General features: G+C 55.6%; 54 protein-coding genes (2 of these 54 cut by a window edge). 21 read left to right on the plus strand and 33 right to left on the minus strand.

From position 1 onward, the window contains the following. From glnK to FU672_RS16270, 4 genes are all read right to left on the minus strand, one after another. Nucleotides 1-20: the start of a P-II family nitrogen regulator gene (gene glnK / locus FU672_RS16255; RefSeq protein WP_008503304.1), read on the minus strand. It extends 319 nt beyond the left edge of the window; only the first 20 of its 339 coding nucleotides appear in the window; the start codon lies at nucleotides 18-20; its stop codon lies beyond the left edge, outside the window. Nucleotides 21-241: 221 nt separating this feature from the next. Then, on the minus strand, nucleotides 242-2005 hold the full coding sequence (locus FU672_RS16260; protein ID WP_148244100.1) for a SmdB family multidrug efflux ABC transporter permease/ATP-binding protein: 1764 nt from the start codon (nucleotides 2003-2005) through the stop codon (nucleotides 242-244). Between the two features lie 10 nt (nucleotides 2006-2015). After that, nucleotides 2016-3788, minus strand: a complete 1773-nt coding sequence (locus tag FU672_RS16265; protein WP_148244045.1) for a SmdA family multidrug ABC transporter permease/ATP-binding protein — start codon at nucleotides 3786-3788, stop codon at nucleotides 2016-2018. A 30-nt stretch (nucleotides 3789-3818) separates the two neighbouring features. Beyond that, on the minus strand, nucleotides 3819-4277 hold the full coding sequence (locus FU672_RS16270) for an Lrp/AsnC family transcriptional regulator (protein ID WP_023310581.1): 459 nt from the start codon (nucleotides 4275-4277) through the stop codon (nucleotides 3819-3821). A gap of 115 nt (nucleotides 4278-4392) precedes the next feature. Between FU672_RS16270 and FU672_RS16275 the strand changes: the two genes are divergently transcribed. Continuing rightward, the gene (locus tag FU672_RS16275; protein ID WP_148244046.1) at nucleotides 4393-5439 is read left to right on the plus strand and encodes a PLP-dependent cysteine synthase family protein; all 1047 of its coding nucleotides are present in this window, start codon (nucleotides 4393-4395) and stop codon (nucleotides 5437-5439) included. Nucleotides 5440-5480: 41 nt separating this feature from the next. Here FU672_RS16275 and cof read toward each other — a convergent pair whose 3' ends face one another. Further along, a complete protein-coding gene (gene cof / locus FU672_RS16280) occupies nucleotides 5481-6299 on the minus strand; it encodes an HMP-PP phosphatase (RefSeq protein ID WP_032661517.1) in 819 nt (272 codons plus the stop codon). 101 nt (nucleotides 6300-6400) lie between these two features. Here cof and FU672_RS16285 point away from each other — a divergent pair, with 101 nt between their 5' ends. Continuing rightward, nucleotides 6401-8101 carry an SgrR family transcriptional regulator gene (locus FU672_RS16285; protein ID WP_148244047.1) on the plus strand — a complete coding sequence of 567 codons (1701 nt, stop codon included), beginning with the start codon at nucleotides 6401-6403 and terminating at the stop codon, nucleotides 8099-8101. Between the two features lie 66 nt (nucleotides 8102-8167). After that, on the plus strand, nucleotides 8168-8863 hold the full coding sequence (gene queC / locus FU672_RS16290) for a 7-cyano-7-deazaguanine synthase QueC (RefSeq protein WP_148244048.1): 696 nt from the start codon (nucleotides 8168-8170) through the stop codon (nucleotides 8861-8863). Nucleotides 8864-8923: 60 nt separating this feature from the next. Here the strand turns inward: queC and FU672_RS16295 are convergent, their stop codons facing one another. The 9 genes from FU672_RS16295 to bolA form a co-directional block, all read right to left on the minus strand. Continuing rightward, on the minus strand, nucleotides 8924-9322 hold the full coding sequence (locus tag FU672_RS16295; protein ID WP_148244049.1) for a YbgC/FadM family acyl-CoA thioesterase: 399 nt from the start codon (nucleotides 9320-9322) through the stop codon (nucleotides 8924-8926). Nucleotides 9323-9421: 99 nt separating this feature from the next. Continuing rightward, nucleotides 9422-9802, minus strand: coding sequence for a helix-hairpin-helix domain-containing protein (locus FU672_RS16300; RefSeq protein WP_148244050.1), 381 nt, complete (start codon nucleotides 9800-9802; stop codon nucleotides 9422-9424). Nucleotides 9803-9950: 148 nt separating this feature from the next. Then, nucleotides 9951-11822 (minus strand): peptidylprolyl isomerase, encoded by a 1872-nt coding sequence (gene ppiD, locus FU672_RS16310; RefSeq protein ID WP_148244051.1) that lies wholly within the window; start codon nucleotides 11820-11822, stop codon nucleotides 9951-9953. Nucleotides 11823-12034: 212 nt separating this feature from the next. Continuing rightward, nucleotides 12035-12307, minus strand: coding sequence for a nucleoid-associated protein HU-beta (gene hupB, locus FU672_RS16315; RefSeq protein ID WP_002444653.1), 273 nt, complete (start codon nucleotides 12305-12307; stop codon nucleotides 12035-12037). Nucleotides 12308-12517: 210 nt separating this feature from the next. Continuing rightward, entirely contained in the window at nucleotides 12518-14872 is a 2355-nt protein-coding gene (gene lon, locus FU672_RS16320) for an endopeptidase La (protein ID WP_023334706.1), read from the minus strand. A 182-nt stretch (nucleotides 14873-15054) separates the two neighbouring features. Beyond that, nucleotides 15055-16329: an ATP-dependent protease ATP-binding subunit ClpX gene (gene clpX, locus FU672_RS16325; RefSeq protein WP_024906819.1), complete on the minus strand. Its 1275-nt coding sequence runs from the start codon at nucleotides 16327-16329 to the stop codon at nucleotides 15055-15057. Nucleotides 16330-16455: 126 nt separating this feature from the next. Next, nucleotides 16456-17079, minus strand: coding sequence for an ATP-dependent Clp endopeptidase proteolytic subunit ClpP (clpP, locus tag FU672_RS16330; RefSeq protein ID WP_010428105.1), 624 nt, complete (start codon nucleotides 17077-17079; stop codon nucleotides 16456-16458). Nucleotides 17080-17339: 260 nt separating this feature from the next. Beyond that, a complete protein-coding gene (gene tig / locus FU672_RS16335; RefSeq protein WP_148244052.1) occupies nucleotides 17340-18638 on the minus strand; it encodes a trigger factor in 1299 nt (432 codons plus the stop codon). Between the two features lie 330 nt (nucleotides 18639-18968). Continuing rightward, nucleotides 18969-19286 carry a transcriptional regulator BolA gene (bolA, locus tag FU672_RS16340; RefSeq protein ID WP_021241655.1) on the minus strand — a complete coding sequence of 106 codons (318 nt, stop codon included), beginning with the start codon at nucleotides 19284-19286 and terminating at the stop codon, nucleotides 18969-18971. A 305-nt stretch (nucleotides 19287-19591) separates the two neighbouring features. Between bolA and FU672_RS16345 the strand changes: the two genes are divergently transcribed. The 8 genes from FU672_RS16345 to FU672_RS16380 all read left to right on the plus strand — a co-directional run bounded on the left by FU672_RS16345 (nucleotide 19592) and on the right by FU672_RS16380 (nucleotide 28466). Then, entirely contained in the window at nucleotides 19592-20170 is a 579-nt protein-coding gene (locus FU672_RS16345) for a lipoprotein (protein WP_148244053.1), read from the plus strand. Between the two features lie 46 nt (nucleotides 20171-20216). Next, nucleotides 20217-21692, plus strand: coding sequence for a muropeptide MFS transporter AmpG (gene ampG / locus FU672_RS16350; protein ID WP_148244054.1), 1476 nt, complete (start codon nucleotides 20217-20219; stop codon nucleotides 21690-21692). Nucleotides 21693-22170: 478 nt separating this feature from the next. Continuing rightward, nucleotides 22171-23118, plus strand: coding sequence for a cytochrome o ubiquinol oxidase subunit II (cyoA, locus tag FU672_RS16355; RefSeq protein ID WP_148244055.1), 948 nt, complete (start codon nucleotides 22171-22173; stop codon nucleotides 23116-23118). A gap of 16 nt (nucleotides 23119-23134) precedes the next feature. Beyond that, the gene (gene cyoB, locus FU672_RS16360) at nucleotides 23135-25126 is read left to right on the plus strand and encodes a cytochrome o ubiquinol oxidase subunit I (protein WP_148244056.1); all 1992 of its coding nucleotides are present in this window, start codon (nucleotides 23135-23137) and stop codon (nucleotides 25124-25126) included. Then, on the plus strand, nucleotides 25116-25730 hold the full coding sequence (locus FU672_RS16365) for a cytochrome o ubiquinol oxidase subunit III (RefSeq protein ID WP_023334703.1): 615 nt from the start codon (nucleotides 25116-25118) through the stop codon (nucleotides 25728-25730). Before cyoB ends, FU672_RS16365 begins: the two co-directional genes overlap by 11 nt. Then, nucleotides 25730-26056 carry a cytochrome o ubiquinol oxidase subunit IV gene (locus tag FU672_RS16370; protein ID WP_006176899.1) on the plus strand — a complete coding sequence of 109 codons (327 nt, stop codon included), beginning with the start codon at nucleotides 25730-25732 and terminating at the stop codon, nucleotides 26054-26056. Before FU672_RS16365 ends, FU672_RS16370 begins: the two co-directional genes overlap by 1 nt. 11 nt (nucleotides 26057-26067) lie before the next feature. Continuing rightward, nucleotides 26068-26955, plus strand: coding sequence for a heme o synthase (gene cyoE, locus FU672_RS16375; protein WP_039265834.1), 888 nt, complete (start codon nucleotides 26068-26070; stop codon nucleotides 26953-26955). Between the two features lie 149 nt (nucleotides 26956-27104). Further along, complete coding sequence (locus FU672_RS16380) at nucleotides 27105-28466, plus strand: MFS transporter (protein WP_148244057.1); 1362 nt, start codon at nucleotides 27105-27107, stop codon at nucleotides 28464-28466. A 31-nt stretch (nucleotides 28467-28497) separates the two neighbouring features. Here the strand turns inward: FU672_RS16380 and FU672_RS16385 are convergent, their stop codons facing one another. Continuing rightward, on the minus strand, nucleotides 28498-28989 hold the full coding sequence (locus FU672_RS16385) for a YajQ family cyclic di-GMP-binding protein (protein ID WP_023334701.1): 492 nt from the start codon (nucleotides 28987-28989) through the stop codon (nucleotides 28498-28500). A 121-nt stretch (nucleotides 28990-29110) separates the two neighbouring features. On the opposite strand from FU672_RS16385, the gene panE reads away from it, so the two are divergent. Both panE and yajL read left to right on the plus strand, forming a co-directional pair. Further along, nucleotides 29111-30022, plus strand: coding sequence for a 2-dehydropantoate 2-reductase (gene panE, locus FU672_RS16390; protein ID WP_148244058.1), 912 nt, complete (start codon nucleotides 29111-29113; stop codon nucleotides 30020-30022). Continuing rightward, the gene (yajL, locus tag FU672_RS16395) at nucleotides 29985-30578 is read left to right on the plus strand and encodes a protein deglycase YajL (RefSeq protein WP_148244059.1); all 594 of its coding nucleotides are present in this window, start codon (nucleotides 29985-29987) and stop codon (nucleotides 30576-30578) included. Before panE ends, yajL begins: the two co-directional genes overlap by 38 nt. A gap of 93 nt (nucleotides 30579-30671) precedes the next feature. Here the strand turns inward: yajL and thiI are convergent, their stop codons facing one another. Continuing rightward, nucleotides 30672-32120, minus strand: a complete 1449-nt coding sequence (gene thiI / locus FU672_RS16400; protein ID WP_032642000.1) for a tRNA uracil 4-sulfurtransferase ThiI — start codon at nucleotides 32118-32120, stop codon at nucleotides 30672-30674. 191 nt (nucleotides 32121-32311) lie between these two features. Here thiI and xseB point away from each other — a divergent pair, with 191 nt between their 5' ends. From xseB to FU672_RS16420, 4 genes are all read left to right on the plus strand, one after another. Continuing rightward, entirely contained in the window at nucleotides 32312-32554 is a 243-nt protein-coding gene (gene xseB, locus FU672_RS16405; protein WP_008503331.1) for an exodeoxyribonuclease VII small subunit, read from the plus strand. Next, entirely contained in the window at nucleotides 32555-33454 is a 900-nt protein-coding gene (ispA, locus tag FU672_RS16410) for a (2E,6E)-farnesyl diphosphate synthase (RefSeq protein ID WP_148244060.1), read from the plus strand. It begins immediately after the preceding gene. 24 nt (nucleotides 33455-33478) lie between these two features. After that, nucleotides 33479-35341 carry a 1-deoxy-D-xylulose-5-phosphate synthase gene (gene dxs, locus FU672_RS16415; RefSeq protein WP_148244061.1) on the plus strand — a complete coding sequence of 621 codons (1863 nt, stop codon included), beginning with the start codon at nucleotides 33479-33481 and terminating at the stop codon, nucleotides 35339-35341. A 67-nt stretch (nucleotides 35342-35408) separates the two neighbouring features. Next, nucleotides 35409-36383: an aldo/keto reductase gene (locus FU672_RS16420; RefSeq protein ID WP_148244062.1), complete on the plus strand. Its 975-nt coding sequence runs from the start codon at nucleotides 35409-35411 to the stop codon at nucleotides 36381-36383. A gap of 62 nt (nucleotides 36384-36445) precedes the next feature. On the opposite strand, the gene thiL is transcribed toward FU672_RS16420, so the two are convergent. From thiL to nrdR, 5 genes are all read right to left on the minus strand, one after another. Beyond that, the gene (gene thiL, locus FU672_RS16425) at nucleotides 36446-37417 is read right to left on the minus strand and encodes a thiamine-phosphate kinase (RefSeq protein ID WP_148244063.1); all 972 of its coding nucleotides are present in this window, start codon (nucleotides 37415-37417) and stop codon (nucleotides 36446-36448) included. Between the two features lie 77 nt (nucleotides 37418-37494). Next, nucleotides 37495-37914 carry a transcription antitermination factor NusB gene (nusB, locus tag FU672_RS16430; protein WP_006809908.1) on the minus strand — a complete coding sequence of 140 codons (420 nt, stop codon included), beginning with the start codon at nucleotides 37912-37914 and terminating at the stop codon, nucleotides 37495-37497. 21 nt (nucleotides 37915-37935) lie between these two features. Continuing rightward, nucleotides 37936-38406, minus strand: a complete 471-nt coding sequence (ribH, locus tag FU672_RS16435) for a 6,7-dimethyl-8-ribityllumazine synthase (protein WP_006176874.1) — start codon at nucleotides 38404-38406, stop codon at nucleotides 37936-37938. An 87-nt stretch (nucleotides 38407-38493) separates the two neighbouring features. Further along, the gene (ribD, locus tag FU672_RS16440; RefSeq protein ID WP_148244064.1) at nucleotides 38494-39597 is read right to left on the minus strand and encodes a bifunctional diaminohydroxyphosphoribosylaminopyrimidine deaminase/5-amino-6-(5-phosphoribosylamino)uracil reductase RibD; all 1104 of its coding nucleotides are present in this window, start codon (nucleotides 39595-39597) and stop codon (nucleotides 38494-38496) included. A 4-nt stretch (nucleotides 39598-39601) separates the two neighbouring features. Next, the gene (gene nrdR, locus FU672_RS16445) at nucleotides 39602-40051 is read right to left on the minus strand and encodes a transcriptional regulator NrdR (protein WP_008503337.1); all 450 of its coding nucleotides are present in this window, start codon (nucleotides 40049-40051) and stop codon (nucleotides 39602-39604) included. A gap of 151 nt (nucleotides 40052-40202) precedes the next feature. On the opposite strand from nrdR, the gene FU672_RS16450 reads away from it, so the two are divergent. Together FU672_RS16450 and FU672_RS16455 are read left to right on the plus strand one after the other, a co-directional pair. After that, nucleotides 40203-40742 carry a SadB/YajI family lipoprotein gene (locus FU672_RS16450; RefSeq protein ID WP_148244065.1) on the plus strand — a complete coding sequence of 180 codons (540 nt, stop codon included), beginning with the start codon at nucleotides 40203-40205 and terminating at the stop codon, nucleotides 40740-40742. Between the two features lie 267 nt (nucleotides 40743-41009). Further along, entirely contained in the window at nucleotides 41010-41888 is an 879-nt protein-coding gene (locus tag FU672_RS16455) for a nucleoside-specific channel-forming protein Tsx (RefSeq protein ID WP_148244066.1), read from the plus strand. 88 nt (nucleotides 41889-41976) lie between these two features. Here FU672_RS16455 and FU672_RS16460 read toward each other — a convergent pair whose 3' ends face one another. The 7 genes from FU672_RS16460 to queA all read right to left on the minus strand — a co-directional run bounded on the left by FU672_RS16460 (nucleotide 41977) and on the right by queA (nucleotide 48643). Beyond that, nucleotides 41977-42657, minus strand: coding sequence for a helix-turn-helix transcriptional regulator (locus FU672_RS16460; RefSeq protein WP_148244067.1), 681 nt, complete (start codon nucleotides 42655-42657; stop codon nucleotides 41977-41979). Nucleotides 42658-42671: 14 nt separating this feature from the next. Next, complete coding sequence (locus FU672_RS16465; protein WP_111963427.1) at nucleotides 42672-43037, minus strand: VOC family protein; 366 nt, start codon at nucleotides 43035-43037, stop codon at nucleotides 42672-42674. 142 nt (nucleotides 43038-43179) lie between these two features. Continuing rightward, entirely contained in the window at nucleotides 43180-44151 is a 972-nt protein-coding gene (gene secF, locus FU672_RS16470) for a protein translocase subunit SecF (protein WP_148244068.1), read from the minus strand. A gap of 10 nt (nucleotides 44152-44161) precedes the next feature. Beyond that, nucleotides 44162-46009 carry a protein translocase subunit SecD gene (secD, locus tag FU672_RS16475; protein ID WP_148244069.1) on the minus strand — a complete coding sequence of 616 codons (1848 nt, stop codon included), beginning with the start codon at nucleotides 46007-46009 and terminating at the stop codon, nucleotides 44162-44164. A 27-nt stretch (nucleotides 46010-46036) separates the two neighbouring features. Beyond that, nucleotides 46037-46369 carry a preprotein translocase subunit YajC gene (gene yajC, locus FU672_RS16480; RefSeq protein ID WP_087860408.1) on the minus strand — a complete coding sequence of 111 codons (333 nt, stop codon included), beginning with the start codon at nucleotides 46367-46369 and terminating at the stop codon, nucleotides 46037-46039. Nucleotides 46370-46391: 22 nt separating this feature from the next. Next, nucleotides 46392-47519, minus strand: a complete 1128-nt coding sequence (gene tgt / locus FU672_RS16485; RefSeq protein ID WP_063439843.1) for a tRNA guanosine(34) transglycosylase Tgt — start codon at nucleotides 47517-47519, stop codon at nucleotides 46392-46394. Nucleotides 47520-47572: 53 nt separating this feature from the next. Next, nucleotides 47573-48643: a tRNA preQ1(34) S-adenosylmethionine ribosyltransferase-isomerase QueA gene (queA, locus tag FU672_RS16490; protein ID WP_063144786.1), complete on the minus strand. Its 1071-nt coding sequence runs from the start codon at nucleotides 48641-48643 to the stop codon at nucleotides 47573-47575. Between the two features lie 92 nt (nucleotides 48644-48735). On the opposite strand from queA, the gene acpH reads away from it, so the two are divergent. Continuing rightward, on the plus strand, nucleotides 48736-49317 hold the full coding sequence (acpH, locus tag FU672_RS16495) for an ACP phosphodiesterase (protein ID WP_148244070.1): 582 nt from the start codon (nucleotides 48736-48738) through the stop codon (nucleotides 49315-49317). Between the two features lie 127 nt (nucleotides 49318-49444). Beyond that, nucleotides 49445-50047 (plus strand): peroxiredoxin, encoded by a 603-nt coding sequence (locus FU672_RS16500; protein WP_014168840.1) that lies wholly within the window; start codon nucleotides 49445-49447, stop codon nucleotides 50045-50047. Between the two features lie 43 nt (nucleotides 50048-50090). Here the strand turns inward: FU672_RS16500 and FU672_RS16505 are convergent, their stop codons facing one another. The 5 genes from FU672_RS16505 to brnQ all read right to left on the minus strand — a co-directional run. Further along, complete coding sequence (locus tag FU672_RS16505; protein WP_148244071.1) at nucleotides 50091-51476, minus strand: DUF3999 domain-containing protein; 1386 nt, start codon at nucleotides 51474-51476, stop codon at nucleotides 50091-50093. Beyond that, entirely contained in the window at nucleotides 51473-54064 is a 2592-nt protein-coding gene (locus FU672_RS16510; protein ID WP_148244072.1) for a DUF2339 domain-containing protein, read from the minus strand. Before FU672_RS16510 ends, FU672_RS16505 begins: the two co-directional genes overlap by 4 nt. Nucleotides 54065-54152: 88 nt before the next feature. Beyond that, nucleotides 54153-55970, minus strand: coding sequence for a maltodextrin glucosidase (gene malZ / locus FU672_RS16515; RefSeq protein ID WP_148244073.1), 1818 nt, complete (start codon nucleotides 55968-55970; stop codon nucleotides 54153-54155). A gap of 162 nt (nucleotides 55971-56132) precedes the next feature. Then, nucleotides 56133-57506 (minus strand): proline-specific permease ProY, encoded by a 1374-nt coding sequence (proY, locus tag FU672_RS16520; RefSeq protein WP_148244074.1) that lies wholly within the window; start codon nucleotides 57504-57506, stop codon nucleotides 56133-56135. Nucleotides 57507-57587: 81 nt separating this feature from the next. Next, a protein-coding gene (brnQ, locus tag FU672_RS16525; RefSeq protein WP_148244075.1) for a branched-chain amino acid transporter carrier protein BrnQ crosses the window boundary here: on the minus strand, nucleotides 57588-57671 show its 3' portion. It continues 1236 nt past the right edge of the window; the window shows 84 of its 1320 coding nt (coding positions 1237-1320); its start codon lies off the right edge, out of view; the stop codon is at nucleotides 57588-57590.

Here is a 57671-nt window from a genome sequence, read left to right on the forward strand (position 1 = left end):
ACAACCGTAACCAGCTTCATAGATCCCCTCCAGTCAGAATTCGGTAATGGCCGTAGCTTACGCAGAAGGTATTGCAAGGGGTGTGCCAGAAATGAAAACGAGAGGGGAACAGCGATGCGATGAGCGTTACACGGTTCTGTTAAACGCCCAGGTGAAAAAAAACGCACCATGCCGGTGCAGGGTGCGTTTCAGTTTTGCACCAACAGGAATGACTGTTAGCGCGCCGCCTCATTTTAGTGCATCAGGCGCTAAGCGACTCTTCATCACGCACGCTGGCCGCCAGCTCTTCGCCCGCCAGCTGCAGCTGGTACATCTGCCAGTAGCGCCCTTTTGCTTCCAGCAGTTCACGGTGCGTACCGCGTTCAACGGCCTGTCCGCGATGTAGCACCAGAATGGTATCCGCATCGACGATGGTGGAAAGACGGTGGGCAATCACCACCAGCGTCGTATGGTCGCGTACCGCGTCCAGCGCCTGCTGGATGGCCTGCTCGGTGCCGGAATCAATACTGGCCGTTGCTTCATCCAGAATCAGTATCTGCGGCGTTTCAATCAGGACGCGCGCCAGCGCCAGGAGCTGCTTTTGCCCGACGGAGAGATTGTTCCCCTGCTCGCCCAGTTTGGTATTGATCCCGTCACTAAACCCGCGTGCCAGCTCTGCCAGCTGCACTTTTTCCAACACGTCCCAGACCTGCTGCTGGGTGTAATCTCGCCCCAGGGTCACATTGGCGAAGAAGGTATCGGCCATTACGACCGGATCCTGCTGCACCATCGCAACGCCTTTGCGTAACACAGTGTGGCTGAGGGACGCGAGCGGGCGCCCGTCGAGACGGATTTCACCTTGCGTGACCGGGTAATAGCCCATCAACAGGCTGGCAAGGGTGCTCTTACCGCTACCGGTATGCCCCACCAGCGCCACGAAACCGCGTGATGGAACGTCAAGCGTGATGTCCTGCAACACCAGCCTGTCTTCGCGATAGGCAAACGAGACGTTATCAAAGGCAATAGTCCCGCTTTGCAGAGGTCGCTCATCATTGCCGTAGGCCTGGCGTGGCCTGTCCATCAACTCAAACACGCGCTCACCGGCGACGACCGCCTGTTGCAGCATCGATTGCTGGGTGGTGAGCTCGATCAACGGCTCGTTAAGGCGTCCCAGATAGCTAATAAAGGCGTACAGCACGCCCACTTCAATCGTACCGTTTGAGCTGAGGCCAAAGAGCATCAGCAACCCGCAAAGCACCAGCGCAGAGAAAAGGCTCAGCAGCGGACGCAGCAGGAAGCCATCAAGCCGCAGCGTCTGCATACGCGCTATATAGTGCGAACGGCTGGCTTCACCCATGCGTTCGCCAAAGCGCGCCTGCTGGCGGAACTGCTGGATGACGCTCATGCCGTTGATCACTTCGTTGAAGCCATCATTGATGTCGGCCAGGTAAGCGCGCACCCGACGTACAATCGGCGTGCTGTAGCGCTGGTAAATGACCATGACAATCAGGACCGCCGGGAAGATAGCGATCGCCACCAGCGCCATGCGCCAGTTGAGACTGAACATCGCCACCAGCATCGCACCAATCAGCGCTGCGCTGCGCAGTACGGTTGCCACCACGGTAACGTACAGATCGCGGATCACCTCGGTATCGTTGGTCACGCGCGAAATCACCTGCCCGACAGGCTGGATATCAAACTCGCTGAGCGGCTGGCGAAGCGCCGCGTCCATCACATCCGTACGCAGCTGCTGAACAACGCCCACGGCTGCGCGGTTAAACAGCAGCGACTGAGCATAGTGCAACCCTGCTGCCGTCAGCTGTAAGCCAACGTAGGCCACCCCTAAGCCCGCCACCAGCCCCAGCGGCAGATAGCTTTTGGCGACCATATTGTCGATGAAGTAGCTAATGAGCAGTGGACCGCTCACTTCAGCAATCGCCGCAATCCAGAGTAAAAGCACGGCCACCGAGAGCGGTTTACGCCACGGCGAGCCGTAGGCCAGCAGACGTTTGAGCGTCGGCCACATCGTTCCGAGCTTACGCACTGGCGGCCTCCTCATCCTGTTCTGGCGCATCGTCCAGCGCCGCTTCAAGCTGTTGATAGCGGTACATATCACGATACCAGCCCGGCTGCTCGGCAAGCGTTTCATGCTGCCCGCGCTGGGCAATGTGTCCGTGCTGCAATACCAGAATTTCGCTGGCTTCGGTGAGCGCTGACAAACGGTGGGCGCTGATAATCACCGTGCGTCCATCGCCCCACTGGCGCAGATTATGCAGAATCTGATGCTCGGTACGGCCGTCCACGGCGGAAAGCGCATCATCCAGGATCAGGATTTCAGCATTCAGCAGCAGCGCGCGGGCAATGGAGATACGCTGTTTTTGTCCTCCGGACAGCATGACGCCGCGTTCCCCAACTTCCGTTTCGTAGCCCTGCGGCAACCGCAAAATATCATCATGTACGCTGGCCAAACGCGCCACATGTTCAATCTCTTCCTGCGTCGCCGCAGGGCGTCCCAGGGCAATGTTGTTCGCCACGGTGTCCGAAAATAAAAACGGCGTCTGGCTGACGACCGCCAGGCGACCACGCCACTCATCCAGCAGCAGTCTGGTCAGAGGAATATCGTGGAAGCGGATATCGCCCTCGGTGACGTCAAAGTGGCGCTGAAGCAGAGAGAGCACGGTACTTTTGCCGGATCCCGTCGGGCCGCAGATGCCCAGCATCTGCCCTGGTTGCAGCGAAAAGCTGACGTTCTCCAGTACCGGATGCGCCGTATGCGGATAGATAAACTGATGGACGTCGACAGTCATGACGCCGCGCCCTTCAGGTACGGATTCGCTACCGTCAATGACCACCGGCGCTTCGGACAGCATGGCGCGAATGCGGCTATAGGCGGCACTGCCGCGCTCCACGATGTTAAACATCCAGGCCAGCGCCAGCATCGGCCAGATCATGAGCCCAAGATACATCGCAAAGCTGGTCAATTGCCCCAGGGTCAACGAGCCCTGCACCACCATCCAGCTTCCGCCACCAATCGCCAGCAGGTTTGCCATGCCAATCGCGATATAAATCGTCGGGTCAAAACGGGCGTCAATACGCGCGACGCGCATGTTCTTCGCCCCCGTGTCTGCCGCATCGGCCGCAAACAGCGCAGACTGTCGGTCTTCCAGGCCAAACGCTTTGATCATGCGGATGCTGGTCATGCTCTCCTGGGTGCGATCGTTCAGAGACGAAAACGCCGCCTGCGCCAGCTTAAAGCGCTCGTGCAGCTGTTCACCATAGCGATTGATCGCCAGCGCCATGATCGGCATCGGCAGCAGGGCGAGCAGGGTCAACTGCCAGCTGATCTGCGTGGACATCACGATCAGCACGGCACAGCCCATCACCAGCGAGTCCACCAGCGTCAGCACCCCTTCCCCGGCGGCAAAGACCACGCGATCGACGTCGTTAGTCGCGCGGGCGATGAGATCCCCGGTGCGATGGCGCAGATAAAATTCGGGATGCTGCCGGCTCAGCTGGCGGTAAAAATCTTCACGCAGCTCAACGGCCAGCTGATAGGACGCACCAAACAGCAGCACGCGCCAGACGTAGCGCAACAGATAAACAATGACGGCCGTCAGCACCAGCGTGCCGACCCACATCAACACCCGTGCGGTGGTGTAATGCTGTTCGGTGACGCCATCCACGACGTACCCCACCACTTTCGGCGGGATCAGCTGCAGGATGGCAATGATAATAAGCAGGCATACTGCGCCGAGGTAGCGTTGCCACTCCCGACGAAAGTACCAGCTTAGTTGGGCAAATAATCGCACGCGGTTTGTTCCTGAAGGTATTTTACGAAGTTATTCAATGGGTAATGCTGTGGTGTATTTAATCTGTTCCATGGCGAAGCTTGAAGTGACGTCCGACAAACCCGGTACGCTGTTCACCAGCCGCTTGTAGAAATCATCATAGCGCTTCATGTCGGCCACCTGGACGCGCATCAGGTAATCGTACTCTCCGGCCATACGCCAGAAACCGAGCACCTCGGGCATCTCCGACACCTGAGTGACGAAGCGGCAATACCACTCGCTGCTGTGATGCTGGGTTTTTATCAGCACAAATGCCGTCAACCCAAGACCCAGCTTTTCGGGATCTAACAACGCGACGCGCCCCAGAAGAATGCCGTCATCTTCCAGCTTCTTAAGGCGCTTCCAGCACGGGGTGGTGGTCAGATTAACGGCATCTGCCAGCGCCTGCAAAGAGAGGGTACAGTCATTTTGCAGCAATGAAAGGAGCTTGCGGTCAATTTTATCTAGCATACCCACCTCACAGAGAAAATTTTTCTCCCTTCATTCTATTTTAAAGGCCAGATAGCAACAATTTTTTCTGTGCTTTTCGCTATGCTAGGCACAAAATGACAAACGGATAACGACGATGAATAGCACCTGGGTTAAACATGCGATCAGCGAAATCAATGCCGACTATCAGCGCTCGGCGGATACGCACCTGATTCGCCTTTCCCTGCCGGGATTTGACGGCATTCAGCTCTATCTGAAAGATGAAAGCACTCATCCTACCGGTAGCCTGAAGCATCGCCTGGCGCGCTCACTGTTTTTATACGGTTTATGTAACGGCTGGATTAAAGAAGGCACCACCATCATTGAATCTTCCTCCGGTTCAACAGCGGTGTCCGAAGCCTATTTTGCCCGCCTGCTGGGCCTGCCATTTATCGCGGTGATGCCGTCCTGCACAGCAAAACGCAAAATCGAACAGATCGAATTTTACGGCGGTCGCTGCCACTTTGTGGAAAGCGCCTGCGAAATCTACGCCGCCTCCGAAATGCTGGCCCGTGAACTCAACGGCCACTATATGGACCAGTTCACCTTCGCCGAACGCGCAACGGACTGGCGTGGCAATAACAACATTGCCGACAGTATTTTCCGCCAGATGACCCACGAACCGCATCCGGTTCCGTCGTACATTGTCATGAGCGCCGGTACCGGCGGCACGTCAGCCACTATTGGACGCTACATCCGCTGTCAGGGCTACGACACCCAACTGATGGTGGTTGACCCGCAGAACTCCGTGTTCCTCGACTACTGGCAAAACCGCGATGCCGGTCTGCGCAGCCCGGTTGGCAGTAAAATTGAAGGGATTGGCCGCCCGCGCGTGGAGCCCTCTTTCATCCCCGATGTTGTGGATGAGATGATGCGCGTGCCGGATGCCGCAAGCGTGGCAACGGCGCACTGGCTGGAAACGCAATTGGGCCGCAAAGTGGGCGCATCGACGGGCACAAATATGTGGGGCGCACTGCAGCTTGCCGCACGTATGCGCGAAGAGAGTCGCACCGGTTCCATCGTCACGCTGCTGTGCGACAGCGGCGAGCGTTATCTCGAGACCTATTACAACGCGGAGTGGGTGCAGGCCAACATCGGCGATATCGCCCCGTGGAAGGCGCAGATTGCAAAGCTTGTGAAATAAAAAAAAGCCAGACCGAGGTCTGGCTTGCTGGAAGGGTCTCACTATTCGGGGGAATACGGGAGGTTGTTGTTGTCCAGCCAATGTGTCAAAAAATGGGACACTGCTTCATTGCGGCAGTGGCCAATAACCGGCAGATGGGGAAGTTCTGCTTTCAGCTGCGCCATCGCATTACCCATGATCAAACCGCGACCAACGCTACCCAGCATTTCGCGGTCGTTCATGGCGTCACCAAACGCCATACACTCCTGCAGCGTTAAGCCCAGGTGGTCGCTCAGAACCGCCAGAGCGGAACCTTTGTTACAGCCAACCGGCAGCACTTCCAGACAATCCACCGCCGAGAAGGTCAGGTGCGCCCGGTCGCCCAGCGCCTCATTCAGTTGAATCCGTAAGCGACAAAGATCGTCATGATCGCCGCAAAAGCAGATCTTAGTTACCGCATGGGCGGGGATCCGACGCAGATCGATAAGCTGGTATTTGAAGCCGCTGTAAACATGCGCGTGCAATAATTCCGGGATTTCACTTCCGGTAAACCAGCCGCGATCGTTAAAGACGTGGATACTGGCCTGCGTGTCCCAGGTACTGTGCAGCACGATGTCCGCTACTTCCGGGTTGAGATCCTGACGGTGCAGCACATCGCCTTCTACGGAGTGAATTCGCGTCCCGTTGCCGGTGATCAGAAAAGCGTCGAGGGAAAACGCCCCCAGCAAATGGCGCATTTCCAGCACATGGCGCCCGGTGGCAAATGTCAGGGTGACATTACGCTCGTGCAGGCGCTTCAGCGTGTTCAGGGTTTTTTCCCCTAAACGGTGGTCCGGCATTAACAGCGTACCGTCCATATCAAATGCAGCGAGCCGAGCCATGATTACTCCCGAAATGTGATGCGTTTAACTTGTGCATCAGTATCGTGTGAGATATACGGAAGTAATAGTGAATAGATGATAATTATTGTTCCGGGTTTCTTATGCGCCAGCTCAATCGACTCAATCAGTATCACCGCCTGTGGCAGCCTTCCCTGGGTGCAACACAACAGGTCACCATCGGCGAACTGGCCGCCCGCTGTTTTTGTAGCGAGCGGCATGTCCGAACGCTGCTGCGTCAGGCCCAGGAGGCGGGCTGGCTGAACTGGCGAGCGCAGTCTGGCCGCGGTAAGCGGGGTGAGCTGACGTTCCATGTCGCGCCGGAGTCACTGCGCAATGCGATGATGGAGGAGGCGCTGAAGAGCGGGCAGCAGCATAACGCGCTGGAACTGGCCCAGCTTGCACCCGCAGAATTACGATCATTGCTGCATCCGTTTTTGGGCGGGCAGTGGCAAAACGACACGCCGACGCTGCGCATCCCCTATTACCGCTCGCTGGATCCGCTTCAGCCGGGGTTTTTACCGGGCCGAGCGGAGCAGCATCTGGCAGGACAGGTATTCTCAGGTTTGACGCGTTTTCATGGCAACAGCAGTGAACCCACGGGCGATCTTGCTCATCACTGGGAAGTATCGAAGGACGGTTTGCACTGGCATTTTTATATTCGCTCCACCTTGCACTGGCATAACGGCGATAAAATCGAAACCGGACAGCTTCAGCAAAGCCTGGATGCGCTTTTTGCCTTGCCTGCCCTGCGTAAACTGTTCCAGAGCGTCTTACGCGTTGACGTTACCCATCCTCAGTGTCTGACCTTTACGCTGCACCAGCCGGATTACTGGCTGGCACACCGCCTGGCCACCTACTGTAGTCGGCTTGCACATCCCGAACAGCCTATGACGGGCAGCGGCCCCTTCCGACTCAGCGTGTATGACCCGGATCTGGTTCGTCTGGAAAGCCACGAACAATACCATCTCAGCCATCCGCTGCTTAAGGCTATCGAGTACTGGATAACACCGTCGCTGTTTGACTATGGGTTAGGTACCAGCTGTCGCCATCCGGTGCAGATTGCCATTGGCGAGCCGGATGAACTGGAGAGCCTGCGCCTGGTGACGAACAGCACCAGTCTGGGCTTTTGTTATCTCACCCTGAAGCAAAGCCCGCGCCTGAGCGAAATGCAGGCTCGACGGCTCATTAACATCATTCATCTCTCAACGCTTCTGCATACGCTTCCGCTCAATGAAGGGCTGATTACCCCGACAGAGGAGTTACTCCCCGGCTGGGCGATCCCTCAGTGGCCGGATTTAACACATGTCCCTCTGCCGAAGAAATTAACCCTGATTTATCATTTACCGGTTGAGTTACACACGATGGCGCGCCAGCTAAAACAGTACCTTGCACAACACGGCTGCGAGCTTACGGTGATCTTTTACGATGCGAAAACCTGGGACGGGTGCCAGCAACTGGCGGACGCGGACATCATGATGGGCGACAGGCTGATTGGCGAAGCGCCGGAATATACGCTTGAACAGTGGCTGCGCTGTGATGCCCTCTGGCCACACGTGATTAGCGCACCGCAATATGCTCATCTGCAGGCCACCCTGGATGCGGTACAGACCCAGGCCGACGAACAGGCCAGACATGCCGGGCTCAGGGCTATTTTCTCCCGGCTCATGGAAAAGGCGGTGATAACCCCCCTGTTCAATTATCAATACCAGATCAGCGCCCCGCCGGGGGTCAACGGTATACGTCTCAACACCCGCGGCTGGTTTGATTTTACCGAAGCCTGGCTGCCCGCGCCAAAATCATGAAGAAGCTGGTCGCCGTCGTGGTCAGACGGTAACATAACGTTTTTACCGTAACAGTCGAGATGATTTATGAAACGTGCCGTCGTCGTGTTCAGCGGAGGACAAGACTCTACTACCTGCCTGGTCCAGGCCCTTCATCAGTATGATGAAGTTCACTGTGTCACTTTCGATTATGGTCAGCGTCATCGCGCTGAAATCGACGTTGCCCGTGAACTTGCCCTGAAACTGGGCGCACGCGCGCACAAGGTGCTGGACGTTACGCTGTTAAATGAACTGGCCGTGAGCAGCCTCACCCGGGACAGTATTCCCGTCCCGGACTACGAACCCGGTGCCAGCGGCATTCCGAATACCTTCGTGCCGGGCCGTAATATCCTCTTCCTGACCCTGACGGCGATCTACGCCTACCAGGTAAAAGCCGAAGCGGTGATCACGGGCGTGTGCGAGACCGACTTCTCCGGCTACCCGGACTGTCGTGATGAGTTCGTGAAGGCGTTAAACCACGCCGTCAATCTGGGGATGGCGAAAGAGACGCGCTTTGAAACCCCGCTCATGTGGCTGGATAAAGCCGAAACCTGGGCGCTGGCGGACTACTGGGGCAAGCTGGACCTGGTTCGCAGCGAAACGCTCACCTGCTATAACGGTATCAAAGGCGACGGTTGCAGCCAGTGCGCGGCCTGTAATCTACGCGCTAACGGGTTGAACCACTACCTTGCCGATAAAGTCAGCGTGATGGCCGCGATGCAGAAAAAGACCGGGCTTAAATAGGGTTATTTGACCGTGCTGTCGCAAAACAGGTTTCGACAGCACGGTACGCCTTACCATGTCTTATACGATCATCAGCTCCAGCTTTTCCCGCAACTCCCCTTCCAGCGGCAGCGCTTTCTGCGTTTTGAGATCGATACAGACAAAGGTGATCAGCGCATCAGCCACCACCTGCCCTTCTGGATCGAGCGTCACCACCTGGCTTAACACCCCGCTTTTACCATTGATCTGTTGCACCTGGCTGGTCACCGTGAGCACATCACCCAGCACGGCCGGACGGCGATAGTTGATGTTGATATTGACGACCACGAACGCGATGTTGTGCGCGGTCAGCCACTGAAAGCTGTCGCTGTTTTCCAGCCCGTCCCAGCGCGCTTCTTCAAGAAACTCAAGATAGCGGGCATTGTTAACATGCTGGTAAACGTCGAGATGAAAACCGCGTACTTTGATTTTTGTCTGCATAGCGCAATAGCCTTTACTGTTATTGTAGGATGAGAGGTCATGACTGGTATGACCTCTTTATCCTGGCAAAATTTTGCCACAGTGCAAGAAATTGCGTAATTACAACGTCAGGTGTGAGAGGTTGCGCTCAACCAGCGCACTGCCCATACCCGGCACCTGTTTGAGATCGTCGACCGTTTTGAAAGGACCATACTCTTCGCGGTAGCTGACGATGGCCTGCGCTTTTTTCAGGCCGACACCATTCATCGCGCGGGCCAGATCTTCCGCAGAGGCCGAATTGATACTGACCCGCGTACCGTCATCATCCGCATTTTTACCGGCGTCAGTCGCTTTGGTTTGCCCTTGCACCGGCGCTGCCGCGTCGGACTTGCTCTGGGTAGTTTGTGTTTTGGCGGCGGGAGCCGACGCCATCGCCCCCGCACTCATCCCGGTGGTGGCAATAGCCAGGGTAATTAACAGTGCTTTGATTCCACATTTCATGCTGTTATCTCCTTGTTTGTTGACAGCCACGTCACGATAGCCGCCAGATAAAACCGGCACAAACAGCAGATTGCAGAAATGGAAAAGGCCGCGAAAGCGGCCTTTAGTTATTGCAGAGCGTTACGAAAATCTGCGAGCAGACACGTAATTACTGCTGCTGAGTCATTATATCACCCAGCTTGATTTTGGCTTCTTTACGCAGGTTGCTCATCATGGCTTCGAAGGCAATCTGAGCATTGTTCTGGGTAATCCCCTGAACCATCGCTTTCTTCTGCGCTTCTGGCAGGGTGCCGGCTTTCACTTCATCCAGCGCCAGCAGAACGACGTTACCCTGCGTATCGGTGGTGGTACCGAAGCTTGGCTTGTCCTTCGCTGGCAGAGTCAGACCAAACGCGGCCTGGCTGATTGGGTCCTGGCCGGTACGGCTCAGCGTTTTCGCTTCACCGAAGCTCAGGCCAGCCGCTTTCAGCGCGTCTTCTTTACCCGCTTTCAGATCGGACAGAATCTTCTCAGCATCCAGTTTCGCCTGCTGTTCCGCTTTGTTGTGCTTAACCTGAGCGACAACCTGATCCTTCACTTCCGCCAGCGGTTTGACCGCTTCTGGCTTGTGCTCGCTGACGCGCAACACAAACGCACGATCGCCGTCGACGGTAATGATGTCAGAGTTACTGCCCGGTGTGCCGTTCTCGCCAACCAGACCACCGTTGAAGATGGCATCAGAAACCGGTTTGAAGTTCAGCTCTTCCGGCAGGTTGTCACGGCCAAACCAGCCCGTCTCAACCGCTTTCACACCCGCCGCCTGCTCTGCACCTGCCAGAGATTCGTTATCATTGCTGGCAGCATCGCTTACCTTCTGCTGCAGCGCGTAGTAGGCATCCAGCGCTTTTTCCTGTTTCACTTTCGCCGCGATATCTTCGCGAACGTCAGCCAGCGGTTTGGTTTTCGCCGCGGTGATGTCGTCCAGACGGACAACCAGGAAACCAACGGAAGACTTAATGACGCCTGAAAGCTGGCCTTTCTCTTTCAGACCGGCATTTTTCAGCTCGTCCGGCGTGGTCGCGTCTTCCAGCCAACCCATATCACCGCCGTTTTTCGCAGAGATAATGTCGGTGGATTTCGCTTTCGCAACGGCCGCGAAATCAGCGCCTTTGTTCAGCTCTTCCAGTACCGCTTTGGCATCAGCCTCGGTCTTCGTCTGGATCACGCTGTAACGGTTACGCTGCGGCTGAGTGAATTGATCCTGATGCTGATCGTAGTAAGACTGGATTTCCGCATCAGACGCGGTTTCCTGCAGCGCGGCTGCATCCAGCTTGATGTAGCTCACACGGAACTGCTCTGGAGAAACAAAGGAATTCTTGTTCTGCTCGTACCAGGCGTTAACGTCAGCGTCGCTCACCTGCTGTTTCGCCGCCAGGGCGTTCACATCAATGGTTGCTTCGCGTACAACGCGCTGCTGTGCCACCAGCGCGGCCAGTTCGTCCGTTTCACCTTTGAGCATGAAATCAGTGCCCACGACGGCATTGATGAGTTGCTGGGTTGTCAGCTGGTTACGCAGCGCCTGAGCGTACTGATCGGCCGTCATCCCCATCTGGTTGACGATACTGTTGTAACGCGCGTTGTCGAATTTACCGTTAGACTGGAAGGCCTGCGTGGAGAAGATGGCTTTTTTCACCTGCTCATCACTGATGCCAAGGCCCAGTTTTTTGGCATACTGATCCAGCAGCGCTTCGTCGATAAGACGGTTCAGTGTCTGTTGGCGCAGGGTCTTCATGTACCCTTCGTTCGCCGCCAGTTCAGAGAATTGGTCGCCCAGCTGTTGCTGCATACGGTTACGTTCACCGGCAAAAGCATTCTCGAACTGACCACGGCTGATTTCCTGGCCATTCACTTTTGCGGCATAGTTTGCGCCACCGCCAATAAGGTAACTGCTCACGCCGGTCAATATGAACGACACGATAATGATACCGAAAATAATCTTGAGCACGAGACTGTTAGCAGCCGTGCGTAAGCTGTCCATCATGGTGTAACAACACTCCGCTGTAGGTGACTGGTTACCTGACGCTGACGGAAAATCCTGCCCGTCGCGCGTGAAGGCGTATTGTGACAAGAAAACGGGGCGATTGTCAGCCCACAACTCGCATAAACTCGCACAAATCAGGTCTGGACAAACAAAAAAGGCACATCAAATGATGCGCCCTTGTACTTTCCGGCTTCCCTGAAACGGGAAAGCAATCAGTTTACTGCGTCTTTCAGCGCTTTACCTGCACGGAAACCTGGCACTTTAGCAGCAGCAATGGTGATCTCTTTACCGGTCTGAGGGTTGCGGCCAGTACGGGCAGCACGCTCTTTAACAGCAAAAGTACCGAAGCCTACCAGTGCAACGTCGTCTCCAGCCTGCAGAGATTCAGTAACAGAAGCAATTAATGCATCTAACGCACGTCCAGCTGCAGCTTTAGAAATATCAGCACCAGCAGCAATTTTGTCAATCAGTTGAGATTTATTCACTGTTCTCTTCCTCTCTTTATAATTTATATCGCGCCTGAATCCTTCACAACGCGACCGCGCAGCAGTTATATCAGGCCTGCCATGACCTTACAACACCCGTTGTTGATGGCTGACCTAATCAGCAATCTAAATTAGCTATACAAAAAAAGGCTGGCAAGTGCGAAATGACTTACCAGCCTTATTTTTATTGACGCTCTTTGCGCGAGGTCACTATTTTGCGGTTACAACCTGCATTCCGGAGGGTTCATTCTGCAGTGCGAGACTGAGAACTTCCTCAATTCGCTTCACAGGATGGATCTGCAGATCGGCAATCACGTTGTCCGGAATCTCTTCCAGATCGCGTTTATTTTCGTAAGGGATCAATACGGTTTTGATCCCACCACGGTGTGCCGCCAGCAGTTTTTCTTTTAAACCACCAATCGGCAGAACCTGACCACGCAGCGTAATTTCACCGGTCATTGCCACATCGGCACGCACCGGGTTCCCTGTCAGGCAGGAAACCAGAGCGGTACACATGGCAATACCCGCGCTTGGGCCATCTTTCGGCGTCGCGCCTTCCGGAACGTGCACGTGGATGTCGCGTTTTTCGTAGAAATCAGGGTTGATACCCAGTTTCTCCGCACGCGCGCGCACCACGGTCAGCGCCGCCTGGATGGATTCCTGCATCACTTCACCCAGCGAGCCGGTGTAGGTCAGCTTGCCTTTGCCCGGCACACAGGCGGTCTCGATGGTCAGCAGATCGCCACCCACTTCCGTCCATGCCAGGCCGGTCACCTGACCAACGCGGTTTTCGTTGTCCGCGCGACCGTAGTCGAAGCGCTGAACGCCCAGGTACGCATGCAGATTGTCGCCGTTAATCACAATGTGTTTCAGGCTCTTATCCAGCAGCAGCTGTTTCACCGCTTTACGACACAGCTTAGAGATTTCACGCTCAAGGCTACGCACGCCCGCTTCACGGGTGTAGTAACGAATGATGCCGATAATCGCGCTGTCCTCGACGGTCAGCTCGTTGGCTTTCAGCGCGTTACGCTCAATCTGTTTCGGCAGCAGGTGCTGCTTAGCGATGTTCAGCTTCTCATCTTCGGTATAACCGGAGAGACGGATCACTTCCATACGGTCCAGCAGCGGGGCCGGAATGTTCATGGAGTTGGAGGTCGCCACGAACATCACATCGCTCAGGTCGTAGTCCACTTCCAGGTAGTGATCGCTGAACGCCACGTTCTGTTCTGGATCAAGCACTTCCAGCAGTGCAGACGCAGGATCGCCACGCATATCCGACGACATCTTGTCGATCTCATCGAGCAGGAACAGTGGGTTTTTAACCCCCACTTTCGCCATCTTCTGGATCAGTTTACCCGGCATAGAACCGATGTAGGTACGGCGGTGACCGCGGATTTCCGCTTCATCGCGTACACCACCCAGCGCCATACGGATATACTTACGTCCGGTCGCTTTGGCGATGGACTGACCCAGAGAGGTTTTACCCACCCCCGGCGGTCCTACCAGGCACAGAATTGGGCCTTTGATTTTGTTTACACGGCTTTGTACCGCGAGGTACTCAAGAATGCGGTCTTTCACGCGTTCCAGGCCGTAGTGGTCGGTATCCAGGATTTCCTGCGCCTGACGCAGGTCTTTTTTGACCTTGCTACGGGCGTTCCACGGAACCTGCACCATCCACTCAATGTAGCCGCGTACAACGGTCGCTTCAGCCGACATTGGAGACATCATTTTCAGCTTCTGCAGTTCTGCTTCAGCTTTCTCTTTCGCCTCTTTCGGCATCTTCGCCGCGTCGATCTTACGCTTCAGCGCTTCGTTTTCGTCCGGCGCATCGTCCATCTCACCCAGTTCTTTCTGAATGGCCTTCATTTGCTCATTCAGATAGTACTCACGCTGAGATTTCTCCATCTGCTTTTTCACGCGGTTGCGAATGCGCTTCTCAACCTGGAGCAGATCGATTTCAGACTCCATCATCGCCATCAGGTATTCCAGACGTTCGTTAACGTCTGACATTTCCAGCACAGACTGTTTGTCAGCCAGCTTCAGCGGCATGTGTGCAGCGATGGTGTCCGCCAGACGCGCAGGATCGTCGATGCTGTTCAGCGACGTCAGCACTTCTGGTGGGATTTTCTTGTTCAGCTTGATATAGCCTTCAAACTGGCTAATCGCGGTGCGAACCAGCACTTCCTGCTCGCGCTCATCAAGCTCAGGCGAATCAAGGTACTCTGCCTTCGCAGAGAAGTGCTCGCCGTCGTCTGACAGAGTGGTAATACGCGCACGCTGCAGGCCTTCTACCAGCACCTTCACGGTGCCGTCAGGCAGCTTCAACATCTGCAAAATAGAGGCCACGGTCCCGACGGTGAAAAGATCGTTTACACCCGGCTCATCCGTTGATGCTTCTTTCTGCGCCACCAGCATGATTTTTTTATCATGATCCATGGCGGCTTCGAGGCAACGGATAGATTTTTCCCGCCCTACAAATAAGGGTATGACCATGTGCGGATAAACCACCACATCGCGCAACGGCAATACGGGGATTTCAATGCGTTCAGAACGCTCAGGATTCATAGAGCTCTCTCTTAGTTAGTGTCCGCCAGGTAAGCTGGTCATGTCACTGTGCTTCACATAACCATTAACATGTATCCAGTATATGGGGATGTTTGCCACACATTCAACGCTATGAATACGGAAAAAGTAAAGGGGAGATAAAATCCCCCCTTTTTGATTAACTGCTTGTATGATTTGGTGAATTATTCGCCAGATGCCTGCTGTGCTTCTGGTTTGCCGTAAATCAGCAACGGCTTGGTTTGACCGCTAATGACGGACTCGTCAATCACCACTTTCTCAACGTCTTCCATCGACGGCAGATCGTACATGGTGTCGAGCAGTGCCGCTTCAACAATCGAACGCAGGCCACGGGCACCGGTTTTACGGATCATCGCTTTCTTGGCAATGGCATCCAGCGCTTCGTCGCGGAATTCCAGATCAACACCTTCCAGATTGAACAGCGCCTGATACTGCTTGGTCAGCGCATTTTTCGGCTCTTTCAGGATCTGGATCAGCGCGTCTTCGCTCAGCTCATTCAGCGTTGCCACAACCGGCAGACGGCCAATGAATTCAGGGATCAGACCGAATTTGATCAGATCTTCCGGTTCAACCTGAGACAGCAACTCGCCTTCGTTCGGTTTTTCGGACGTCGATTTCACCGTTGCGCCAAAACCAATGCCGGAGCCGGTTTCAACACGGTGGGAGATGACTTTATCCAGACCAGCAAACGCACCACCACAGATGAACAGGATCTTGGAGGTATCAACCTGCAGGAACTCCTGCTGCGGATGTTTACGACCACCCTGTGGCGGAACGGCGGCAACCGTACCTTCGATCAGCTTCAGCAGTGCCTGCTGTACGCCTTCACCCGATACGTCACGGGTAATGGACGGGTTGTCTGATTTACGGGAAATCTTGTCGATCTCATCGATGTAAACAATCCCGCGCTGGGCTTTCTGTACGTCGTAGTCGCACTTCTGCAGCAGTTTCTGGATGATGTTTTCGACGTCCTCACCCACATAACCGGCCTCGGTCAGGGTGGTGGCATCCGCCATAGTGAACGGAACATCGAGCAGACGCGCCAGGGTTTCAGCCAGCAGCGTTTTACCGGAACCGGTTGGGCCGATCAGCAGAATGTTACTTTTACCCAGTTCTACACCATTGCTGGTGTCGCCGTTACGCAGACGTTTGTAGTGGTTATAGACCGCTACCGCCAGCACTTTCTTAGCCTGCTCCTGTCCGATGACGTAGTCATCAAGGTGATGACGAATTTCATGCGGCGTTGGCAGCGCGCTGCGCTCACGGTGCGGTGCGACTTCTTTAATCTCTTCGCGAATGATGTCGTTACATAAATCGACACATTCGTCGCAGATATACACGGACGGCCCGGCAATCAGTTTACGCACTTCATGCTGGCTTTTGCCGCAAAAAGAGCAGTACAGCAGTTTGCCCGAACCATCTTTGCGTTTATCTGTCATGAGTCCAAACCTCTTTTTAAGTTCTTTGTGCCGCACATGACGACGCAAATGCCATTCTAAGACGCAAGCTGCATTCAGCAGCGTGCCGCCCTACCTTAGTATAGCGGCACACTCGCGTCGCGGGCATCAATTACGATGGGTCAACACGGAGTCGACTAAGCCGTACTCAACTGCCTCTGGAGCAGAGAGGAAGCGATCGCGCTCGGTATCGCGCTCGATCTGCTCGAGTGGTTGACCCGTATGCTGCGCCATGAGTTCATTCATGCGCGCTTTTACTTTCAGAATTTCGCGGGCGTGGATTTCGATATCCGTCGCCTGCCCCTGGTAACCACCCAGCGGCTGGTGAATCATCACGCGGGAATTTGGCAAGCAGAAACGCTTACCTTTCGCCCCTGCGGTTAGCAGGAACGCGCCCATAGATGCAGCCTGACCCATACAGATAGTGCTTACATCAGGCTTGATGAATTGCATGGTGTCATAAATGGACATCCCTGCTGTAATCACGCCGCCTGGGGAGTTAATGTACAGGTAAATGTCTTTTTCCGGGTTTTCCGCTTCCAGAAACAGCATCTGCGCCACGATCAGGTTAGCCATGTGGTCTTCCACCTGGCCGGTCAGAAAGATAACGCGTTCCTTGAGCAGACGGGAATAGATATCAAAAGAACGCTCACCACGTGAGGTCTGTTCAATAACCATTGGCACCAGAGCCATATGGGGTGCAAAGTTATCTCGTTCGCCACTGTATGACATTTCCGTCTCCTGGATCAAAATTGAAAACACCTGCTGTACTGATTGTAACCTTACGGACGGATTATCAGCCAGTCTCATTCATCATGATTACGTACTTATGGGGTTCACAGTGCCCTATTTCAAGCATAACAACCTTTTGTTGTTACGCTAACACTGAAAGGGCGTTTTAGCACTCTTCCAGGGCTGTAGCTGCGATAAAAAAAACCCGCTGCCGCAAGGCAACGGGTTTTCTGTTCAAACTTTAAACCGTTGGGGCGAAATTACGCCTGCTGGTTCATCAGTTCGTTAAAAGAGGTCGCTTTTTCGGACACTTTCGCTTTCGCCAGTACCGCTTCAACAGCCTGCTCTTCCAGGGCAACGTTGCGCATGTTGTCCATCAGCTCTTTGTTCTTACCGTAGAACTCGATCACTTCTGATGGATCTTCGTATGCAGAAGCCATCTCTTCGATCAGGCCTTTCACACGCTCTTCGTCAGCTTTCAGCTCGTGGGTACGAATCACTTCGCCCAGCAGCAGGCCAACAACAACGCGGCGTTTCGCTTGCTCTTCGAACAGCTCACGTGGCAGTTCCATTGCTTGCTGCTGGTTGCCACCGAAACGCTGTGCAGCCTGACGGCGCAGAACGTCGATTTCGCTGTCGATCAGGGCAGCGGGAACGTCGATTTCGTTGGCTTTCACCAGACCTTCGATCGCCTGAGATTTCACACGGTTACGCACCGCGCCGTTCAGTTCGCGTTCCATGTTCTTACGCACTTCGGTACGCAGACCCGCTACGGAACCATCTTCCACGCCGAAACGCTTGATGAATTCTTCAGTCAGTTCTGGCAGTTCGCGCTCTTCAACTTTCTTCAGGTTGATAGCGAACTTCGCTGCTTTCCCTTTCAGGTTTTCAGCGTGGTATTCTTCCGGGAAGGTCACGTCGATGGTGAACTCTTCGCCAGCCTTGTGGCCTTTGATACCGTCTTCGAAGCCTGGGATCATACGACCCTGGCCCATTGCCAGTACGAAGTCAGACGCTTTGCCGCCTTCGAACTCTTCGCCGTCTACAGAACCGGTGAAGTCGATGGTGACACGGTCTTCAGCGTCAACAGCGCCTTCTTTTTCTTTCCAGTTCGCCTGCTGCTTGCGCAGGGTATCCAGCATGCCGTCAACGTCTTCGTCAGTCACGGAAACAACTGGTTTTTCAACTTCGATCGATTCCAGACCTTTCAGCTCAACTTCCGGGTACACTTCGAACTCTACGGAGTAGGTGAAGTCTTCGCCCAGTTTGTATTCGCCTGGAACGTAGTTCGGCGCGCCGGCCGGATTGATTTTTTCTTTGATGATCGCATCAATAAAGTTACGGCTCATCAGTTCACCCAGCACATCCTGACGCACGGAAGCGCCATAACGCTGAGCAACAACATTCATTGGTACTTTGCCCTTGCGGAAGCCGTCAATACGTACTTTTTTTGCTACGTTGACCAGCTCGCTTTTCACAGCAGTTTCGATGCTGTCAGCAGCGATAGTAATCGTTACACGGCGGCCAAGGCCTTGAGTGGTTTCAACTGAAACTTGCATCTTGTTACCTCAAAAAAATCACAGTGCTCGGTCAACTCTGAATCTGTCTGTTATACCGGGATGCTCTCTTAGTGCAGATTCACATTCCCTGTCGCCAGAATCATCCCGAAGACATTCAATAAGACGCGGCATTATAGCGGCATCACTTAGGTGAGTCGAGAACGGTTGGGGCATGTTGCTGCGGCTTTTTTCACACTTTAAGGCTATTTTTAGCCTTAAAATCGCACCATCCGCTCAAAACTCAGACAAAACAAAACGGCCCGGAGGCCGTTTTGAGGAAATCTGTAAGCAACATACTGGAAAAGCTCCAGCCGTTGCAAATCCGATTTATCAGGCGATAGTGCCTGCACCGCGACAGGGCGGAGATGCGAAAACCGTATCCTGCAAGCCTTCCCATTCCTTAATGGTATAGGTATGCAGTGCCAGCGCATGCACGGTCGTGGAGAGTTCTTCCGTCAAGGTGCTGTAGATCAAGCGGTGTCGATTCAGGAAACGTTCTCCCGTGAAGCGATCGCTAACCAGAACCACTTTAAAGTGGCTTTCAGAACCTGCCGGCACGTTATGACGATAGCTTTCGTCGACGACTTCGAGGAACACAGGGTTGAACGCTGCCCTTAATTTATCTTCTATATGCTCACGTATCATCATGAAATTACTCCTCCGACAACGCCAGGATGTCACCCATCCCTTTAAATGTTAGCCGCTTTTACCGTTTCCATTACACCTTGACAACAAATATTTAGCTTTCGTCTGATTTTCTCACTCAAACGAATGAAGTTCACTGTGAGACTCATACGTTTTGTCATACGCGGACTGGGAAAAACGGTGAACTGGTCAGTTTTCGGACAAGGCGATGAATTTACATGCGTTGACCACTTCCCCTCGCCGTTGGCGATGTTATGATGGCGACAATTTTTCTCTTTATATGCTTACGATTCGTTGAGAACCCGAAAATGTTAAAAAAACTCTTCTTTCCGTTGGTAGCCCTTTTTATGCTGGCAGGCTGTGCTACCCCGCCTACCACTATTGATGTCTCACCAAAAATCACCCTGCCTCAGCAGGACCCTAGCCTGATGGGCGTCACCGTGAGCATTAACGGTGCCGATCAGCGTCAGGATCAGGCGCTGGCAAAAGTGACCCGCGATAACCAGCAGGTTACCCTCACCGCGTCCCGCGACCTGCGCTTCCTGCTCCAGGAAGTGCTGGAGAAACAGATGACCGCTCGCGGCTATATGATTGGCCCAAGCGGCGCGGTCGATCTCCAGATCATCGTCAACAACCTGTACGCTGACGTGTCTCAGGGCAACGTGCGCTACAACATCGCGACCAAAGCGGATATCGCCATCATTGCCACCGCGAAGAATGGCAACAAGATGACCAAAAACTACCGCGCCAGCTACTCTGTTGAAGGTGCGTTCCAGGCCTCCAACCAGAACATTGCTAACGCCGTTAATAGCGTGCTGACCGATACCATCTCCGATATGGCGCAGGACACCAGCATTCACGACTTCATCAAGCAGAACGCGCGTTAATTCTGCTCACTGACCCGGTGTATCACCGGGTCAGTTTTATAAGAATATGTCCAGCCATTACTTACGCATTTTCCAGCAACCGAAATCAGCGATTCTGCTGATCCTCGGCTTTGCCTCGGGTTTACCCCTCGCACTCACTTCCGGCACGCTTCAGGCGTGGATGACGGTTGAGAACATCGATCTTAAAACCATTGGTTTCTTCTCGCTTGTGGGCCAGGCCTATGTCTTTAAGTTCCTGTGGTCTCCGGTCATGGATCGCTACACGCCGCCTTTCCTCGGGCGTCGACGCGGCTGGTTAGTGATGACGCAGATCCTGCTGCTGCTGGCCATTGCGGCGATGGGTTTTCTTGAACCCACCACGCAGCTTCGCTGGATGGCCGCGCTTGCGGTGGTGATTGCCTTCTGTTCCGCCTCTCAGGATATCGTGTTCGACGCCTGGAAGACGGACGTGTTACCTGCGGAAGAGCGCGGCGCCGGTGCGGCAATCAGCGTGCTGGGCTATCGCCTCGGCATGCTGGTCTCCGGCGGGCTGGCACTGTGGCTGGCCGACCGTTACCTTGGCTGGCAGGGCATGTACTGGCTGATGGCCGCCCTGCTGATCCCCTGCATTATCGCGACGTTATTCGCGCCCGAACCGAGTGATGTCATCCCGGTTCCCCGCTCGCTGGAGCAGGCCGTCGCCGAACCGCTTCGTGACTTCTTTGGCCGCAACAACGCCTGGCTGATCCTGTTGCTTATCGTCCTTTATAAGCTGGGCGATGCCTTTGCCATGAGCCTGACCACCACCTTCCTGATCCGGGGTGTCGGTTTTGACGCCGGTGAAGTGGGTGTGGTGAATAAAACGCTCGGACTGTTTGCGACCATTGTCGGCGCGCTTTATGGCGGCGTGCTGATGCAGCGCCTGACGTTGTTTCGCGCGCTGCTGATTTTCGGCATCCTTCAGGGCGTCTCTAACGCAGGCTACTGGCTGCTGTCGATTACTGACAAACATACGATCAGCATGGCCGCAGCGGTATTCTTCGAAAACCTCTGTGGTGGCATGGGAACAGCGGCGTTTGTCGCCCTGCTGATGACCCTGTGCAACAAGTCGTTTTCCGCCACACAGTTCGCTCTGCTCTCGGCGCTCTCCGCCGTTGGTCGCGTGTACGTTGGCCCGATTGCCGGCTGGTTCGTGGAAGCCCACGGCTGGCCAACATTTTATCTCTTCTCGGTCGTGGCTGCCGTGCCGGGAATTTTATTGCTGCTGGTCTGCCGTCAGACGCTGGAATATACCCAGCGGACAGAACACTTTATGCCGCGCACCGAATATCACCGCGCCTACCGTTTTGCGTTACGTCTGTTAATGGTGGGATGCGTTGCTCTGGCACTCTGGCTGGTGGTGCTCATTATTAATGTCAGCACGTCACTGACACTCCCCTTCGAAACCCTTCTGCTGGACGCAGGCGCTCTGCTGGCTATCGCCGGGATCCTGACCGGGGGTCTGCTCGATTTCATGGCGTTGCGTAAAACGCAGATGACCTGAAGAAAAATGCGAAAGGTTATTTCCCGTTGTAATCACTAACCGAAATTATAACGGCGAAATAGCCACCAACCGCTAAAAAAAATATTTGTTGTTTTGTGCGGGATAGGATTTGGAAATTATTGGCTCCCATTCCAAAACGCTATTTTTCATTAAACGATTCAGCATACGAGAGTTTGATTTTTCGTTTTTTAGATGTCTTTTTATTGATAATTAATTGTTAATTTTTTGTTTATTTTCAACAATGGTTATACCAATTGTCCCTTTTAGGGTATGCTTGGGGGTCCTTTCGTTATAAAGCCCACACCATGCGGCTTCGGTCATAAAAACCGACATAACTTGCAACACTTGTGACACGTGCGGCAGAACCCGGTAACACCTTCCTGACACAGGCCTAATGATGTTTACAGTAATGTAACCTTCCCGTAAAATGCCCGCACACTTTAAACGCCACCAGACTCCGTGGAATTGAGGTCGTTAAATGAGACTCGGGAAATACAATAAAAGTTTGGGATGGTTGTCATTATTCGCGGGCACTGTATTACTCAGTGGCTGCGATTCTGCACTACTAGACCCCAAGGGACAGATTGGACTGGAACAACGTTCACTGATATTGACGGCTTTTGGCCTGATGTTGATTGTGGTTATTCCTGCCATTTTGATGGCTGTTGGTTTCGCCTGGAAGTATCGTGCGAGCAATAAAGATGCGAAGTATAGCCCTAACTGGTCACACTCCAATAAAGTGGAAGCTGTGGTCTGGACGGTACCTATTCTGATCATCCTGTTCCTTGCCGTACTGACCTGGAAAACCACTCACGCACTTGAGCCAAGCAAACCGCTGGTTCACGATGAGAAACCTATTACCATTGAAGTGGTCTCCATGGACTGGAAATGGTTCTTCATCTATCCAGAGCAGGGTATCGCTACCGTGAATGAAATCGCCTTCCCGGCGAACACTCCGGTTCAGTTCAAAGTGACCTCCAACTCCGTAATGAACTCCTTCTTCATCCCACGTCTGGGTAGCCAGATTTACGCGATGGCCGGTATGCAGACCAACCTGCACCTGATCGCGAATGAAGCAGGCACCTATGATGGTATCTCCGCCAGCTATAGCGGCCCGGGCTTCTCAGGTATGAAGTTCAAAGCTATTGCGACGCCAGACCGTGCCGCTTTCGACCAGTGGGTTGAAAAAGCGAAGCAGTCTCCAAACACCATGTCTGACATGGCGGCGTTCGATAAAGTGGCTGCACCTAGCGAATACAACAAGGTGGAGTACTTCTCTAATGTGAAACCTGATTTGTTCAAAGAGGTTATTGGCAAATTTATGGATCACGGCAAGAGCATGGACATGACCCAGCCTGAAGGCGAGCACAGCGCGCATGAAGGTATGGAAGGCATGGACATGAGCCACGCGGAAACCGCTCACTAAGGGGCCGAGGAAGAAAATGTTCGGAAAATTGACACTGGATGCAGTGCCCTACCATGAACCGATTATCGTGGTTACGGTGGCTGCAATTATCATTGGTGGCGCGGCCTTACTGGCCCTGATCACTTACTTCGGTAAGTGGAGCTACCTGTGGAACGAGTGGCTGACTTCGGTTGACCACAAAAAACTCGGTATCATGTACTGCATCGTCGGTATCGTCATGTTAATTCGTGGCTTTGCGGATGCGATCATGATGCGTAGCCAGCAGGTACTCGCTTCTGCGGGTGAAGCCGGCTTCCTGCCACCGCACCACTACGATCAGATCTTTACCGCCCACGGCGTTATCATGATCTTCTTCGTGGCGATGCCGCTGGTTATCGGTCTGATGAACGTTGTCGTTCCGCTGCAAATCGGCGCGCGCGACGTGGCGTTCCCGTTCCTGAACAACCTGAGCTTCTGGTTCACGGTTGTCGGCGTTATCCTGGTTAACCTGTCACTGGGTGTGGGCGAATTCGCGCAGACCGGCTGGCTGGCTTACCCGCCGCTGTCAGGAATTGAGTACAGTCCGGGCGTTGGCGTCGACTACTGGATTTGGGCGCTTCAGCTCTCCGGTGTCGGTACTACCCTGACCGGTATCAACTTCTTCGTGACCATTATCAAGATGCGTGCCCCTGGCATGACCATGTTCAAGATGCCGGTATTTACCTGGGCATCTCTGTGCGCCAACATCCTGATTATTGCCTCCTTCCCAATTCTGACCGTCACCATCGCGCTGCTGACCCTGGACCGCTACCTGGGCACCCATTTCTTCACGAATGATATGGGTGGCAACATGATGATGTACATCAACCTGATTTGGGCCTGGGGTCACCCGGAAGTGTACATTCTGGTTCTGCCTGTGTTCGGTGTGTTCTCCGAAATCGCGGCAACCTTCTCGCGTAAACGTCTGTTTGGTTACACCTCTCTGGTGTGGGCAACCGTGTGTATTACCGTTCTGTCGTTCATCGTTTGGCTGCACCACTTCTTCACTATGGGTGCGGGCGCGAACGTAAACGCCTTCTTCGGTATTACCACCATGATTATCGCCATCCCTACCGGGGTGAAGATCTTCAACTGGCTGTTCACCATGTACCAGGGCCGTATCGTGTTCCACTCAGCGATGCTGTGGACCATCGGCTTCATCGTTACCTTCTCCGTAGGTGGGATGACCGGCGTACTGCTGGCGGTACCAGGTGCTGACTTCGTTCTGCACAACAGTCTGTTCCTGATTGCGCACTTCCATAACGTTATCATCGGTGGCGTGGTCTTCGGCTGCTTCGCTGGCGTAACCTACTGGTGGCCAAAAGCGTTCGGCTTCACGCTGAACGAAAAATGGGGTAAACGCGCGTTCTGGTTCTGGATCATCGGCTTCTTCGTGGCATTTATGCCGCTGTACGTGCTGGGCTTCATGGGTATGACCCGTCGTCTGAGCCAGCAGATCGATCCGCAGTTCCACCCAATGCTGGTGGTTGCAGCGGGCGGTGCCGTGCTGATTGCCTGTGGTATCGCGTCTCAGCTGATTCAGTTCTACGTGTCTATTCGCGACCGCGACCAGAACCGTGACCTGACCGGTGACCCATGGGGTGGCCGTACGCTGGAGTGGGCGACCTCTTCTCCACCTCCTTTCTATAACTTTGCCATCGTGCCGCAGGTTCATGAACGCGACGCATTCTGGGAAATGAAAGAGAAAGGTGAAGCGTACAAGCAACCTGCTCATTACGAAGAGATCCACATGCCGAAAAACAGCGGTGCGGGCATTGTCATTGCCGCCTTCGCAACGGTATTTGGTTTCGCAATGATCTGGCACATCTGGTGGATGGCGATTGTTGGCTTCGCCGGCATCGTAATCAGCTGGATTGTGAAGAGCTTTGACGAGGACGTGGACTACTACGTACCAGTCCGTGAAGTTGAGAAGCTGGAAAATCAGCATTTCGACGAGATTTCTAAAGCGGGGCTGAAAAATGGCAACTGATACTCTGGCGCACTCAACTGCCCACGCGCATGAGCATGCGCACCACGATACAGGACCGACCAAAGTCTTCGGTTTCTGGATCTACCTGATGAGCGACTGCATTCTGTTCTGCTGTCTGTTCGCGACCTATGCCGTTCTGGTGAACGGCACGGCGGGCGGCCCGGCTGGCAAGGACATCTTTGAACTGCCGTTCGTTCTGGTTGAAACCGCACTGCTGTTATTCAGCTCCATCACCTACGGCATGGCGGCTATCGCCATGTACAAAAACAACAAGAGCCAGGTTGTCTCCTGGCTGGCGTTGACCTGGTTGTTTGGTGCTGGATTTATCGGGATGGAAATCTATGAATTCCATCACCTGATTCTGGAAGGTTTCGGTCCGGATCGCAGTGGCTTCCTGTCCGCGTTCTTCGCGCTGGTGGGTACTCACGGTCTGCACGTCACCTCTGGTCTGATCTGGATGGCGGTACTGATGTTCCAGGTATCCCGTCGCGGCCTGACCAGCACTAACCGTACCCGTATCATGTGCCTGAGCCTGTTCTGGCACTTCCTGGACGTGGTGTGGATCTGTGTGTTCTCTGTTGTATATCTGATGGGGGCGATGTAATGAGTCATTCAAACGATCATGGCGCTTCCCACGGTAGCGTAAAAACCTACATGACAGGTTTCATCCTGTCGATCATCCTGACGGTGATCCCGTTCTGGATGGTGATGAGCGGTTCTGCGTCTAAACCGGTTATTCTGGGTGCAATCCTGGTGACCGCGGTGATTCAGATTCTGGTGCATCTGGTTTGCTTCCTGCACATGAACACCAAGTCCGATGAAGGCTGGAATATGACCGCCTTTATCTTTACCGTGATTATCATCGCTATCCTGGTAGTCGGTTCCATCTGGATTATGTGGAACCTCAACTACAACATGATGGTTCACTAAGAGCGGCGAGTATGTTTAAGCAATACCTGCAAGTAACGAAACCAGGCATCATCTTTGGCAACCTGATCTCCGTGATCGGAGGGTTCCTGCTGGCCTCTAAGGGCAGCATTGATTACACCCTCTTTATCTACACGCTGGTCGGTGTGTCACTGGTTGTTGCGTCCGGTTGTGTATTTAACAACTACATCGACATGGATATCGACAAGAAGATGGAAAGGACCAAAAATCGGGTGCTGGTGAAAGGCCTGATCGCCCCTTCCGTCTCGCTGGTGTACGCCACCTTGCTGGGTATTGCTGGCTTTATGCTGCTGTGGTTTGGTGCTAACCCGCTGGCCTGCTGGCTGGGGGTGATGGGGTTCGTGGTGTATGTGGGCATCTACAGCCTGTATATGAAACGCCACTCCGTCTACGGCACGCTGATTGGTTCTCTCTCCGGCGCTGCGCCGCCGGTGATTGGCTACTGCGCGGTCACGAACGAGTTCGACAGCGGTGCGCTGATCCTGCTGGCTATCTTTAGCCTGTGGCAGATGCCGCACTCCTATGCCATCGCGATTTTCCGCTTTAAGGATTATCAGGCAGCGAACATCCCGGTTCTGCCGGTCGTGAAAGGCATTTCCGTTGCCAAGAACCACATCACGCTGTACATCATCGCCTTTGCCGTGGCAACGCTGATGCTCTCTCTGGGTGGTTACGCCGGGTATAAATATCTGGCTGTAGCCGCTGCGGTGAGCGTCTGGTGGCTCGGTATGGCGCTGCGCGGTTACAAAGTGGAAGATGACAAAGTCTGGGCGCGCAAACTGTTTGTGTTCTCGATTGTGGCCATCACCTCGCTGTCCGTGATGATGTCCGTAGATTTCATGGTGCCAGATTCACACAACCTGCTGACTTACGTCTGGTAAGCCACAACAGGTGAATAAAGGGGTGCTTCGGCACCCTTTTTTATTCACTGAATCTATTAATAACGCATGTAATATTTGTTAAATAACCCTTTATTTACCCCGCCCCTTCCCCGCACTACACTATGGCCTGCTTTTGAACTGAGGTGGTAATGAACGATTATAAAATGACGCCAGGCGAGCTACGCGCGACCTGGGGCTTAGGGACTGTCTTCTCGCTACGGATGCTTGGCATGTTTATGGTCCTGCCTGTTCTGACCACGTACGGTATGGCGCTGCAGGGCGCCAGCGAGGCGCTGATTGGCCTCGCGATCGGCATTTACGGTCTGGCGCAGGCAGTATTCCAGATCCCGTTTGGCCTGCTCTCTGACCGGGTGGGTCGAAAACCGCTGATCGTCGGCGGGCTGCTGGTCTTTGTGCTCGGAAGCGTTATTGCCGCCCTCTCCCACTCCATCTGGGGGATTATTCTCGGCCGCGCTCTGCAGGGTTCCGGCGCGATTGCCGCCGCGGTGATGGCGCTGCTGTCAGACTTAACCCGCGAGCAGAACCGCACCAAAGCGATGGCGTTTATTGGCGTGAGCTTTGGCGTGACTTTTGCGATCGCGATGGTGCTGGGTCCCATCATTACGCACACATTGGGTCTGCACGCCCTGTTCTGGATGATTGCCGTGTTGGCAACCATCGGTATTGCCTTAACTCTGTGGGTCGTGCCGAACAGCAAAAACCACGTTCTGAACCGTGAATCGGGGATGGTAAAAGGCTGCTTCAGCAAAGTGATTGTCGAGCCGCGCCTGCTGAAGCTGAACTTCGGCATCATGTGTCTGCACATTCTGCTGATGTCCACATTCGTTGCCCTGCCAGGCCAGCTTGCCGCAGCGGGTTTTCCGGCGGCTGAGCACTGGAAAATCTATCTGGTCACGATGCTGATTTCGTTTGTCTCCGTCGTGCCGTTCATCATCTACGCCGAAGTGAAGCGCAAAATGAAGCGCGTCTTCGTGGGCTGCGTGGCGGTCCTGCTGATTGCCGAAATTGTGCTCTGGGGTGCAGGTCCGCACTTCTGGGAACTGATTGCCGGCGTACAGCTGTTCTTCCTGGCCTTTAATCTGATGGAAGCGCTGTTGCCGTCGCTTATCAGCAAAGAGTCCCCCGCCGGTTACAAAGGCACGGCGATGGGTATTTACTCCACCAGCCAGTTTCTCGGCGTGGCGATTGGCGGCTCGCTTGGCGGCTGGGTGGATGGGCTGTTTGATTCACAGACCGTGTTTCTCGCCGGTGCGCTACTGGCGACAGTCTGGTTGCTGGTCGCCAGCACCATGAAAGAGCCGCGCTACGTGAGCAGCCTGCGGGTAGAAATTCCGGATGATGTGGAGATCAACGACGCGCTAAAACAGCGTCTTACATCGACAGAGGGCGTGAGTGAAGTGCTTATCGCGGCAGAAGAGCGCAGCGCGTATGTCAAAATAGACAGTAAAATGACCAACCGCTTCGAAGTCGAGCAGGCGCTCAAAGCGTGATAAAAAGCCCGGTTAAACCGGGCTTTTTATATTAATCGCGGAAGTTTTTAAACTGGAACGGTTGTCCCAGATCGCCGCCGCGCACCAGCGCCATTACGGACTGGAGGTCATCGCGGGACTTACCGGTGACGCGAATTTCTTCGCCCTGGATCTGCGCCTGCACCTTCAGCTTGCTGTCTTTGATGAGCTTAACGATCTTCTTCTGCACCGCACTCTCAATGCCCTGCTTCAGCTTAGCTTCAACAAACCAGTTTTTACCGCTGTGTACAAACTCTTCCGGCACATCCAGAGACGTTCCTTCAATGCCGCGTTTTAACAGCTTGGCGCGCAGAATGTCGAGCAGCTGATTCACCTGGAAATCAGACTCGCTCAGCACCTTAATGGTCTTATTTGCGTCGTTCAGCTCAAACGACGCCTCAACGCCACGAAAATCGAAACGTGACTCAACTTCGCGGGTTGCGTTCTCAACGCCGTTGCGAACTTCCTGGATATCAACTTCGGAAACAATATCGAAAGATGGCATCTTTTCTTCTCCCTTCACTTTTGTTGCGTTGCATAATACCCGCTACTAGGCATAACTCAACAGAAGCTTAGCTGTATAATTAAGCTGTAACACCTGGCGCAGTTGCAGGTGAGGAGGAACAATGAAAATTACAGTGCTCGGATGCGGAGCGCTTGGTCAGCTGTGGCTGACCGCGCTGTGCAAGCACGGACATGAGGTTCAGGGCTGGCTGCGCGTGCCCCAGCCCTATTGCAGTGTGAACCTGATTGGTGAAGACGGAAGCCTCTTTAACGAATCACTGACCGCGAACGATCCTGATTTCCTGGCACAAAGCGACCTTTTACTCGTGACGCTCAAAGCGTGGCAGGTCTCAGACGCGGTAAAGACACTGGCCGCGCAGCTCCCCCCCACTTCACCCATCCTGCTGCTGCATAACGGCATGGGGACCCTTGATGAGCTGAAAAGCGTCCCTCAGCCCCTGCTGATGGCGACGACCACGCACGCTGCACGTCGTGACGGCAACATCATCGTACACGTCGCCAGCGGTGTGACGCACATCGGCCCCGCCAGAACGCAGGATGGCGACTACAGTTATCTTGCCGATGTGCTGCAGAAGGTGTTGCCGGACGTGGCCTGGCATAACCATATTCGCCCTCAGCTGTGGCGTAAGCTTGCGGTAAACTGCGTGATCAATCCGCTGACGGCGCTGTGGGACTGCCCGAACGGGGAGCTGAAAAATCATCCGCAGGAGGTTGCGATGCTGTGTGCTGAAGTCGCGGCGGTCGTTGAGCGGGAAGGCTTACATACCTCGGCAGACGATTTGCGCTGTTATGTCGAGCAGGTCATTGAGAGTACCGCAGAAAACATCTCCTCAATGTTGCAGGATGTTCGGGCATTACGCCACACAGAGATCGACTACATCACTGGCTATCTGCTAAAACGCGCCCGTGCGCACGGCATCGCCGTGCCGGAAAACGCCCGTCTGTATGACCTGGTTAAACGTAAGGAGAGTGAATATGAGCGCGTCAGCACTGATCTGTCTCGCCCCTGGTAGCGAAGAGATGGAAGCGGTCACCACCATTGATTTGATGGTGCGCGGCGGCATTAAGGTCACCACCGCCAGCGTCGCCAGCGACGGTAATCTGGCAATCACCTGTTCACGCGGGGTGAAAATCCTCGCGGATGCACCGTTGGTACAGGTGGCTGACGGCGATTACGACATCATCGTGCTGCCCGGCGGCTTAAAAGGCGCGGAATATTTTCGCGACAGCCCGCTGCTGGTCGAGACCGTGCGTCAGTTTCATTTATCCGGCCGCATTGTCGCGGCAATCTGTGCCGCCGCCGGAACGGTTCTGATTCCGCACGATATCTTCCCCATCGGCAATATGACCGGCTTCCCGGGGCTTAAGGATACGATCCCGGAAGAGCATTGGGTGGATAAACGCGTGGTCTGGGATCCGCGCGTCAACCTGCTAACCAGCCAGGGGCCGGGCACCGCGATTGATTTTGCGCTGAAGATTATTGACCTGCTTGTCGGACGCGAGAAAGCGTACGAAGTGGCGTCATCGCTGGTGATGCCGGCGGGGATTTATAACTACTATGAAGAGTAGCGCATAAAAAAGCCGGGTAGCGGCTACGCCTTACCCGGCCTACAAATGCACGGTACCGTAGGTCCGGTAAGCGAAGCGCCACCGGGCGAGAAACTACGGGCGATACACCTTTACATTCGCAAAGCCCTGCTCACGCAGATACAGCGCCTGCAGGCGGCTCATCACCCCACGCTCGCACCACAGCAGATACGTTTTGCTCTTGTCGAGATCGCCAAATTTCGTGCTCAGCTTGTAGAACGGCAGAGAAACCACCTCAACGCCTTCGACGTTAAGCGGGCTGGCGTCCTGTTCATCAATCGAACGAATATCCACAATCACATCGCTGGCACCAAAACCGCTGACGGTTTCAACTTCAACCACTTCCTGCTCGGTCTGCTGGGCAATCTCACGGATATCAATGTTGGAGGCTTCCTCCACCACTTTGTCCAGGATGGCAAAATCGAAGTTCTCTTCTTCCGCTTCGATCTTCGCCTTCACCGCTTTCACCGTTGGGCTTTTTGAGATCACGCCGCAGTATTCCGGCATGGTGCGGGCAAAATCTTCGGTGCCGATTTCGCGCGCCAGATCGATGATGTGCTCTTTATCGTGGGAGATCAGCGGACGCAGGATCAGCGTATCAGACACGTTGTCGATCAGACGCAGGTTGGTCAGCGTCTGACTAGAGACCTGGCCCAGCGCTTCGCCGGTGACCAGCGCCTGCACGCCATAGCGTTCAGCCACTTTGGACGCCGCGCGCACCATCATGCGCTTCAGCACCACGCCCATCTGGCCGTCGTCCACTTTTTCGAGGATTTCACCGACCACAGGTTCGAAGTTGATCGCCACAAAACGCACACGGTGGGAGCTGCCGAAGCGGTTCCACAGGTAATGCGCGACCTGACGAACGCCGATTTCATGCGCTGCACCGCCCAGGTTGAAGAAGCAGTAGTGCACGCGGCAGCCGCGACGCATCAGCATATAGCTGGAGACGCCGGAGTCGAAGCCGCCGGAGATCAGGGACAATACGTCTTCCTGAGTGCCAATCGGGAAGCCGCCGATACCTTCATAGCGCCCTTTCACCAGCAGCAGGCGATCGTTTTCGATCTCCAGGTTCACGGTCACGTCCGGGTTGGTCAGACGTACGCGCGCCGTCTCAACATGCTGGTTCAGACCACCGCCGACGTAACGTTCCACTTCAATGGAGCTGAATTCGTGCTTGCCGCGACGCTTCACGCGCACGCAGAAGGTTTTGCCTTCGATCTGATCGCGGTACTGGACCAGCGCTTTCTCGAAGATGTCGTGCATATCGCTGAACGGAACATCTTCCACTTCGAGAATATGGTGGATCCCCGGAATACGGGTCAGCGCGTCGCGGATATCCTGACGTTTGTTTTCGTCTTTCGCACGGACCTCAACGTGGTCCCAGTGGCGCACCACGGCGAGGGTTTCGTCGTAGTGCTTTAATACGTTACGAATGTTCCCGGTGAGAATTTTAATAAAGCGCAAACGCACAGATTGGCTTTTGATGGTGATTTCAGGGAACAATTTAATGATAAACTTCATGGCGGCAATGTTTCTTAGGCAAGCGTATTAAGGCTTGTAATGGAAAAGAGTACAGCAGCCCACACCCGTGGCTGCATCCAGGCGCGCAAGTATACCACCATCGCGCCGCTCCTGTGCACATTGCGCGTTATTTGATAATTGCCCTGAGTCCGTTACCATGTCGGGGCTGAGAATATAAGAGTCAATTCACTATGCCGAAGAAGAACGACGCACCGGCCAGTTTCGAAACTGCGCTGAGTGAACTGGAGCAAATCGTAACCCGTCTTGAGAGCGGCGATCTCCCGCTGGAAGAGGCGCTCAACGAATTCGAGCGTGGCGTGCAGCTGGCGCGCCAGGGGCAGGTCAAACTGCAGCAGGCCGAGCAGCGCGTGCAGATCCTGCTTTCCGACAGCGAAGATGCGAAAACCACGCCTTTTACACCGGACGCCGAGTAAATGGATTTTGCCAATGAGCTTCAGGCGCGTGTCGTACGCGCCAACGACGCCCTGCGCCGTTTTATTGCGCCACAGCCTTTTCAGAACACTCCACTGGTTGAAGCCATGCACTATGGCGCACTCTTGGGTGGAAAGCGCCTGCGCCCGTTCCTGGTGTACGCCACAGGCAATATGTTTGGTATCAGCGATGACACGCTGGACGCCCCGGCAGCCGCCGTTGAGTGCATCCATGCCTACTCGCTGATCCACGACGATCTCCCGGCCATGGACGACGACGACTTGCGTCGGGGACAACCCACCTGCCATATCAAGTTTGGCGAGGCGAATGCCATTCTGGCGGGTGATGCCCTGCAAACGCTGGCGTTCTCGATTCTGAGCGACGCGCCGATGGCGGAAGTGGCTGACCGCGACCGCCTGGCGATGATCTCCGAACTGGCGATGGCCAGCGGCGTGGCCGGCATGTGTGGCGGTCAGGCGCTGGACCTTGAAGCGGAAGGACGTCAGGTTAATCTGGAACAGCTGGAGCGTATTCATCGCCATAAAACAGGGGCATTGATTCGTTCCGCCGTTCGCCTGGGCGCGCTGAGCGCGGGTGAGCAAGGGCGCAAAGCCCTGCCGATTCTGGACAGATACGCAGAAAGTATCGGTCTGGCATTCCAGGTTCAGGATGACATTCTGGATGTGGTGGGCGATACTGCAACATTGGGTAAACGTCAGGGTGCGGACCAGCAGCTTGGCAAAAGTACCTACCCCGCCCTGCTGGGTCTTGAGCAAGCCCAACGTAAAGCCCGGGATCTGATTGACGATGCCCGCCAGTCGCTAAATGAACTGGCCGCGCAATCGCTGGATACCTCGGCACTGGAAGCGCTAGCGGACTATATAATCCAGCGTGATAAATAAACTATATATCTCGATGAGCCTTTGATGAGTTTTGATATTGCCAAATACCCGACACTGGCGTTAGTTGACTCCACCCAGGAGTTACGTCTGTTGCCGAAAGAGAGCCTGCCGAAGCTGTGCGACGAGCTTCGTCGCTACCTGCTCGACAGCGTAAGCCGCTCCAGCGGCCATTTCGCCTCCGGGCTTGGCACGGTAGAGCTGACCGTGGCGCTGCACTATGTCTATAACACGCCGTTCGATCAGCTCATCTGGGACGTGGGCCACCAGGCTTATCCGCACAAAATTCTGACCGGACGTCGCGATAAAATTGGCACCATTCGTCAGAAAGGCGGCCTGCACCCGTTCCCGTGGCGTGGTGAGAGCGAGTATGACGTGCTGAGCGTCGGCCACTCCTCCACCTCCATTTCTGCGGGCATCGGTATTGCCGTTGCCGCCGAAAAAGAGAACAAGCAGCGCCGCACCGTCTGCGTGATTGGTGACGGCGCCATTACCGCCGGCATGGCCTTCGAAGCCATGAACCATGCGGGCGACATCAAGCCGGACATGCTGGTTATCCTTAACGATAACGAAATGTCGATCTCCGAGAACGTCGGCGCGCTGAACAACCATCTGGCCCAGTTGCTCTCCGGCAAGCTTTACTCCTCGTTGCGTGAAGGCGGCAAGAAAGTCTTCTCCGGCGTACCGCCGATTAAAGAGCTGCTCAAGCGTACCGAAGAACACATCAAAGGCATGGTCGTGCCGGGCACCCTGTTTGAAGAGCTGGGCTTTAACTATATTGGCCCGGTTGACGGCCACGACGTGCTGGGTCTGGTGACCACGCTTAAGAACATGCGCGACCTGAAAGGCCCGCAGTTCCTGCATATCATGACCAAAAAAGGGCGTGGCTACGAACCGGCGGAAAAAGATCCGATCACCTTCCACGCGGTCCCGAAATTTGACCCGTCCAGCGGCTGTCTGCCAAAAAGCAGCGGCGGCATGCCGAGCTATTCAAAAATCTTCGGTGACTGGCTGTGCGAAACCGCAGCGAAAGACAACAAGCTGATGGCGATCACCCCGGCCATGCGTGAAGGCTCCGGCATGGTGGAGTTCTCCCGAAAATACCCTGACCAGTATTTTGACGTTGCCATTGCCGAGCAGCATGCGGTGACGTTTGCAGCGGGCCTGGCCATTGGCGGCTACAAGCCGGTTGTCGCTATCTATTCCACCTTCCTGCAGCGCGCCTACGATCAGGTGATCCATGACGTGGCGATTCAGAAGCTGCCGGTACTGTTTGCTATCGATCGTGCGGGTATCGTCGGTGCTGACGGCCAGACACACCAGGGCGCGTTTGACCTGTCGTTCCTGCGTTGTATCCCGGGTATGGTCATCATGACGCCAAGCGACGAGAACGAATGTCGCCAGATGCTGTTTACCGGCTACCACTACCAGGACGGCCCAAGCGCCGTTCGCTATCCGCGCGGCAATGCAGTAGGCGTTGAGCTCCAGCCGCTGGAAAAACTGCCGATCGGTAAAGGTCTGGTGAAGCGTCGCGGTGAGAAAGTGGCGATCCTGAACTTCGGTACGCTGATGCCAGAGGCGGCGAAAGCGGCTGAAACGCTGAATGCTACCCTGGTAGACATGCGCTTTGTGAAGCCGCTCGACGACTCTCTGATCCTGAGTATGGCCGAGACGCATGACGTGCTGGTCACGCTGGAAGAAAACGCCATCATGGGCGGCGCGGGCAGCGGTGTGAACGAGGTGCTGATGGCAAATCGTAAAGCCGTGCCGGTGCTGAACCTCGGCCTGCCGGATCATTTCATTCCGCAAGGTACTCAGGACGAAGCCCGTGCGGCGATTGGCCTGGACGCGGCTGGTATCGAAGCCAAAATCCGCAGCAGGCTGGACTGACCCCTCCCCCCCCCTTTTCCGCTCCTGCTATGCTTAAACCTGGTGTTTAAACAGCAGGAGCGGAACCGTGCAATACACTACGTTAGGAAAAACCGACCTTAAGGTTTCCCGACTTTGCCTGGGATGCATGACTTTTGGCGAGCCCGATCGGGGTAATCACGCCTGGACGCTGCCGGAAGAGAGCAGCCGTCCGATTATCAAACGCGCCATCGAGGGCGGCATTAACTTCTTTGACACCGCCAACAGCTACTCCGACGGCAGCAGCGAGGAGATTGTCGGCCGTGCCCTGCGCGATTTTGCCCGTCGTGATGACATCGTCGTCGCTACCAAGGTCTACTATCCGTCAGGCGATCTGACTGAAGGCCTTTCTCGCGCGCAGATCCTGCGCTCTATTGATGACAGCCTCAGACGCCTGAACATGGATTACGTCGACCTGCTGCAAATTCACCGTTGGGATTACAACACGCCAGTCGAGGAGACGCTTGAAGCGCTCAACGATGTGGTGAAAGCCGGTAAAGCACGCTACATCGGCGCGTCGTCTATGCACGCATCGCAGTTTGCCCAGGCGCTGGCTCTCCAGGCGCAGCACGGCTGGGCGCGCTTTGTCACCATGCAGGATCACTACAATCTGATCTATCGTGAAGAAGAACGCGAGATGCTACCGCTGTGCCATCAGGAGGGCGTGGCAGTGATCCCGTGGAGCCCGCTGGCACGCGGCCGCCTGACCCGTCCATGGGGGGAAACCACGGCTCGCCTGGTATCGGATGAAGTGGGAAAAAATCTTTATGGCGGTACAGAAGCCAGCGATGCGCTGATTGCCGAACGTTTAGCCGGGATCGCCGACGATACCGATGCAACCCGCGCCCAGGTGGCGCTGGCGTGGCTGCTGGGTAAGCGTGGGGTCGCGGCACCGATTATTGGAACGTCGCGGGAAGAACAGCTGGATGAACTGCTGAATGCGGTTGATCTCACGCTGACGCCGGAGCAGATTGCCGAGCTGGAGACGCCGTATCAGCAGCATCCGGTGGTGGGGTTTAAGTAAGCTCCATCTTTTGTAGGCCGGGTAAGGCGGAGCCGCCACCCGGCAATACAGAGCGCACAACATCACGCGAAGTGATCGTACCCTTTCCAGTCCAGCGTAACGGGCGCACCGTCTTTCACAAACTTCAGCCCTTCACTCTCCGGCATGATCTGACCGATGCAGGTAAATTTCGCGCCGAGATGCGCTAACGCCACGTCCAGCGTTCCACGGTTGAGCTCAGGCACCGTGAAGCACAGTTCGTAGTCTTCACCACCAGACAGCGCCCAGCGCAGCGCCTGCTCAGGTTCCACATGGCGAAGCAGTTGCTCAGACAGCGGGAACAGATCCAGGTCAACGCGCGCGCCCACACCGCTGGCCTTCAGGATATGCCCGAGGTCCGAGATCAGCCCGTCAGAGAGATCGATAGCCGAGCTTGCCCGTTCGCGCAGCGCCTGGCCATGCAAAATACGTGGCGTTGGCCGCAGATGGCGTTTCAGCAGATACGCCTCATCGTCAGCATCTTCAACTGTTAAAAAGTTCTGAAGGATCGCCAGCCCTGCCGCGCTGTCGCCCGGCGTACCGGTCACGTAGATCCAGTCGCCTGGTTTTGCGCCTGAGCGCTTCAGCGCGCGGCCGAGCGGCACATAGCCGTGGATCGCCAGCGTCATCGACAGCGGCCCGGCAGTAGTATCACCGCCAATCAGCTGCATATCGTAGTAACTAAGCTGCTCAAACAGCGCATCGCTAAAGGCTTCAAGCCAGGCTTCATCCACCTCTGGCAGGGTCAGAGCCAGCGTCAGCCACGCGGGATCGGCGCCCATCGCCGCCAGATCGCTGACGTTAACCGCCAGCGCTTTATACGCCAGATCGGCAGGATCGATATCCGGTAAGAAATGACGGCCGCACACCAGGGTGTCGGTGCTGATTGCCAGCGTCTGTTTTTCAGGAATATTGAGAAGTGCACAGTCATCGCCAATGCCGGTTTCAACATCAAGACGAGAGGTTCTGACACGGTCGAAATAACGGGCAATCAGGGAGAATTCGCCGCATGCCATACGTTATGCCTCAGCAAATAAAAGAAAAAACCGGAGCCGCACTGCCCGTCAGGCAATGCAGGACTCCGGTTTGCGGATCACTTTTTGTGGGGACGGATCGCAGGTGCTGCTTTATCAAGTACGCCATTTACAAATTTGTGGCTGTCTTCAGCGCCGAAGGTTTTCGCCAGCTCGATCGCTTCATTGATGGCCACTTTATACGGCACATCATCACGTTTAGACAGCTCAAACAGCGCGATACGCAACACTGCTTTTTCTACCTGACCCAGCTCTTCGAGCAGACGGGACAGGTAAGGTTTCATCAGACCATCGAGATACGCGCTATTAGTCGCCACTCCCGACAGCAGTTCACGGAAGTACAGAACGTCAACGTCTTTCACGTCCTGTTCTGACAGGAACTGGTATTCAACATCAGCGATGTCGTTCTGGGACAACTGCCAGGAGTAAAGTGCCTGGACGGCACATTCACGGGCGCGGCGACGAGCAGCAGGTTTCACGGAATTCCCCTTACAAAAAAATCAGGCCTTGATGGCTTTCAATACATTGATCATTTCAAGTGCGGTCAGTGCGGCTTCTGCACCTTTGTTACCGGCCTTGGTGCCAGCACGTTCGATGGCTTGTTCAATACTTTCGGTGGTCAGCACGCCGAACGCGACAGGAATTTCAGCGTCCTGCGCAACGTGTGCCAGACCGTTGCTTGCACCGCCCGCAACGTATTCGAAGTGCGCAGTGCCGCCACGAATAACGGTACCCAGCGCAATCACCGCGTCGTATTTACCGGTTTTCGCCAGCGCACCCGCCGCCAGTGGCAGTTCGTAAGCGCCTGGAACCCAAACAACGGTAATGTTGTCATCTTTAACCTGGCCGATGCGTTTCAGGGCGTCAATAGCACCTTCCAGCAGGCTGTCGTTGATGAAGTTGTTGAAACGCGCAATGGTGATGGCGACGCGAGCGTCCGGGGTAGCTACAGCAGCTTCAATAATGTTCATACTCTTCCTTTACGGGTTCATTTGGCCCCGCAGGGGGGCGGATTTTATCATAATACTTTGCGCACTGCTTCCCTATTTCAGGAGCAATTACGCTGTCGTTAAGTGGAGGCAGACATCCGGACCCACCGGACGAATCTCGCTGAATTTGAGTTGTGGTGCATCGGCCAGTTTTTCAAGGCCAGGCAGCACAAACAGGCCGCGCGCATCGTTACCCAACAGTTTAGGCGCAACGTAGACAATCAGTTCATCCACCAGCCCGGCCTGTAAGAGCGCACCGGCGAGCGTTGGCCCCGCTTCGACCCAGATACTGTTCACCTGCTGCTTGCCGAGCAGCATCATCAGCACAACTAAATCCAGATGCCCGTTATGCTCCGGCACCATGATGCTGCGCACGCCTTCCGGCCATTCGCGCGTATCTTCTTTGGTGCGGGCAATCCAGGTTTCACCCGGCTGCTGGACGATGCGGTGCTCCGGCGTCACGCGGTTCTGGCTATCAATGATAATACGCAGCGGCTGACGCAGGTTCTCCTGCGGGTAAAGCGCCTGGGTATCGGCATTCAGTTCGTCCCAGCGCACGGTCATGGCCGGATCGTCAGCGAGAACGGTTTCACTGCTGGTGAGGATAGCATGGCTTTGCGAGCGCAGACGTTGCACATCGCGCCTTGCCTGTGGCGAGGTTACCCACTGGCTTTCGCCGTTTGCCATCGCCGTACGACCGTCCAGCGAGGCGCCCAGCTTGAGCTGAATATACGGGAACCCCGTGCGCATGCGCTTCAGAAAGCCTTTGTTGATCGCTTCCGCGTCCTGCATCATCAGGCCATGGCTGACGTCAATGCCTTCCTGCTGCAGGCGATACAGCCCGCGTCCGGCCACCTGCGGATTTGGGTCCTGCATCGAGGCGACCACGCGTGAAACACCGGCGGCAATCAGCGCTTCGCAGCACGGCGGCGTACGCCCGTGATGGCTGCAGGGCTCCAGCGTGACGTAGGCTGTGGCACCGCGTGCCTTCTCACCAGCCATGCGCAACGCATGAACCTCGGCGTGCGGTTCGCCGGCACGATAGTGAAACCCCTCCCCCACGATTTCGCCATCTTTTACGATCACGCACCCGACGTTCGGGTTGGGATGGGTGGTAAAACGACCGCGCTGCGCCAGTTTCATGGCGCGCGCCATGTACATCTCATCGTGCATGAGCTTAATCCTGTAAGCGGGCGATCTCTTCGCCAAACTCTTTGATGTCTTCGAAGCTGCGGTAGACTGAGGCGAAGCGGATATAGGCGACCTTATCGAGCTTTTTCAGCTGCTCCATTACCAGGTTGCCGATCATTTTGCTGGGTACTTCACGCTCACCCAAACCACGAAGGTAAGATTTTATGTGGTTTAACGCCATCTCAACGTCGTCCGCGCTGACGGGACGTTTTTCGAGGGCTTTCAGCATCCCGCTGCGCAGTTTCTCTTCGTTAAACGGCTCGCGCACGTCGTTACTTTTTACCACGCGCGGCATTACCAGCTCTGCAACCTCAAAGGTCGTAAAACGCTCGTTGCACACCAGACACTGCCGACGACGGCGTACGGATGACCCTTCGCCCACAAGACGAGAGTCGATGACTTTGGTATCCACAGCGGAGCAGAATGGGCAATGCATACGGTATCCCTGTTATCCGGTTAACTGATTTTCATTTTACCCTGATCTGGCCTGACAACAAAGGAAGAGCTTTTTGAGACAAAGGATCTATGTCTGACACGAGGATGCTGGCTACCATTAGGCAATCCGTTATTTCAAGGAAATAAACGCAATGACAAGACGTTACCTGAAAATTTTGCTGGTGGGGAGCCTCTTCACCCTTAGCGCCTGTGCACAACAAGCCGAAGTCCGTCAGATGAAACAGAGCGTGAATACGCTCAATACGGCGATGGACAAACTGAACAAAGAAACGGTGAAGATCACCCAGCAAAACGCCCTGAATGCGAAATCCAGCAGCGGGGTTTATCTCCTGCCGGGAGCGAATACGCCTGCGCGTCTCAATAGTCAGATTGGTACGCTGAAAATGTCGCTGGTGAACGTGGCGGCGAATGCAAATGGTACTCGCGCAACATTACGCATTCAGGGAGAATCCAACGATCCGTTGCCAGCCTTCAGTGGTACCGTCGAATGGGGACAGATCCAGGGCACCACTGAAAGCTACCAGGAGGTGAATGTTAACAGCCAGCTGTTCACCGCACCGGCCAGCGTGCTGGCTCCGAGCGATGTTGACATTCCGCTGCAGCTTAACGGACTGACTCCGGATCAGTTAGGTTTTATCCGCATTCACGATATCCAGCCCGCCGCGCAGTAACCCTCTCTTTAGCGGAGTGCAATGTCACTCCGCTAACATTTACATTTCGTATGGATTGGCAACATAAATGATTGCCGCTACAATCCCGGCCGTTTAAAGTACGCAAACGTGAACGCAATCGATTACGTATGTGAGAGATATGTGAAACAACACATATTTTTGTGAGCAGGGATTCCTATAATAGGCACCGCAGAAACACGAAATATTTAGAAACGCAATTCGCGCATTTTTCACTCCCGGAAGGGAATTTCAATCAGTGGCATGATTATGAAAAAAACATTACTCGCAGCTGGCGCCGTGCTGGCACTGTCTTCCTCTTTCACTGTTAACGCAGCGGAAAACGATAAACCACAATACCTCTCCGACTGGTGGCATCAGAGCGTTAACGTGGTCGGCAGCTACCACACGCGCTTCGGACCACAGATCCGCAACGATACCTACCTGGAATACGAAGCATTCGCCAAGAAAGACTGGTTTGATTTCTATGGCTATATGGATGCACCGGTCTTCTTTGGTGGTAACTCTCAGGCAAAAGGTATCTGGAACCACGGTTCTCCTCTGTTCATGGAGATCGAGCCGCGCTTCTCCATCGACAAGCTGACCGGTACCGACCTGAGCTTCGGTCCGTTCAAAGAGTGGTACTTCGCGAACAACTATATCTACGACATGGGCCGCAACGAGTCTGGTCGTCAGAGCACCTGGTATATGGGTCTGGGTACCGACGTTGACACCGGTCTGCCAATGAGCCTGTCCCTGAACGTGTACGCGAAATACCAGTGGCAGAACTATGGTGCCGAAAACCAGAATGAGTGGGATGGCTACCGTTTTAAAGTGAAATACTTTGTGCCAATCACTCAGCTGTGGGGCGGTAACCTGAGCTACATCGGCTTCACCAACTTCGACTGGGGTTCAGATCTGGGCGATAAGAGCGGTTACGCTGAAAACGGCATCAAGCAGCGTACCAACAATTCCATCGCCTCTAGCCACATTCTGGCGCTGAACTACGATCACTGGCACTACTCTGTAGTGGCACGTTACTGGCACAACGGCGGCCAGTGGAACGACGATGCGAAACTGGTGTGGATGAACGAAAACGTCCGTTCTACCGGCTGGGGTGGTTACCTGGTTGTAGGTTATAACTTCTAATCAGTGCGGGTTTCGCCCGGTGGCGCTGCGCTTACCGGGCCTACGATCCGAATGTAGGCCGGGTAAGGCGTAGCCGCCACCCGGCTTTTTACTGTTTAACCTTTCGCAAAAAATCTGCCAGAGACCTGTCCGCACTCTCGCTAAACCGCCTCTCCGTCTGCACAATATTGAGGCATCGGTCGAGCCGGAAACAGCGGTAGTCATCGCGCCGTTCACACCACGCCGCCAGCAGCCAACGCTCCCCCCAGAAGAACAGCCCCAGCGGCTGAACCTCGCGCTTTGAGAGCTGTCCGGCTTCATCACGGTAATGCAACGCCAGCACGCGCTGGGCGGAAATCGCCTGATGAATCATGTCAAAATCGCTGCGGGAGTGGCTTTGCATGCAAAAATCCGGGGCATAGATCCGCGTCTGCTCCGCCTTTAGACGGCTCTCCTCGGGCAGGATAGCCAGCACCTTCTCCTGAGCCGACTCCAGCTCGCGCGACAGCGATTCCCCTCCCCAGGTTTTGAGCAGGCGAATCGCGACGATCAGCGCCTCTGACTCCTTATTTGTCAACATCAGCGGTGGCAGGTCAAAACCCGACATCAGCCGATATCCGCTCCCCGCCTCACCTTCCACCGGCACGCCGGAAAGCGACAGGTCACGGATATCGCGGTAGACCGTGCGCTCGGACACGCCAAGCCGATCCGCCAGATGCGCTGCCGTTGTCAGACGCCTGCCCCGCAGGATCTGCACAATCTGAAACAAACGGTCAGCGCGTCGGGTCATATCTTATTCCGCTCTCAGGCAGGTTGATGGAGGCCGACGCGGTTACCCTCGCTGTCGGTAAACAATGCGATAGTGCCAATACCATGCGGCAGTTCCAGCGGGCCAAACACGCACTCACCGCCCGCAGAGGCGATGCGATCGAGCGTGGCCGCCAGATTGTCAGTATGCAGGTAAATAATAGCGCCCTGCAAAGACGGTGTAACGCCGTCAAATTTTGCCAGCGCCCCGCCGGTACCTGGATCCTCATGCGGGAAAACGGCCAGCTCCGCACAGTCCATTTTCTCGCGACGCAGCGCGAGCTGCATCACCGGCTCATAAAATTTGATGGCGCGATCCATATCCGAGACCGGAATTTCAAACCAGTTAATTACGCTTTTCATACATCCTCCTGACTGTTGTTTGGGTTCAGAAGGAGTCTACGACAGGGCTCCTGACAGCATACTGTCAGGAGTGTTTGTCAGGAGCAGATAAAAAAAATCCCGGTCAACAGACCGGGATTTCGATAACGCGCTAAACGTCGCTTTACGGCAGAATGGACGGTTGATCCGCCCCTTCTTTCTCGACTTTCTGCTGGAGCAGGTGCTCGCGCTTCATGCCGAGTTTCAGTGCCAGTGCGGACGCGACGTAGATAGACGATGCCGTACCGATGGTGACACCAATCAACATGGTCAGCGAGAAACCTTCCAGTACCGGACCACCAAAGAGGAACAGCATCAGGATCACCATCAGGGTTGTACCGGATGTGATCAAGGTACGGTGCAGCGTCTGGGTCAACGACACGTTAAAGATTTCGTACGGCGTACCGCGACGGATCTTACGGAAGTTTTCACGGATACGGTCAGATACCACGATACTGTCGTTCAGTGAGTAACCGATAACGGACATCAGGGATGCCACAATCGTCAGGTCAATCTCAATGTGGAACAGCGACAGTATGCCCATGGTGATCACCACGTCGTGCGCCAGGGCGATAACCACACCGGCCGCCAGTCGCCACTCAAAGCGGAAACCGACGTACACCAGGATGGAGATCAGCGCCACCAGCAGCGCCATCGCACCGGTCTGCGCCAGGTCAGCCCCCACGCTTGGGCCGACGAACTCAATACGCTTAACCGCCGCGCTCTGGCTGGTTGTTTCGTTAATCACGCTAACAACCTTACTGCCCAGCTCCTGGCTGCCGTTGGCATCGTGCACCGGCGGCATACGCACCATGATGTCGCGGCTGCTGCCGAAGTTCTGCAACAGCGGCTCTTCAAAGCCCGCTTTCTGCAGAGACAGGCGCATCTGGTCCATATCGACCGGTTTTTCCAGGGAGATCTCGATGACTGTACCGCCGGTGAAATCAAGACCCCAGTTAAAACCTTTCACGCTCATAATGCCGATGGACAGAATCAGCAGCAAACCTGAAATGCCGAAGGCCCAGTAGTCCCAGCGCATAAAGTCCCAGACTTTACGGCCATGGTTCAATTGTTCAACAGTATATTCCTGTGCCACAACGCACTCCTCAGATAGACAGCTTTTTGACGCGCTTGCCGCCGTACAGCAGGTTCACGATGGCACGGGTGCCGACAATAGCGGTAAACATTGACGTTGCGACACCGATACCGGTGGTAATCGCAAAGCCTTTGATCGCGCCAGTACCCACTGCATACAGGATAAGAACCTTAATCAGTGTTGTTACGTTCGCATCGAAGATGGAGCTGAACGCGCCTTTATAGCCTTCGTCAATCGCCTGCTGAATAGAGCGACCGTTGCTCAACTCTTCTTTGATACGTTCGTTAATCAGTACGTTGGCGTCGACCGCCACCGCAAGGGTAAGAACGATACCCGCAATCCCCGGCATGGTCAGCGTTGCCCCCGGCAGCAGGGACATAATGCCGATGATCAGCACCAGGTTGGCGATCAGCGCGGACGTCGCAATCAGACCAAACTTCTTATAGAAGAAGATCATAAAGAGGATAGAGACCGCGAGGCCAGCCAGACACGCTTCCAGACCCTGCTGGATGTTTTGCATACCCAGAGTAGGACCAATGGTACGCTCTTCAACAATCTGAATTGGCGCAATCAGCGCACCGGCACGCAGCAGCAGGGAGAGCTGACGCGCTTCGTTCGGGTTGTTAATACCGGTAATACGGAAGCTGTTACCCAGACGAGACTGGATATTGGCGATGTTAATCACCTCTTCCTCTTTCACCAGTACCGCACGACCGTTTGCATCTTTCTTACCGCTGTCTTTGTACTCCACGAACAGAGTCGCCATCGGTTTACCGATGTTGTCCTTGGTGAAGTTAGACATGATGTTACCACCCGCGCTATCCAGCGAGATGTTAACCTGCGGCTGGTTGTATTCGTCCTGGCTCGACGTGGAGTCGGTGATGTGGTCACCGGTCAGAATCACGCGTTTGTACAGCACAACTGGCTGACCTTCGCGAGTCTGTTTCACTTCGGAGTCACCCGGAATACGCCCTGCTGCTGCAGCGGACTGATCGACGTTGGAGTTCACCAGACGGAATTCCAGCGTTGCGGTCGCACCCAGAATCTCTTTCGCACGCGCAGTGTCCTGGATACCCGGCAGTTCAACCACGATACGGTCAGCACCCTGACGCTGTACCAGCGGCTCAGCCACACCCAGTTGGTTTACACGGTTACGCAGAATGTTGATGTTCTGCTGAACGGCATATTCACGCGCTTCTTTCAGACGCGCATCGGTCATCACCGCACGCAGCTGGTTGCTGCCCTGAGAGGTGATCACCAGGTCACGGTGACGTTGGGTCAGGTAATCTACAGCCTGATCGCGCGCCGCACTGTCGCGGAACGTGATGCTCATGCCGTAGTTATCTTCTTTACGCACGGTGGTGTAAGCGATGCCTTTATCACGCAGATCGCTGCGCAGGCTGTCGATATTCTGTTCCTGCAGCTTGCCGAGCGCGGTATCCATATCCACTTCCATCAGGAAGTGAACGCCGCCACGCAGGTCAAGACCGAGTTTCATTGGCTCTGCTTTCATCGCAGCCAGCCAACGCGGGGTTGCAGGGGCAAGGTTAAGCGCCACGACGTATTTGTCACCCAGCACGCCCATCAGCGCTTCGCGAGCGCGGAGCTGCGTGTCGGTGGTGTCGAAGCGAGCAAGAATTGCGCCCTCTTCCAGAGCCACAGACTTAGCGGTAATTTTTTCTTCTTGTAACGTTTTCTGGACCTGGATCAGCGTTTGCTCACTGGCGGCGACACCGCGCGCGCCAGTGATTTGAACGGCCGGATCCTCACCATACAGGTTGGGAAGCGCGTACAGCAGGCCGACGAGAATCACGACGACCAGCATGATGTACTTCCACAAAGGATAACGGTTTAACACGGCAGTTCCCTTTGGGAAAAGTTGGGATTACAGCGCCTTCATGGTGCCTTTCGGCAGAACGGCAGCTACGAAGTCACGTTTGATGACCACTTCAGTGGTGTCGTTCAGGGCGATAGCAATGTAGCCGTTTTCAGCCACTTTGGTCACGCGACCCACCAGACCACCGTTAGTCAGTACTTCATCGCCTTTCGCAATGGAGCTCATCAGGTTTTTGTGCTCTTTGGTGCGCTTCTGCTGTGGACGTAGGATCATGAAGTAGAAGATCAGACCGAACACAACCAGCATCAGAATCAGAGACATCGGGCTGCCCTGCGCTGGAGCACCTGTTGCCGCTACCGCATCAGAAATAAAAAAGCTCATTCAAATTCCCTCATTATTAAAATTAATCAACGTTCAACGGTGGAACATCCCGCCCCTGACGTTGGTAGAAATCGGTCACGAAGCTCTCTAATTTACCCTCTTCGATAGCCTTACGTAAACCAGCCATTAAGCGCTGATAATAACGAAGATTATGAATGGTATTGAGACGCGCGCCCAAAATCTCGTTACAACGATCGAGATGATGCAGATACGCGCGAGAATAATTGCGACAGGTATAGCAATCGCACTCGGAATCGAGCGGGCTGGTGTCACTCTTATGCTTCGCGTTACGGATTTTCACCACGCCATCGGTAACGAACAAATGTCCGTTACGCGCGTTGCGGGTTGGCATGACGCAGTCGAACATATCAATGCCGCGGCGTACGCCTTCAACCAGATCTTCTGGTTTACCCACGCCCATCAGGTATCGTGGTTTATCCGCCGGGATTTGCGGGCAGACATGCTCCAGAATGCGGTGCATGTCTTCCTTCGGCTCACCCACAGCCAAACCGCCGACAGCGTAGCCATCAAAACCTATCTCTACCAGACCTTTAACAGAGATATCGCGTAAATCTTCGTAAACGCTGCCCTGGATAATGCCGAACAGCGCATTTTTGTTCTGCAGGGAGTCAAAACGGTCACGGCTACGCTTCGCCCAACGCAGGGACATCTCCATGGAACGTTTGGCGTAGTCCCAGTCGGCCGGGTATGGCGTACATTCGTCGAAGATCATCACAATGTCAGAGCCGAGATCGTACTGAATCTCCATCGACTTTTCTGGATCGAGGAAAATCGGATCGCCGTTGATCGGGTTACGGAAGTGAACGCCCTGCTCGGTGATCTTGCGGATATCGCCCAGGCTGAACACCTGGAAGCCGCCGGAGTCGGTCAGAATGGGGCCTTTCCACTGCATGAAATCGTGCAGGTCGCCGTGGAGCTTCATGATCTCCTGGCCTGGACGCAGCCACAGGTGGAAGGTGTTGCCGAGGATAATCTGTGCGCCAGTGGCTTCGACTTCTTCCGGCGTCATCCCTTTTACGGTGCCGTACGTGCCCACAGGCATAAACGCGGGGGTTTCTACCACGCCGCGCTCAAACACCAGGCGACCGCGACGCGCGCGGCCATCGGTGGTATCGAGTTCAAATTTCATTTTTTCTCCGACGTCAGAAAAACAGTCCAACGTTGTAAAACGGTGCCGCGGACTTATTCCCCGACACGCTCATTCAAAGCCAGCGGATTGTACGTGATAAACATCGCGTCCCCGTAGCTAAAAAAGCGATATTTTTGTTCTACCGCAGACTTGTAGGCGTTCATCGTATGCTGATAACCGGCAAACGCGGACACCAGCATAATCAGCGTTGATTCAGGCAGATGGAAGTTGGTCACCAGCGCGTCAATCACTTTGTACTGATAGCCCGGGTAGATAAAGATCTGCGTATCGCCAAAGAACGGCTCGATAAGACCGTTTTTCGCCGCCTGCGCGGCGCTCTCGAGTGAGCGCACGGACGTCGTACCGACCGCAACGACGCGGCTGCCGCGCGCTTTCGCTGCCAGCACCGCGTCCACCACATCCTGAGGCACTTCGGCATATTCAGAGTGCATGATGTGATCTTCAATGCTGTCCACGCGCACCGGCTGGAAGGTCCCCGCGCCGACGTGCAGCGTCACGAACGCCATCTCCACGCCCTTCGCACGCAGTTTTTCCAGCAGCGGCTCATCAAAATGCAGACCCGCGGTCGGCGCAGCGACGGCACCCGGCTTCTGGCTGTAGACGGTCTGGTACAGCTCGCGGTCGGCCTCTTCGTCCGGACGCTCAATATACGGCGGCAGCGGCATGTGGCCAATGGCGTTCAGGATATCAAGCACCGTGCGCTCGTCATCGAACTCCACCTCGAACAGCGCATCGTGGCGCGCGGTCATGGTCGCTTTGATGCTCTCATCATCGCCCAGCAGCAGTTCAGCGCCCGGCTTCGGCGCCTTAGAAGCGCGAATATGTGCCAGAATACGTTTATCATCGAGCATACGTTCGACCAGCACTTCAATCTTGCCGCCGCTTGCTTTACGGCCAAACAGGCGCGCCGGGATCACGCGGGTATTGTTAAAGACCAGCAGATCGCCAGGGTTGAGCTTGTCGAGCAAATCGGTGAAAGTACCGTGCGTCAGCTCGCCCGTTGGCCCATCCAGTGACAGTAAGCGACAGCTGCTGCGCTCAGGCATGGGATAGTGAGCAATCAGGGATTCAGGTAGTTCAAAGGAGAAATCGGCGACGCGCATGACGTATACTCGTGACTTAAAAACAGGCGGCATAGTCTAGTGCTCACACCCTTTTGCTGCAACAACTAGCCGCCCCCGGACAAATAAAACGCATGAATTTTCTCGCTCACCTGCATCTCGCTCATCTCGCTGACAGCTCCCTGTCCGGCAATTTGCTGGCCGATTTCGTACGCGGCAACCCCGCTGAAGACTATTCCCCTGAGGTTGTCGACGGGATTTTTATGCACCGCCGCATCGACGTGCTGACTGATAAGCTGCCGGAAGTGACGGAAGCCAAAGCGTGGTTTCGCCCTGAAACGCGCCGCGTTGCGCCGATCACGCTCGACGTGATGTGGGACCACTTTCTGTCGCGCCACTGGGAACAGCTGTCGCCGGAGATGCCATTGCCGGATTTTGTGCGCTATGCCCGCCAGCAGGTGTCGATCATTCTGCCCGACTCGCCACCGCGCTTTGTGAATCTGAATAACTATCTGTGGTCGGAACGCTGGCTGGAGCGTTATCGCGAGATGGATTTCATCCAGAATGTGCTGAATGGGATGGCCAGCCGTCGCCCACGACTGGATGCGCTGCGCGACTCCTGGTATGACCTGGATGAACATTACGATGCGCTGGAAACGCGTTTCTGGCAGTTTTACCCGCGCATGATGGCGCAGGCGAAAAACAAACAACTTTGATGCAGATATGATTGATAGGTAAAAGCTGGCGGAACGATTGTCACCACCTCTTTGTCTTATCCATGAACACTCTCTATACTGGCTCGCGTTGCGTTCCAAATAACCTTAGTATCTACAGGAGAATCATATGGTTCTGGTAACTCGTCCGGCTCCGGATTTTACAGCTGCAGCAGTTCTGGGCAACGGTGAAATCGTTGAAAACTTCAACTTCAAACAGCACACCAACGGTAAAGCGACCGTTCTGTTCTTCTGGCCAATGGACTTCACTTTCGTTTGCCCGTCTGAGCTGATCGCCTTCGACAAACGTTATGAAGAATTCCAGAAGCGTGGCGTGGAAGTTGTTGGCGTCTCCTTCGACTCTGAATTTGTACACAACGCATGGCGTAACACCCCTGTCGACAAAGGCGGCATCGGTGCGGTGAAATACGCAATGGTTGCGGACATCAAACGCGAAATCCAGCAGGCTTACGGTATCGAACATCCGGACGCTGGCGTTGCACTGCGTGGTTCCTTCCTGATCGACGCAAACGGCATCGTTCGTCACCAGGTTGTGAACGATCTGCCGCTGGGTCGTAACATCGACGAAATGCTGCGCATGGTTGACGCGCTGCAGTTCCACGAAGAGCACGGCGAAGTGTGCCCGGCTCAGTGGGAAAAAGGTAAAGAAGGCATGAACGCGTCTCCAGACGGCGTGGCTAAATACCTGTCTGAGAACGTATCCAGCCTGTAATCGGCACGGTTTACGAAAAAGGCCCGCTTATGCGGGCCTTTTTTTATGCCTTACGCTGCGTCTCTCGCCAGATGCGCCAGGCCATGCCCGCCAGCAGAATCACCCCCGCAATCAGCACGCCCCATACCAGCAGCGTGTTCAGCCTGCTCTCCCGCTCGGCCGCAGAGGTGGCGGTCAGACGCCCCTCGCCGCCTAGTGCAACATCCTCCAGCATATCGGCCTGCGGCAGGTTAGCCATATCATAGGTCTTGCGCAGGTCGGCTGGGATCAGCATACCGGGCTCCACGCTGGCAGGCTTTGCGGCGCCGTTGCCCCAGGCGAGCACGTACGGCGCTTTCCCCTGCGCGTTGAACACCAGGTCATAGCGGTCGCGATGTCCCGTGACGCTCGGCAGATATTCTGGCAGACGCGCATTCAACGTCGTGATTTTCACTGCCTGCACCAGGCCCCCGTGAAGTGAAACCGGTGGCGACATTTTTCCCTCAAGACGGTAAAGGACCTCTTTTTTCAGGGGGTGCCATGTGTCTTTTTCCGTACTCCGCCACGCTATCTCCACGGGAAGGACGCCATCGCCATTCAGTGAGATGCTGACAGCACTCAGCGGCTGCGGGCGCGCCCAGTGCCACTGCGCTTCGCTTGTCGATAACTGCTCCCCTTCCCCCTCAAGGTCGACCGCTTCCGGGGCCGCCTGCGCAGGTGTGCTGATTGCGTTTACGCCGGTCAAGGTTATCCCCTGGCTCTGCGCATTCAGCACCACCATGAGATAGCGATTCGCCTCGGGAGATAAAACCGTATCGGTATCGATCCGATCGAGCTTAAGACGATCCTGACCGCTGACGACGTCCAGCAATGGCATATCCTCGCGCAGGGTATACCAGCGCTTAAGATCCTCACTGTAATAGACCGACGCCGTTCCCTGCCACGGCGTCTGAGGGGTATTCCAGAGCAGCTGCAGCTGGGATATGGCCATCTCCCCCGTAGCCTGCTCCGGCAGGGTCAGCAGATAATGTTGTCCGGCTGCGGCGGCTTTTTGCCCCTCCAGCACAATCTCTACACCGTTTCCGGAACGGAGCAGAATCTTATCGCTATCACCGGATCCTCGGGAAGCCGCAAGCGGCGAGGCGTCCAGCGGGAAGAGACGCAGCGCAGTGGATTGCACTGACGCCTGTGGATGCGTCGCGGTGACCAGGCTGAAGGGAACCGGCTCGCCCGACTGGTTAAAGACGCGGACATCATGCAGATCCGGCGACGTGCTTTGCTCATAGACGGCGAGCGGCAGCATCACCCGATACCACTGGGAAGGAACAGACGTATCCAGTGATCGACCAAAGGCATAATCCCGGGGCGATTCCGTTTGTCCCTCGTCGCAGAACGCCGGGCCGGAAAGCGCCAGCAGCGCGGTACACGCTACCGCTTTCATCCATTTCATTTTTCATCTCCTGTTTTGGGCGGTAGCGGTGAGAAATACCCCACGATCAGAACCAGTATCGCCACGCCGATAAACGCCACCGCACGCGACAAACCGCCTCCACCCGCGCTGTCCACCAGCATCAGTTTAACCATCACTACACCCAGCAGCGCGGCACCGCAGAGCCACTCCTGCCGGGAAGCCCGACGGGTGGCATGGATCATGACCACCAGCGCGCTCAGCATCCAGAACAGGGCAAAACTGGTCTGGATAAGCCGCGAATCCCACAGCGATGCCATATTCCAGGCCACGTCGCCGTACCAGGCCAGGGCGCGCATCAGCGCACCGTTCAACCACCAGAAGCCAAACGCCATAATCGCGACGGCAGGCCACGGTCGGGCCTGAGAGAGCCACGCCGGGTAGTAGCGATCCACAGCCCGATAAAAGATCACCAGCCCCAGCAACGCGAACGCTGCGCCTTCCTCAAGCGGGTTTACCAGCGGTAGCCAGGTCTGACGATAGACCACGCCGTCCTGGAAATTGGTCACCACCAGCAATACCAGCAGCGCCACGACCACGGGGATCGGTGCCAGGCAGGCGTAGAGCGCAGGCCACTCCCGGAACGGCCACCCGCGACGCCGTACGGCTGCAGAGAGCGCCATAATCACCCCGCCACCTGCGGCCATCGCTAATCCGCTGCCCCAGGCCGCCATGCCCCACGGCAACGACCGGGCAAACCAGTAAAGCTCAGCGGCAAGCGCCAGCAAAATCATCCAGAACAGCGACAAATGCAGCCCCATCGCGATGCGCGACAGGAGTCTTTCACCGTCGCGCCGCAACAGCATCAGCGCGGCAGGAAGCGCAACGCACCAGGCCAGATTTGACCAACCGCCGGCAACGATCTGCTGGTGCCAGAGCTGATAACCCACCATCAGCAGCATAACCGGCCACAGCAGCCATTTGCTGGCATCCAGCTCCCGCCACGCCAGACGAGCAGCCACCTGCCGCCAGCCCCAGACCGACGCCGCCGTCAGCGCCAGCACGCCCGCCAGAATCGGTAATTCCTTCGTCAGTACCAGCTGCGACGCGCCCAGCTGCGCCACCATCCAGAACATCAGCCCGCCTGCCAGCAGCGCCCAACTGACTGGCTGAAAGAGTTTCCGCCACAGCCAGGCCGCAGCCAGCCAGCAAAGGCTGAGGATGGTGAAGATCAGCAGCAGGCTCAGCGACGTAACGTCGTTCGTTTGCGCCCACAGCGCGCTGCCAAGCGCCAGCACCAACAGCGCCGTTCCGCTATAGCTCATGCGACGCTGGTGCTGCTGCACACCCAGCCAGAGGATACCCAGCCCTTCCAGTGCCCAGGCCATCGCCGTCCAGCGCGCCGACAGCGCCAGCGGAATCGCGAGCGTCGCGAACCCGCCGCCGATTGCCAGCGCTGCCAGGACCAGCGGTCGTCCGATGGAGGGGTAGCGCCGCAGCGCAAGGAACGCGAGGGTAAGATAAAATGCGCCGTATCCCAGCGCACTCAGGGCCGGGCCATATTCCCAGTGCCGGGTCATGCCGTACTGCATCCCGAAACCTATCAGCGGCGGGGCAAACAGCAGCACGCCGTCAATAATCTGCTTCCCTTTCTCCTGCGCCCGCAGCGACAGCGCCACGCTCAGCACACCGAATATCAGCGTATTGGCAATCAGGAACAGCTGGCAGACCCAATAATCTTCAGGCTGGTAGTCATTCAGCCCCCACAGGCCGCCCACGCCGAACGTAAACAGCAGCCCGAGCAGATTCAGCTCGCGCCAGTGCTGCCAGATGCTGATCGCGAGAATACCGATGGAAAGCAGAAGATAGAAAGAGAACAGCGCCACAAAGCTTCCGCCCCCGGTAGACAACAGCAGCGGCGCAAGATACCCGCCGAGGCTCGCCAGCATGGCAAGGCTCAGCGCCTTCTGCAGCACCGCCAGCCCGACGCTTGCCGCGCAAATCACCACCAGCAGCGCAAAGGCCAGCGTCATCGGCAGCATTTGCCAGAGCCGGAACGCGCCAAAAACGGTCAGGTAGAGCACGCCGGTCGCCCCGCCCTGGAGGATCAGCGCATAGACGCGCTGCCTGTGACGCAGTCGCCACCCGATTGCCAGCAAGACCATGGCAAACAGCGCCGTCGCCGCCAGGCGCAGCTCAAGCGGGAACAGGGAATGTTCCACGGTATAACGCAGCAGGAATGAAAGGCCGAGAAAGAGCAGCAGGATCCCCAGCTTTGCCAGCGGATTGCCCTGCATGAACCAGCGTACCAGCGACGTCAGTATGCCGCCAAAGGCAGAAGGCTGTTTTGCCGCAGGGGCCGGAGCGGGTTCTGTCACGGCAGCGGGAGTATCGGGGCGCCAGGGGTCGACAGTCGCGGGAGCGTCCTCAACTAACGGCGCGGTCACTGCCACCGGCTCCGGCGCGCTTTGAGGCACGCCGCGCTGCTCAAGCGCCTCAATGCGCTGGCGTAGCCGGGCGATCTCCTGTCGCGCCGCCGTACTTCGATTAAAGCCTATAACCGCAAGCACGGGTGCAACCACCAGCGCAAAAACCAGGAACAAACAGCCAAGGATGTAAAGCTCGTCCATGTTTCCACCTTCACCGTAAACGATCCGTTAAGATTGACACAAATAGTTGCATTTGCGCCATCTTAAAAGGTGGAAACATTAACAGGTCTTAGCTGCCGAACCAGATCGTCGCTGATATCGCAGGCAGCGCCAGCACGCCGTCCTGTATCGTCGCCTTGCCCTCTTTATTCTTCCACGTCGCCACCTTCAGCAGCGGTGAATCATCCAGCACCACTTCGCAGGCCTCGCCCCGGTTAATCGCCACCAGCACGCGCTGCTGATTATAGACGCGAGCAAACGCCACCACGTTATCGTGGGCGTACACCACCTGACAGCCGCCGTAGCGCAGGGCGAGACTCTGCTTACGCAGCTTCGCCAGCCGCTGATACAGGCTGAACAGTACCTTGTCCTGTTTCGCTGGCTCCCACGGGAAGGTTTTGCGGCAGAACGGGTCGTTGTTGCCGTCCAGCCCTACTTCATCGCCATAGTAGATGCACGGCACGCCCGGCCAGGTGAAGAGCCAGGTGACCGCCAGCGGCAGACGCGCCACATCCTTGCCGAGCAAGGATTTAAAGCGGGCGGTATCGTGGCTATCGAGCTGGTTAAACATCCGCAGCTGCTGCTGATGAGACAGACCGGCGCGGTAGTTCTCCATCCACGCCATACAGGTTTCAGCGTCGATATGATTCGGATCGTAGGAGATATCGGTGTTAGCGAGGAATCCCCACAGCGGGAAGGTAAAGCCGCGATAGTTCATCGCCGCATCTTCCGCATCATTCTGCAGCCACTGGCGCGCGTCGCCAAAGTGCTCGCCAAAGACGAACGCCTCCGGCTTGGCCGCTTTCGCGGAGCGCGTAATCCCGGCGACGTGCTGAAGATTATTCCGCGCCCCGCCCGCTTCGCCGAGCATGTGCACCACGTCCAGGCGCCAGCCGTCCATATTCCACGGCGCCTTCAGCCAGTGACGGACGATGCTGTTTTCACCGCCGTAGATTTCATTCACGAGCGTTGGCGACTGGAAATCCAGCTTCGGCAGGCTTGGGTAGCCCAGCCAGTCCAGCGCGCGGCCCGCCTCGCTAAAGCTATACCAGTCGCGCTGCGGCGAATCCGGGTTATGGCATGCCCCGCCCATCGACTGGTTATGACGGTCAAACCAAGCGTGCGAATCTCCGCTGTGGTTAAACACGCCGTCCAGAATCAGGCGCATGCCTTCGTTTTGGGTGTTCTTACGCAGGCGCAGCAGCGCCTCGTCACCGCCAAACTGCGCGTCAACGTGGCGATAATCTTCGGTATCGTATTTGTGTACGCTCGGGGCGTTAAATACCGGGTTCAGGTAGAGCGCCGTCACGCCGAGATTTTTCAGGTAGGGCAGCTTTTCGCTGATGCCGTCGAGATCGCCGCCGTAAAACGTCGAGCCGCCAGCCTGCGCGGTTAACGGCTCGTCCCACTCTTTCAGGATAATGTCATGGCCCACCGCATGGTGGTGATAGATCTTATCCTGGTCTGCAGTGCGTTTTTCGCTGCGCGCAAAACGGTCCGGGAAAATCTGGTAAAAGACCTGATCGCTAACCCACTGCGGGCCGTTATCCGGGTAATCGACCGCAAACTGTTCCAGCCGAGCGGGCGGGAAACGGCTAAACCCCTGCGGGGTAAACCACAGCTGGCGGTTATTCCACAAAAGCTTAAAGCTGTAGCGACGGCGCGGCTGCCCGCTGCGCAGATCGATATTCGCCCGCCACGCCGTGATCCCCGGCTGCGGCTGGCTGCGCAGCTTGTGCATTTTCAGCCCGGTCTCTTCGTTATCTATTTCGGCGCGGAGCGTCACGCGTTCAGGCTGATTTTCCCCCGCCAGCCAGAGCGTAATCACAAGGTTGTCTTTGTTTTGCTTAACAAATGGGGCAACCGGAAGGTGCCAGGCGTTTAACATCACGAATCCCCTTTGATGAAATTGACGTCACCTTGCCACAGGGTGGTTAAGGATAGCTCACCATGACGTGATTTATTGGGGGAGGAGGACGGGGGAGGAGGCATCAGTGCAGCCTGATGCCCTCACCCCAACCCTCTCCCACAGGGAGAGGGAGAAAGGAGATTACTGCGCTTCCGCCAGCTGACGGTCGCGGCGGCATTTAAATGCCCAGCCCACCAGCAGCAGGACGATCCACGCGCAGCCCACGTACAGGGAAATGCGGGTATCCGGATGGTAGCCAATCAGGCCAATGATAAACACCAGGAAGATCAGCCCGACGACGGTCGTCGCAACGCCGCCCGGTACTTTGAACTTCAGCGCTTTCGCCTCATCCGGCGACAGACGACGGCGGAAGGCAATCTGCGACAGCAGGATCATAATCCACACCCACACCGTCGCGAAGGTCGCCAGCGATGCGATCACCAGGAAGACGTTCTCCGGCATGATGTAGTTCAGGTACACCGAGAACAGCAGCGCTACGGTCATGACCACGACGGTCACCCACGGCGTGCCGCGGCGTGAGGTTTTGGCGAACACCTTCGGCGCACTGCCCTGCTCCGCCATGCCGTGCAGCATACGGCCCACGCCAAAGACATCACTGTTAATCGCGGAAAGCGACGCGGTCAGTACCACAAAGTTCAGAACGCTGGCCGCAAAGGCAATCCCCAAATGCTGGAAGGTCAGAACAAACGGGCTGCCGTTGGTGCCTACCTGATTCCACGGGTAGATGGACATAATCACGAACAGCGTACCCACGTAGAACACCAGAATACGCATCGGCACCGAGTTGATGGCGCGTGGAATGGACTTCTCCGGATCTTTCGCTTCCCCGGCGGTGATACCGATAATCTCGATACCGCCGTAGGCGAACATCACCATCTGCAGCGACATGACCATCCCGAGCCAGCCGTTGCTGAAGAAGCCACCGTTGCTCCAGAGGTTGTGAATACCGGTCGGCTGCCCGCCGTTGCCAATTCCCCAGATGATAATCCCGAAACCAGCCACAATCATGATGATGATGGTGGCGACTTTGAAGAAGGAGAACCAGAACTCCAGCTCGCCGAACACCTTCACGCTCATCAGGTTGACGGCGCAAATGATCAGCACCACGCTCAGCACCCAAATCCAGTGCGGCACCGCCGGGAACCAGACGCCCATATAGATGCCAAATGCCGTCACGTCGGCAATTGCCACAATCAGGATTTCAAAGCAGTAGGTCCAGCCGGTGATAAACCCGGCCAGTGGGCCGAGATTTTCCTGCGCGTAGCGGGAGAATGAGCTGGCGGACGGGTTGTGAACCGACATTTCGCCGAGGGCGCGCATGATGATATACGCCGCCACGCCGCCGATAATGTACGCCAGCAGAACGCTGGGACCGGCCATTTTGATGGCATCTGCCGAGCCATAAAAAAGACCGGTGCCGATAGCAGAGCCCAGCGCCATAAAGCGGATGTGGCGCGTGCTCAATCCACGTTTAAGTTTGTTAGTGCTTTCCATTTAAATCTTGCCATTCAACACGAAAAAAACAAAAAACCACGGGGCCTTAAGCCCCGTGGTTAAACAGTTTGTTGCCGTTGATTAATGGGCGTTCGATGCGACCTGACGCCCTGCAGCACGGTCCCAGATAATGGCCAGAACCAGTGCAACAACGGTAGGCATCAA

Origin of the sequence: Enterobacter asburiae (assembly GCF_008080435.1) — a bacterium.
Lineage (GTDB): Bacteria > Pseudomonadota > Gammaproteobacteria > Enterobacterales > Enterobacteriaceae > Enterobacter > Enterobacter asburiae_C.

What these genes read in the sequence shown, in the direction of transcription:
- FU672_RS16260 (WP_148244100.1), bottom strand. Translation starts at nt 2,005, where the DNA reads ATGTGGCCGACGCTCAAACGTCTGCTGGCCTACGGCTCGCCGTGGCGT.
- FU672_RS16270 (WP_023310581.1), bottom strand. Translation starts at nt 4,277, where the DNA reads ATGCTAGATAAAATTGACCGCAAGCTCCTTTCATTGCTGCAAAATGAC.
- FU672_RS16275 (WP_148244046.1), top strand. Translation starts at nt 4,393, where the DNA reads ATGAATAGCACCTGGGTTAAACATGCGATCAGCGAAATCAATGCCGAC.
- cof (WP_032661517.1), bottom strand. Translation starts at nt 6,299, where the DNA reads ATGGCTCGGCTCGCTGCATTTGATATGGACGGTACGCTGTTAATGCCG.
- FU672_RS16285 (WP_148244047.1), top strand. Translation starts at nt 6,401, where the DNA reads ATGCGCCAGCTCAATCGACTCAATCAGTATCACCGCCTGTGGCAGCCT.
- queC (WP_148244048.1), top strand. Translation starts at nt 8,168, where the DNA reads ATGAAACGTGCCGTCGTCGTGTTCAGCGGAGGACAAGACTCTACTACC.
- FU672_RS16295 (WP_148244049.1), bottom strand. Translation starts at nt 9,322, where the DNA reads ATGCAGACAAAAATCAAAGTACGCGGTTTTCATCTCGACGTTTACCAG.
- FU672_RS16300 (WP_148244050.1), bottom strand. Translation starts at nt 9,802, where the DNA reads ATGAAATGTGGAATCAAAGCACTGTTAATTACCCTGGCTATTGCCACC.
- ppiD (WP_148244051.1), bottom strand. Translation starts at nt 11,822, where the DNA reads ATGATGGACAGCTTACGCACGGCTGCTAACAGTCTCGTGCTCAAGATT.
- lon (WP_023334706.1), bottom strand. Translation starts at nt 14,872, where the DNA reads ATGAATCCTGAGCGTTCTGAACGCATTGAAATCCCCGTATTGCCGTTG.
- clpX (WP_024906819.1), bottom strand. Translation starts at nt 16,329, where the DNA reads ATGACAGATAAACGCAAAGATGGTTCGGGCAAACTGCTGTACTGCTCT.
- clpP (WP_010428105.1), bottom strand. Translation starts at nt 17,079, where the DNA reads ATGTCATACAGTGGCGAACGAGATAACTTTGCACCCCATATGGCTCTG.
- tig (WP_148244052.1), bottom strand. Translation starts at nt 18,638, where the DNA reads ATGCAAGTTTCAGTTGAAACCACTCAAGGCCTTGGCCGCCGTGTAACG.
- bolA (WP_021241655.1), bottom strand. Translation starts at nt 19,286, where the DNA reads ATGATGATACGTGAGCATATAGAAGATAAATTAAGGGCAGCGTTCAAC.
- FU672_RS16345 (WP_148244053.1), top strand. Translation starts at nt 19,592, where the DNA reads ATGTTAAAAAAACTCTTCTTTCCGTTGGTAGCCCTTTTTATGCTGGCA.
- ampG (WP_148244054.1), top strand. Translation starts at nt 20,217, where the DNA reads ATGTCCAGCCATTACTTACGCATTTTCCAGCAACCGAAATCAGCGATT.
- cyoA (WP_148244055.1), top strand. Translation starts at nt 22,171, where the DNA reads ATGAGACTCGGGAAATACAATAAAAGTTTGGGATGGTTGTCATTATTC.
- cyoB (WP_148244056.1), top strand. Translation starts at nt 23,135, where the DNA reads ATGTTCGGAAAATTGACACTGGATGCAGTGCCCTACCATGAACCGATT.
- FU672_RS16365 (WP_023334703.1), top strand. Translation starts at nt 25,116, where the DNA reads ATGGCAACTGATACTCTGGCGCACTCAACTGCCCACGCGCATGAGCAT.
- FU672_RS16370 (WP_006176899.1), top strand. Translation starts at nt 25,730, where the DNA reads ATGAGTCATTCAAACGATCATGGCGCTTCCCACGGTAGCGTAAAAACC.
- cyoE (WP_039265834.1), top strand. Translation starts at nt 26,068, where the DNA reads ATGTTTAAGCAATACCTGCAAGTAACGAAACCAGGCATCATCTTTGGC.
- FU672_RS16380 (WP_148244057.1), top strand. Translation starts at nt 27,105, where the DNA reads ATGAACGATTATAAAATGACGCCAGGCGAGCTACGCGCGACCTGGGGC.
- FU672_RS16385 (WP_023334701.1), bottom strand. Translation starts at nt 28,989, where the DNA reads ATGCCATCTTTCGATATTGTTTCCGAAGTTGATATCCAGGAAGTTCGC.
- panE (WP_148244058.1), top strand. Translation starts at nt 29,111, where the DNA reads ATGAAAATTACAGTGCTCGGATGCGGAGCGCTTGGTCAGCTGTGGCTG.
- yajL (WP_148244059.1), top strand. Translation starts at nt 29,985, where the DNA reads ATGAGCGCGTCAGCACTGATCTGTCTCGCCCCTGGTAGCGAAGAGATG.
- thiI (WP_032642000.1), bottom strand. Translation starts at nt 32,120, where the DNA reads ATGAAGTTTATCATTAAATTGTTCCCTGAAATCACCATCAAAAGCCAA.
- xseB (WP_008503331.1), top strand. Translation starts at nt 32,312, where the DNA reads ATGCCGAAGAAGAACGACGCACCGGCCAGTTTCGAAACTGCGCTGAGT.
- ispA (WP_148244060.1), top strand. Translation starts at nt 32,555, where the DNA reads ATGGATTTTGCCAATGAGCTTCAGGCGCGTGTCGTACGCGCCAACGAC.
- dxs (WP_148244061.1), top strand. Translation starts at nt 33,479, where the DNA reads ATGAGTTTTGATATTGCCAAATACCCGACACTGGCGTTAGTTGACTCC.
- thiL (WP_148244063.1), bottom strand. Translation starts at nt 37,417, where the DNA reads ATGGCATGCGGCGAATTCTCCCTGATTGCCCGTTATTTCGACCGTGTC.
- ribH (WP_006176874.1), bottom strand. Translation starts at nt 38,406, where the DNA reads ATGAACATTATTGAAGCTGCTGTAGCTACCCCGGACGCTCGCGTCGCC.
- ribD (WP_148244064.1), bottom strand. Translation starts at nt 39,597, where the DNA reads ATGCACGATGAGATGTACATGGCGCGCGCCATGAAACTGGCGCAGCGC.
- nrdR (WP_008503337.1), bottom strand. Translation starts at nt 40,051, where the DNA reads ATGCATTGCCCATTCTGCTCCGCTGTGGATACCAAAGTCATCGACTCT.
- FU672_RS16450 (WP_148244065.1), top strand. Translation starts at nt 40,203, where the DNA reads ATGACAAGACGTTACCTGAAAATTTTGCTGGTGGGGAGCCTCTTCACC.
- FU672_RS16455 (WP_148244066.1), top strand. Translation starts at nt 41,010, where the DNA reads ATGAAAAAAACATTACTCGCAGCTGGCGCCGTGCTGGCACTGTCTTCC.
- FU672_RS16460 (WP_148244067.1), bottom strand. Translation starts at nt 42,657, where the DNA reads ATGACCCGACGCGCTGACCGTTTGTTTCAGATTGTGCAGATCCTGCGG.
- FU672_RS16465 (WP_111963427.1), bottom strand. Translation starts at nt 43,037, where the DNA reads ATGAAAAGCGTAATTAACTGGTTTGAAATTCCGGTCTCGGATATGGAT.
- yajC (WP_087860408.1), bottom strand. Translation starts at nt 46,369, where the DNA reads ATGAGCTTTTTTATTTCTGATGCGGTAGCGGCAACAGGTGCTCCAGCG.
- tgt (WP_063439843.1), bottom strand. Translation starts at nt 47,519, where the DNA reads ATGAAATTTGAACTCGATACCACCGATGGCCGCGCGCGTCGCGGTCGC.
- queA (WP_063144786.1), bottom strand. Translation starts at nt 48,643, where the DNA reads ATGCGCGTCGCCGATTTCTCCTTTGAACTACCTGAATCCCTGATTGCT.
- acpH (WP_148244070.1), top strand. Translation starts at nt 48,736, where the DNA reads ATGAATTTTCTCGCTCACCTGCATCTCGCTCATCTCGCTGACAGCTCC.
- FU672_RS16500 (WP_014168840.1), top strand. Translation starts at nt 49,445, where the DNA reads ATGGTTCTGGTAACTCGTCCGGCTCCGGATTTTACAGCTGCAGCAGTT.
- FU672_RS16505 (WP_148244071.1), bottom strand. Translation starts at nt 51,476, where the DNA reads ATGAAATGGATGAAAGCGGTAGCGTGTACCGCGCTGCTGGCGCTTTCC.
- FU672_RS16510 (WP_148244072.1), bottom strand. Translation starts at nt 54,064, where the DNA reads ATGGACGAGCTTTACATCCTTGGCTGTTTGTTCCTGGTTTTTGCGCTG.
- malZ (WP_148244073.1), bottom strand. Translation starts at nt 55,970, where the DNA reads ATGTTAAACGCCTGGCACCTTCCGGTTGCCCCATTTGTTAAGCAAAAC.
- proY (WP_148244074.1), bottom strand. Translation starts at nt 57,506, where the DNA reads ATGGAAAGCACTAACAAACTTAAACGTGGATTGAGCACGCGCCACATC.